At 71.8% G+C, this 57,671-nt stretch carries 39 protein-coding genes and 1 tRNA gene; 16 read left to right on the forward strand and 24 right to left on the reverse strand.

Annotated elements, in window-relative coordinates:
• From GD748_RS17995 to rfbF, 8 genes are all read right to left on the reverse strand, one after another.
• On the reverse strand, nt 1–444 hold a 444-nt coding region (locus tag GD748_RS17995; RefSeq protein ID WP_152196633.1), incomplete at its 3' end, for a hypothetical protein.
• On the reverse strand, nt 441–1,373 hold the full coding sequence (locus GD748_RS18000; protein WP_152196634.1) for a glycosyltransferase family 2 protein: 933 nt from the start codon (nt 1,371–1,373) through the stop codon (nt 441–443). The genes GD748_RS18000 and GD748_RS17995, both read right to left, overlap by 4 nt.
• Before the next feature lie 2 nt (nt 1,374–1,375).
• The gene (locus GD748_RS18005; RefSeq protein WP_152196635.1) at nt 1,376–2,314 is read right to left on the reverse strand and encodes a phytanoyl-CoA dioxygenase family protein; all 939 of its coding nucleotides are present in this window, start codon (nt 2,312–2,314) and stop codon (nt 1,376–1,378) included.
• A 24-nt stretch (nt 2,315–2,338) separates the two neighbouring features.
• Complete coding sequence (locus tag GD748_RS18010; protein WP_152196636.1) at nt 2,339–3,475, reverse strand: class I SAM-dependent methyltransferase; 1,137 nt, start codon at nt 3,473–3,475, stop codon at nt 2,339–2,341.
• Nucleotides 3,472–4,662: a class I SAM-dependent methyltransferase gene (locus GD748_RS18015; RefSeq protein ID WP_152196637.1), complete on the reverse strand. Its 1,191-nt coding sequence runs from the start codon at nt 4,660–4,662 to the stop codon at nt 3,472–3,474. The genes GD748_RS18010 and GD748_RS18015 overlap by 4 nt, the downstream gene beginning before the upstream one ends.
• Entirely contained in the window at nt 4,659–5,891 is a 1,233-nt protein-coding gene (locus tag GD748_RS18020; RefSeq protein WP_152196638.1) for a class I SAM-dependent methyltransferase, read from the reverse strand. Before GD748_RS18020 ends, GD748_RS18015 begins: the two co-directional genes overlap by 4 nt.
• Entirely contained in the window at nt 5,884–6,930 is a 1,047-nt protein-coding gene (locus GD748_RS18025; protein ID WP_152196639.1) for an NAD-dependent epimerase/dehydratase family protein, read from the reverse strand. The genes GD748_RS18020 and GD748_RS18025 overlap by 8 nt, the downstream gene beginning before the upstream one ends.
• Nucleotides 6,931–6,937: 7 nt before the next feature.
• On the reverse strand, nt 6,938–7,711 hold the full coding sequence (gene rfbF / locus GD748_RS18030) for a glucose-1-phosphate cytidylyltransferase (RefSeq protein WP_152196640.1): 774 nt from the start codon (nt 7,709–7,711) through the stop codon (nt 6,938–6,940).
• Nucleotides 7,712–8,013: 302 nt separating this feature from the next.
• Between rfbF and GD748_RS18035 the strand changes: the two genes are divergently transcribed.
• Nucleotides 8,014–9,909, forward strand: coding sequence for an ABC transporter ATP-binding protein (locus tag GD748_RS18035; RefSeq protein WP_152196641.1), 1,896 nt, complete (start codon nt 8,014–8,016; stop codon nt 9,907–9,909).
• A gap of 73 nt (nt 9,910–9,982) precedes the next feature.
• On the opposite strand, the gene GD748_RS18040 is transcribed toward GD748_RS18035, so the two are convergent.
• Nucleotides 9,983–11,971: an ABC transporter ATP-binding protein gene (locus GD748_RS18040; protein ID WP_405002706.1), complete on the reverse strand. Its 1,989-nt coding sequence runs from the start codon at nt 11,969–11,971 to the stop codon at nt 9,983–9,985.
• 330 nt (nt 11,972–12,301) lie between these two features.
• Between GD748_RS18040 and GD748_RS18045 the strand changes: the two genes are divergently transcribed.
• On the forward strand, nt 12,302–13,576 hold the full coding sequence (locus GD748_RS18045) for a glycosyltransferase family 4 protein (RefSeq protein WP_152196642.1): 1,275 nt from the start codon (nt 12,302–12,304) through the stop codon (nt 13,574–13,576).
• On the opposite strand, the gene GD748_RS18050 is transcribed toward GD748_RS18045, so the two are convergent.
• Nucleotides 13,515–14,996 carry a glucosamine inositolphosphorylceramide transferase family protein gene (locus GD748_RS18050; protein ID WP_152196643.1) on the reverse strand — a complete coding sequence of 494 codons (1,482 nt, stop codon included), beginning with the start codon at nt 14,994–14,996 and terminating at the stop codon, nt 13,515–13,517. The genes GD748_RS18045 and GD748_RS18050 overlap by 62 nt on opposite strands.
• A 244-nt stretch (nt 14,997–15,240) precedes the next feature.
• Here GD748_RS18050 and GD748_RS18055 point away from each other — a divergent pair, with 244 nt between their 5' ends.
• Nucleotides 15,241–16,503: a hypothetical protein gene (locus GD748_RS18055; RefSeq protein ID WP_152196644.1), complete on the forward strand. Its 1,263-nt coding sequence runs from the start codon at nt 15,241–15,243 to the stop codon at nt 16,501–16,503.
• The gene (locus GD748_RS18060) at nt 16,500–17,750 is read left to right on the forward strand and encodes a hypothetical protein (protein WP_152196645.1); all 1,251 of its coding nucleotides are present in this window, start codon (nt 16,500–16,502) and stop codon (nt 17,748–17,750) included. The genes GD748_RS18055 and GD748_RS18060 overlap by 4 nt, the downstream gene beginning before the upstream one ends.
• A 301-nt stretch (nt 17,751–18,051) precedes the next feature.
• Here GD748_RS18060 and GD748_RS18065 read toward each other — a convergent pair whose 3' ends face one another.
• Nucleotides 18,052–19,449, reverse strand: a complete 1,398-nt coding sequence (locus GD748_RS18065) for a polysaccharide biosynthesis tyrosine autokinase (RefSeq protein ID WP_193313012.1) — start codon at nt 19,447–19,449, stop codon at nt 18,052–18,054.
• A gap of 319 nt (nt 19,450–19,768) precedes the next feature.
• Between GD748_RS18065 and GD748_RS18070 the strand changes: the two genes are divergently transcribed.
• The gene (locus GD748_RS18070; protein ID WP_193313013.1) at nt 19,769–21,520 is read left to right on the forward strand and encodes a right-handed parallel beta-helix repeat-containing protein; all 1,752 of its coding nucleotides are present in this window, start codon (nt 19,769–19,771) and stop codon (nt 21,518–21,520) included.
• Between the two features lie 172 nt (nt 21,521–21,692).
• Nucleotides 21,693–22,958, forward strand: a complete 1,266-nt coding sequence (locus GD748_RS18075; RefSeq protein ID WP_152196648.1) for a DUF1972 domain-containing protein — start codon at nt 21,693–21,695, stop codon at nt 22,956–22,958.
• Nucleotides 22,959–23,007: 49 nt separating this feature from the next.
• Here the strand turns inward: GD748_RS18075 and GD748_RS18080 are convergent, their stop codons facing one another.
• On the reverse strand, nt 23,008–23,760 hold the full coding sequence (locus GD748_RS18080; RefSeq protein ID WP_152196649.1) for a CDP-alcohol phosphatidyltransferase family protein: 753 nt from the start codon (nt 23,758–23,760) through the stop codon (nt 23,008–23,010).
• A 240-nt stretch (nt 23,761–24,000) separates the two neighbouring features.
• Between GD748_RS18080 and GD748_RS18085 the strand changes: the two genes are divergently transcribed.
• Complete coding sequence (locus GD748_RS18085) at nt 24,001–26,823, forward strand: helix-turn-helix transcriptional regulator (RefSeq protein WP_152196650.1); 2,823 nt, start codon at nt 24,001–24,003, stop codon at nt 26,821–26,823.
• Here the strand turns inward: GD748_RS18085 and GD748_RS18090 are convergent.
• On the reverse strand, nt 26,820–27,272 hold the full coding sequence (locus GD748_RS18090; RefSeq protein ID WP_152196651.1) for an adenylyltransferase/cytidyltransferase family protein: 453 nt from the start codon (nt 27,270–27,272) through the stop codon (nt 26,820–26,822). The genes GD748_RS18085 and GD748_RS18090 overlap by 4 nt on opposite strands.
• A 183-nt stretch (nt 27,273–27,455) precedes the next feature.
• On the opposite strand from GD748_RS18090, the gene GD748_RS18095 reads away from it, so the two are divergent.
• The 4 genes from GD748_RS18095 (at nt 27,456) to GD748_RS18110 (ending at nt 41,041) form a co-directional block, all read left to right on the forward strand.
• Nucleotides 27,456–28,226, forward strand: coding sequence for a hypothetical protein (locus tag GD748_RS18095; RefSeq protein ID WP_152196652.1), 771 nt, complete (start codon nt 27,456–27,458; stop codon nt 28,224–28,226).
• 129 nt (nt 28,227–28,355) lie between these two features.
• Nucleotides 28,356–32,996, forward strand: coding sequence for a PKD domain-containing protein (locus tag GD748_RS18100; protein ID WP_152196653.1), 4,641 nt, complete (start codon nt 28,356–28,358; stop codon nt 32,994–32,996).
• Nucleotides 32,997–33,183: 187 nt separating this feature from the next.
• Nucleotides 33,184–36,876, forward strand: coding sequence for a PKD domain-containing protein (locus GD748_RS18105; RefSeq protein WP_152196654.1), 3,693 nt, complete (start codon nt 33,184–33,186; stop codon nt 36,874–36,876).
• A 400-nt stretch (nt 36,877–37,276) separates the two neighbouring features.
• Nucleotides 37,277–41,041 (forward strand): PKD domain-containing protein, encoded by a 3,765-nt coding sequence (locus GD748_RS18110; RefSeq protein WP_226921605.1) that lies wholly within the window; start codon nt 37,277–37,279, stop codon nt 41,039–41,041.
• A gap of 69 nt (nt 41,042–41,110) precedes the next feature.
• Here the strand turns inward: GD748_RS18110 and pth are convergent, their stop codons facing one another.
• On the reverse strand, nt 41,111–41,704 hold the full coding sequence (gene pth / locus GD748_RS18115) for an aminoacyl-tRNA hydrolase (RefSeq protein WP_152196656.1): 594 nt from the start codon (nt 41,702–41,704) through the stop codon (nt 41,111–41,113).
• A gap of 97 nt (nt 41,705–41,801) precedes the next feature.
• The gene (locus GD748_RS18120) at nt 41,802–42,455 is read right to left on the reverse strand and encodes a 50S ribosomal protein L25/general stress protein Ctc (protein WP_152196657.1); all 654 of its coding nucleotides are present in this window, start codon (nt 42,453–42,455) and stop codon (nt 41,802–41,804) included.
• A gap of 321 nt (nt 42,456–42,776) precedes the next feature.
• On the opposite strand from GD748_RS18120, the gene GD748_RS18125 reads away from it, so the two are divergent.
• Nucleotides 42,777–43,496, forward strand: coding sequence for a dienelactone hydrolase family protein (locus tag GD748_RS18125; protein ID WP_152196658.1), 720 nt, complete (start codon nt 42,777–42,779; stop codon nt 43,494–43,496).
• Here GD748_RS18125 and GD748_RS18130 read toward each other — a convergent pair.
• From GD748_RS18130 to GD748_RS18150, 5 genes are all read right to left on the reverse strand, one after another.
• A complete protein-coding gene (locus GD748_RS18130) occupies nt 43,482–44,465 on the reverse strand; it encodes a glycosyltransferase (protein WP_152196659.1) in 984 nt (327 codons plus the stop codon). The two genes, GD748_RS18125 and GD748_RS18130, sit on opposite strands and share 15 nt — an antisense overlap.
• 53 nt (nt 44,466–44,518) lie before the next feature.
• A complete protein-coding gene (gene metK / locus GD748_RS18135) occupies nt 44,519–45,796 on the reverse strand; it encodes a methionine adenosyltransferase (RefSeq protein ID WP_152196660.1) in 1,278 nt (425 codons plus the stop codon).
• A gap of 204 nt (nt 45,797–46,000) precedes the next feature.
• Nucleotides 46,001–46,981, reverse strand: coding sequence for a ribose-phosphate diphosphokinase (locus GD748_RS18140; RefSeq protein ID WP_152196661.1), 981 nt, complete (start codon nt 46,979–46,981; stop codon nt 46,001–46,003).
• Nucleotides 46,978–48,528, reverse strand: a complete 1,551-nt coding sequence (glmU, locus tag GD748_RS18145) for a bifunctional UDP-N-acetylglucosamine diphosphorylase/glucosamine-1-phosphate N-acetyltransferase GlmU (RefSeq protein ID WP_152815208.1) — start codon at nt 48,526–48,528, stop codon at nt 46,978–46,980. The genes GD748_RS18140 and glmU overlap by 4 nt, the downstream gene beginning before the upstream one ends.
• Before the next feature lie 140 nt (nt 48,529–48,668).
• Nucleotides 48,669–48,743 (reverse strand) — tRNA-Gln (locus GD748_RS18150).
• 227 nt (nt 48,744–48,970) lie between these two features.
• Between GD748_RS18150 and GD748_RS18155 the strand changes: the two genes are divergently transcribed.
• The 4 genes from GD748_RS18155 to GD748_RS18170 all read left to right on the forward strand — a co-directional run bounded on the left by GD748_RS18155 (nt 48,971) and on the right by GD748_RS18170 (nt 52,596).
• A complete protein-coding gene (locus GD748_RS18155; protein ID WP_152196731.1) occupies nt 48,971–49,576 on the forward strand; it encodes a TetR/AcrR family transcriptional regulator in 606 nt (201 codons plus the stop codon).
• A gap of 220 nt (nt 49,577–49,796) precedes the next feature.
• Nucleotides 49,797–50,786, forward strand: coding sequence for an ABC transporter ATP-binding protein (locus GD748_RS18160; RefSeq protein WP_152196663.1), 990 nt, complete (start codon nt 49,797–49,799; stop codon nt 50,784–50,786).
• On the forward strand, nt 50,783–51,994 hold the full coding sequence (locus GD748_RS18165) for an ABC transporter permease (RefSeq protein WP_152196664.1): 1,212 nt from the start codon (nt 50,783–50,785) through the stop codon (nt 51,992–51,994). The genes GD748_RS18160 and GD748_RS18165 overlap by 4 nt, the downstream gene beginning before the upstream one ends.
• Nucleotides 51,995–52,050: 56 nt before the next feature.
• On the forward strand, nt 52,051–52,596 hold the full coding sequence (locus GD748_RS18170; RefSeq protein WP_152196665.1) for a MarR family winged helix-turn-helix transcriptional regulator: 546 nt from the start codon (nt 52,051–52,053) through the stop codon (nt 52,594–52,596).
• 61 nt (nt 52,597–52,657) lie between these two features.
• Here GD748_RS18170 and GD748_RS18175 read toward each other — a convergent pair whose 3' ends face one another.
• From GD748_RS18175 to rsmA, 4 genes are all read right to left on the reverse strand, one after another.
• On the reverse strand, nt 52,658–54,613 hold the full coding sequence (locus GD748_RS18175; RefSeq protein WP_193313014.1) for an ABC-F family ATP-binding cassette domain-containing protein: 1,956 nt from the start codon (nt 54,611–54,613) through the stop codon (nt 52,658–52,660).
• Between the two features lie 99 nt (nt 54,614–54,712).
• Nucleotides 54,713–55,654 (reverse strand): META domain-containing protein, encoded by a 942-nt coding sequence (locus GD748_RS18180; protein ID WP_152196666.1) that lies wholly within the window; start codon nt 55,652–55,654, stop codon nt 54,713–54,715.
• Between the two features lie 102 nt (nt 55,655–55,756).
• The gene (locus GD748_RS18185) at nt 55,757–56,683 is read right to left on the reverse strand and encodes a 4-(cytidine 5'-diphospho)-2-C-methyl-D-erythritol kinase (protein WP_152196667.1); all 927 of its coding nucleotides are present in this window, start codon (nt 56,681–56,683) and stop codon (nt 55,757–55,759) included.
• Nucleotides 56,680–57,645: a 16S rRNA (adenine(1518)-N(6)/adenine(1519)-N(6))-dimethyltransferase RsmA gene (gene rsmA, locus GD748_RS18190; RefSeq protein WP_193313015.1), complete on the reverse strand. Its 966-nt coding sequence runs from the start codon at nt 57,643–57,645 to the stop codon at nt 56,680–56,682. The genes GD748_RS18185 and rsmA overlap by 4 nt, the downstream gene beginning before the upstream one ends.
• Between the last annotated feature and the right edge of the window lie 26 nt (nt 57,646–57,671).

Raw genomic sequence — 57,671 nt, forward strand, 5'->3', positions numbered from 1 at the left:
GACCGTGGACGCTGCATAGACCCGCAACGCGCTACCCGTGGAGTGGACATCGAACCGCAACCAGTTCTGCGCGTCCTGCACCACAGTCACACCCTGGACCTGGAACTTCACCGCAGGCAAAGAATCGAAGCCCACCTCAGCGACCAGATCAGAATCCGGAGCCACCTGAGTGACCCGCAACCCCCGATTCACACCCCACGCGTCATAGTTCGCCCCCGCCGGCACCGACAACGACAACCCCGCATTCGAGGTCCCGACCCCCTGGAAACCCACCTCACCCACACCCGCCGGATCCGAAACCGACCACACCGCCGGATCCAACACACCCGAGCTGAAGTCATCCGAAACCAGCACCGCCGGCACGGCTCCAGCAGGTGCGGCCAGCATCGGCACTGCAATGATCGATGAAAGCAGCAGTACCGCCAGCCGTGTCAGACGGGTCATGAAGTACTCCTGGTTCCTGGGGCGGGTGTCTGGGTTCGGGGCGGATCGGCGGTCTTTCGGAGCAGGAGTTGCGCACCCGCTTCTCTGACGAGGGCGCGACGGTTGGTCACTGCCCACCGCGTCACTGGTACGAGAGTGCGCAGCCGCTCGCCTGCGGACGCAGGGCCTGTGAGGGCAACGCGTCCGTACTCGCGGAGCAGGCGCCACCGCGGGGCGCTGCGGCGACCCTCCCAAGCGGGGTCGAACCAGATGTTTCGCGCTCTGGGGTCGGCGTACTGACGCACAGAGCGACCACCGTGCTGCCGGTGCTGAAAGAGGACCTCTGGTACTTCGTAGAAGCGGCCCAACAAGGACAGCTCCAGGAAGAGGGTCCGGTCGGATCCGGTGTACGGACCGATGAGCGAGGTCCTGAGCAGTTGGCGCCGCCGGGTGAGACCGAACGACTCCATGCACGGAGACGGTTCGCGCAACACAGACGATGCTCGGGCCGAGGGCTCTGACTGCGTGGCGTACCCGGGAAGGCGGTGCGCGTAGACAACAGCACCCATCTCATCGATATCGACCGCACGGGTGTAGGCCAACGACACACCTGCGTCCTCGTCGAGGACCTCGACACATCGCCTTAGGAACGCCGGTTTGATGACGTCGTCGTGTGCGGCCCACTTGAAGTACTCACCCCGGGCGAGGTCAACCAGGCGGTTGTAGTTCCAGGCCGCCCCGTGGTTGACCTCGCTCCGGTGGATGCGTACACGGCTGTCCCGGGCCGCGGCCGAACGGCAGATCTCGGCGGTCCGGTCGGTCGATCCGTTGTCCGCGAGGAGTAGTTCGAAGTCCTCGAAGTCTTGGACAAGAACCGACTCGATCGCGGCCTCGAGATAGTTCTCCCCGTTGTAGACGGGAAGTCCGATCGTGACCCGGGGCGAAGCCATCGTCAGGAAGCCCCCTCCGGCGCGTACACGAGCACCGCGCCCTCGGGGACCTCGCCGCTGTCGTACTGCGCCACGACCTCGTCGGGCATGGCGGCCTCGTCGGACATCCGGCGGAAGTCCCGCAGGGATGTTCCTTCGGGGTGGGAGTCGGCGTTCGGGGCAGCCCGGCCCGCGCGCAGGTCCGCAACGTTGACGGTGCGGAAATCGATGCTGAACCGGCTGCGGCCGGAGGTGTTCGGCACCGTCGAGTGCAGCTGCTGGGCGGAGAAGACGATCAGACCGCCGGGTGGGACGACGAAGCGGACCTGCGGGTCGCGCGGGAGATCCTCGGGCGGGTGCGGTTGCTTGCGCTCGTCTTTGTGGATCTGACTGGCGGCCTGGGCGCGGCCGACGGCGTTCCACTCGTAGTAGTTGAACTCTTCGGAGTGGTTCTCCACCGGCTTGTCCCAGAACGCCGGATGGAACGCCATCGAGCTCTCGGACTCGAACGGGTAGATCGGCATCCACCAGTTGAGCTGGGCCAGCGGCGCGCTCCACCACGTGTCGCGGTGCATCGGGTGCGCGTACCCGACGCCGGAGCTGAGGTAGGCGTCCGATGTCACCCCGCGTAGCCGGGGGACGTCAAGGTAGGTCTCCTCCAGATCGCAACCGAGGCCGGCGAGCACCTCGCGCATGAGCCCCTTCGTCTTGGGGTGGTGGATGAACCGCGGCTTGCACGGGCCGAAGATCTCGACCCACTGCTCCACGCTCATGTCGAACTGCGCGGTGACCGGGTCGTACGGCGCGAACGCCTCCTCGACCATCTCGGCGGCGAAGTCGCGCAGCGCGCGGGTGGCGTCCGTGGCGGTATAGAGGAATAGCTGGCCGTTGTAGAGCCTCTCTCGCCGGACCTCGTCCGGGACGTCGGCGTCGACAAAGACGGTGTTGTTGGTAGCAGACATGACGACCTTTCTTGTTGGTGAGTGTTAGACGGGGACGACGTCCGCCTCGACCCCGAGGTCGGCGAGTCCACGCGCAACCTCGGAGCAGTAGGCGGGGTTGGTGACGACCACGAGCGAGACGTCCGCCCCGGTCAGGTCGCCGGGCAGGCTGATGTGGTGCCCGCTGCCCGGCAGATAGTGCCCCGCCTTGCGGGGGTTGAGGTCGACGACCCGCATCCGTCCGGCGGGGTCAACGGCGTTGAGGAAGTTGGCACCCTTGGCCCCGGCACCCCACACGGCCACGTTGCTCTGCGGGCGCTGCCCGAACGCCTCCCGCCAGCGCGAGACCGCCTCACGCCATCGCCGCGAGAAGCCAGCGACCAGTTCGAGGTGGGCGGAGACGTCCCCGGCCACCGTGGCGTCCCGCTCGCCTGGCCGGGCTTCCACCGAGAGGAACTGCCCGTGGAAGGACCGGCGGATCGACTCGATCTCGAAACCGCACCGACGGACCAGCGCGCTCAGCGAGTTCTCGGAGAAGTAGGAGACGTGCGGGTAGATGCAGTCCCATAGCCCGTCGGGCCCGAAGTTGAACTCGGCCGCCGGCACCTCCAGGTAGAACACCGCGTCCTCGGGGGCCGTCTCGCGCAGTGCGATCAGCAGGTCCGCCGGGTCCTCGAGGTGCTCCAGGACGTGGCGGCACACGAGCAGGTCGTAGTGCTCGAGGTGCTGACCGGGCCGGTAGTAGTCGGCGACCAGCGTCACGCCAGCGACCTCTGTGCCCGGCTCGACGCTCGGGTCGTACCCGGTGCCGGTGTTCTCGCCCCGCCAGGCGAGCTCGGCCAGGAAGTCACCCTTGCCGGACCCGACTTCGACGACGTGCCTGCCGCGAACGTCGTAGCGCTCGACCAGGTGATCGACGAGCTCGTCCGCGTACCGCTGGAACGCCGGCGAGAAGTGCAGGGAGTTGTCGTAGTTGACGTCGTACTCGACCAGATCCGGGTCGAACGCGGTGTTCTGCACGTGTCCGCACATGGTGCAGACAGCTAGCGCGAGGGGTCCCTGCACCGCATTACGCGCACTCTCCCGGTCCGGGAAGAGGGCACCGGTGAGGACCGGGGTGAGCCCGAGGTCGGCGACCGGTGTGAGATCCGCCCCGCCGCACGCGAGACACGTGGCAGTCACAACGCCTCCAGCTGCGCGTCGACGCCCAACGCGCTCAGGTCGCGTCCGATCTCACCGAGATAGGTCTCGTTCATGGCGACGACGAGCTCGGGCCGGATCTCCTTGAGCGTGGCCGGCGGCACGATGAGGTGACCGGTGCCGGCCATGTAGCGGTCGTGCTTGTACGGGTTGATGTCGACGGCCGCGTCCACCAGCGCGCCGTCGGCACCGAGCGCGGAGAGAAAGGCGACGCCCTTGGAGCCGGAGCCCCAGATGACGCTGCGCCCGCCGGCCGCGGCCACCTCGCGCGACCGGCTCCGCCAGTGGTCGAGCATCTCGGCGTGCGCGGCGGCGAAGCGAGCGGTGCTCGCGGCCAGCTCCGCCTGGTCGTCCTCGATGTCGAACGGCTCGCCGGGCACGGGCACCGTGGCCGGCCGCGCCTCGATGAGAAGGTACTGGTCGTCGTAGGCGCGGGACAGACCCACCACCTCGAAGCCGGTCGCCCGGAAGAGGCGGGCGAGCGAGCCGGCGGTGAAGTACGAGCAGTGCTCGTAGTAGACGTCCCAGAAGGCGCCCTCATCGAGCACCCGCCGGGTGTCCGGGAGCTCGAACAGCACGATCGTGTCGGTCCGCTCACCGATCGCGGCTCGGACCTGACGCATCCACTCGCCCACCGGGGCGATGTGCTCGAGCGTGTGCCGGCACACGACCGCATCGGCGTCGAGGTCGGGCAGGTCCTCGGGGAAGAAGCCCGCGATCCACTCGGTGCGGTCGCGCACGTCCTCGGGCACCCGCTCGGGGTGCACGCCGGGGTCGATACCGACGCCGCTGGCAGCGCCGGCGCGCACCATCTCGACGAGGAACTCGCCCTTTCCGCAGCCGATCTCGGCGACCCGCCGGCCGACGAGGTCGTACCGCTGGAGCCAGTCGGTCGCGAGCTCGGTGATGAACTGCTGGAAGCGCGCGGAGAACCCCTGGGTCTCCTCGTAGTCGGGAGAGTACGAGGTGAGCGCCGGGTCGAACAGCTGGTTCCAGACGAATCCGCAGCCCGGGCACAGCACGAGCGCGAGGTCACCTGTGGGGAAGCCGAGGGCGCTGTCCCGGTCTGTCACCAGCAGGCAGCTGTTCACGGGGATGCCGGACCTGCGGTAGAACGGCTCGACCGCGGGCGTCGCGCACGCCGGGCAGGACGTCGACGGACCGGTCATGACAGCACCGCCGGCACCGGGACCGGGCGGATGAACTGCCCGCCGCGCCGCACGTACTCCGCCTGCTGGCGGACGATCTCGTCGGTGAAGTTCCAGGCGAGGATCAGCACGTAGTCGGGCTGCTCCTCGAGCAGCGCCTCGGTCGGCCGGATCGGCACGTGCACGCCCGGCATGTACTTGCCGTGCTTGTAGGTGTTGCGGTCGACGACGAAGTCGAGCGTCTCGGTGCCCAGGCCGACGTAGTTGAGCATGGTGCTGCCCTTGGCGGCCGCGCCGTACGCGGCGACGCGTCCGCCGTCGGCCTTGACGGCCTCGAGCATCTCGCGCAGCTTCACCTTGGTCTGCTCCACCCGGTGGCCGAAGTCGGCGTAGAACTCGAAGGTGTCCACCCCGGCCTTCTGCTCGAGCAGGAGCACCCGTCGTGCCTCGCTGGAGACGTCCTCCTGCTTGCCGATGTGCCAGCGCAGGGTGCCGCCGTGCAGGTCGGGGAAGTACTCGACGTGGTTGAGGTACATCCCGTGGCGACGCACCAGCGCGTCCACCGAGGTGCAGGAGTAGTAGTAGAAGTGCTCGTGGTAGATGGTGTCGAACTCGCCGTTGTCGACGAGGTCCTTGACCCACGGGTTCTCCACCGTGACGAGCCCGTCGTCGGCGAGCAGCTCGGCGATCCCGCCGACGAAGTCGTTGAGCGCCGGGACGTGCGCCATGACGTTGTTGGCGACGATGACGTCGGCCGGGCCGTGCTCGGCACGCAATCGGCGGGCCAGGTCGACGCCGAAGAACTCCTCCACGGTGGTGACGCCCACCTCACGCGCCGCCTGCGCCTGGTCGGGCGCCGGGTCGACCCCCACGGCGCGGATGCCGTGGGACACGAAGTTCTTCAGGAGGTAGCCGTCGTTGCTCGCGAGCTCGACGACCAGGCTCGAGGAGTCCAGCTCGCGGGAGGCGATCAGCGTCTCGGCGTGCTCCTTGGCGTGCCTGAGCAGCTGGTCCGAGAACGAGGAGAAGTAGAGGTAGTTGTCCACGAAGAGCTGCTCGGGCGGGACGTCCTCGAGGATCTGCACGAGCGTGCACCCGGCGCAGAAGACGACGTCGAGCGGGAAGACCTCGCACGCCTGGCCGAGCCGGTCGGCGCTGACCAGCGCGTCCGGCAGCGGCGTGTGGCCCAGCGACAGGAAGGGCTTGAGCTCCGTGCTTTCGCACGAGCGGCAGGCGACGACGTCAGGCACGGGTCGCCTCGAGGCTCGTGACGCGCAGGTCGGACGAGACCCGGCCGTCGCCCTGCAGCTCGCGGATATGCTTGATCCGCTGCAGGTGCGGTCCGACGAGCTGCTCCTCGGTGAGACCACCCTGCAGGTACGCGTCGTAGAGCTCCTCGGCACCGGTACGCACGGTCCATCTCGGCTGGAACTCCGGCAGCTCACGTGCGATCAGCGAGCAGTCCACCCGGTAGTTGCGCTTGTCCGCGCCGGCGCCGTCGGCGAAGCTCACCGTCGCACCGGGCACGACCTCGGCGACGATCTCGGCGACGTCCCGGATCCGGTAGGTCTCGTCGGTGCGGCCGACGTTGTACGCCTTGAGGTGGACCAGCTCGCGGGGGGCCTCGAGGACGGCGAGGAACGCGCGCGCGATGTCCTCGATATGCACCAGAGGCCGCCAGGGTGTGCCGTCGCTCTTGAGCAGCACCTGTCCCGTGGTCACCGCGTAGCCGACCAGGTTGTTGACCACGAGGTCGCCGCGCAGCCGCGGGGAGACGCCGTAGGCGGTGGCGTTGCGCAGGAACGTCGGGCTGAAGTCGTCGTCGGCGAGCGGTGCCAGGTCACGCTCGGCGAGCACCTTCGACTCCCCGTAGGGGGTGACGGGGTAGAACTGAGCGGTCTCGTCCAGCGGCGCGTCGCCGTGCGCGCCGTAGATGCTGCAGGACGACGAGAACGCGAACCGGGACACGCCAGCCGCCTTGGCCATGGTGGCCACGTGGACGGTGGCGCAGTGGTTGATCTCGTAGGTCACCTCCGGGTTGAGGTCACCCAGCGGGTCGTTCGAGATGCCGGCGAGGTGGACGACGGCGTCGATGCCGTCGAAGTGCTCGGGACGCAGGTCCCGGATGTCCATCCAGAGCTCCGCATCGGCGGCGCCGGTGTCCGCCGTGAAGGCACAGTCCGAGAACAGGCCGCTGTCCACCCCGACGACCTCGTGCCCCGCCTGCTTGAACAGGGGGACGAGGCGGGTGCCGATGTAGCCGTCGTGGCCGGTGACGAGGACGCGCATGCTGTTTCTACTCCCAGGTCTTCCAGGGCGCCGTTTCGGTGCGCCAGAGCTCTTCGAGGATGTGCTTCTCACGGACGGTGTCCATGCACTGCCAGAACCCGGTGTGGTGGTAGGCCATCAGCTGCCCGTCCCTGGCCAGGTTCTCGAGGGGTTCCTTCTCGAACTGGGTGTCGTCGCCGTCGATGTAGGAGAAGACCTCGGGCTCCAGGACGAAGAACGCCCCGTTGATCCATCCCTCACCGATCTGGGGCTTCTCCGAGAACTCCACGATCGTGTCGCCCTGCGTGACGATGTGGCCGTACCGGGCGGGAGGGCGCACCGCGGTGAGAGTGGCGATCCTGCCGTGCGAGCGGTGGAAGGCGAGGAGGGCGTCGAGGTCGACGTTGCTGACGCCGTCGCCCCACGTGAGCATGAAGGTCTCCTCACCCACCCAGGGCTGGAGGCGTTTGATGCGGCCGCCGGTGTTGCTGTGCGGTCCGGTGTCGACGACGTCGACCGCCCAGTCCTCGCTGACGCCCTGCCCGTGCAGGCGCACCTCGCCGGTGCGCGGGCGCACGCTCACGTCGGCGGACAGCGTTGCGTAGTCGAGCATCCAGCGTTTGATGACCTCGCCCTTGTAGCCGACGGCGATCACGAACTCGTTGTGCCCGTACTGCAGGTAGTGACGCATGATGTGCCAGAGGATCGGACGCCCGCCGATCTCCACCATCGGCTTGGGGCGGAGCACCGTCTCCTCGGCGAGCCTGCTGCCGAGTCCCCCGGCGAGAATTGCCGTCTTCACTTCACTCCCCGGTCGTGGTTGTCGGTCTCGATCGAGATCCGCTGCATTTTTGAACGTAGGGCGGCCCGTTCCACCTCAGCGACGAAGTTCGGGTGATCGTCGGGGGACGACCCCGGGTGAGACCAGGGTGATGGCGGGCGGGGCCGTGCGGGCGGCGTCCGCACCCGGCTCAGGACGTACGTCGCGCGTGCCGGCCTCGGGAACGCAGGTGTCGCGGTGAACCGGCCACGGGCCGCGCCCGGAGTTGTTTGAATGGCTCCAGCCATCCGAGGACAGCAGGACCGGAAGAGACGAGGAACCCGATGGACGACGACGTCGTCGACTCGCTCGACCTGAAGGTCCAGGCGCGGTCGCAGCGCAAGTCGCTCGGGCGGCTCTCCCGCCTGATCGGGAGCAGCGTGGCGCTCGTCTGGTCCGCCGGACGTGGCCTGTTCGTCACGCTCATCACGCTGCAGGTGCTCGTGGCCCTGGCGCTGGCAGGCCAGGTGCTGGCCGTCCAGGCCGTGCTCGGCGCGATCCTCGAGGTGCCGGGCGGCGGGACGGGCGCCGACAAGATCGTCCCGCCGATCCTCCTGCTCGCCGGCCTGACGGCCGCGACGTCGATAGCCGGTGCCGTCCAGGGCCACTTGCAGCGGCTGCTCGGTGAGGCCGTCGCACGGGTGATGTGGGGACGGCTGCTCGACGTCGCCACCGGCGTGAGCCTCCGCCACTTCGAGTCGCCCCAGTTCTACAACCGGCTCAACCGCGTCCAGACCAACGCGCTCGTCCGCCCCTACCAGGTCAGCCAGGGGCTGCTGACGATGGCCGGTGCCCTGGCCGCGAGCATCGGCGTCGGGGCCGCGCTGGTGAGCATCTCCCCGGTCCTTCTGCCGCTGATCCTGCTGGGTGGGGTTCCGGTGCTGCTGACCAGCCGGCGCGAGTCCAGGCTCGAGTTCGACTTCTCGGTCCGTCAGACGCCGGCCATACGGCTGCGCACCTACCTCACGTTCCTCCAGACCGGACGGGACGAGGCCAAGGAGGTACGCGCGTTCGGGCTGGCCGGCTGGCTGCGTGCCCGGTTCGACGACATCTACAGCACTTACCTGGTGGATCTGACGGCTCACGTCCGCCGCAGGTCCGTGCTGAGCGTGATCGGTCATCTGGGGGCCGCGATCATGCTGGCCGCGACCCTCGTCCTCCTGGTGTGGCTGATCAGCGAGGGCACGATCGGCATCGCGGCCGCGGGGGCGGCCATCGTGGCGATCCGGATGCTCGCCGGCCAGGTGAAGGCCCTCTTCGGGGGCATGCAGACGATCTTCGAGTCAGGACTCTTCCTCGACGACCTCGCGGAGTTCCTCGCGCTCGGGTCGGCCACCACGAACGAGGAGGCTGGTGAGGAGGCGCCGACGAGCTTCGAGACGATCGGCGTCGACCACGTGACGTTCGGCTACCCGGGCTCGGACGCGCCCGTGCTCCACGACGTCACCATCGATCTGCGCGCGGGCGAGGTCGTGGCGCTCGTCGGGGAGAACGGGTCCGGGAAGACGACGCTGGCCAAGCTGATAGCCGGGCTGTACGAACCGGACTCCGGCCGCATCACGTGGGACGGGAGGGACGTGCGCGTCTTCCGTTCCGGCAGCGTCCGGGACCGGATCACCGTCGTCTTCCAGGACTTCGTCCGCTACGCCTTCACCGGGCAGGAGAACATCGCCGTCGGCCGCGTGGACCAGCCGGTCGACCGGGCACGGGTTCGCGACGCCGCCGACGCCGCCGGGGCCGCCGGGCTGCTCGAGCAGCTGCCGGACGGGTACGACACCATCCTGTCCAGGATGTTCACGGGTGGGCGTGACCTCTCGGGCGGTCAGTGGCAGCGCGTCGCGCTCGCGCGGTCGTTCTACCGCGACGCCCCGCTGGTCATCCTCGACGAGCCGTCCGCCTCGCTCGACCCGCGCGCCGAGCACGAGCTGTTCTCCACCCTGCGCAGCGCGCTGCACGGACGGACGGCATTGTTCATCTCCCACCGGTTCTCGACGGTCCGCGGCGCCGACCGGATCTACGTCCTCGACGGCGGCAGGGTGGTGGAGCAGGGCACGCACGAGGAGCTCATGGCTGTGGACGGGCGCTACGCGGACCTCTTCAGGCTGCAGGCCGACGCCTACGTCAGCCAGAACGGTGCCTCGACCATGACGGGGCCGGCCCCGGAGGCCGCACCGAGGTGAGCTCCGCGCAGCCGCGGGGATAGGCGCACGTGCAGGACGCCGGCACGACTCTGAGCCGTCCGCCCGCTCGGGCTCACTCCGCCTGCGCGAACTGGGTCTCGTAGAGCTCGGCGTACAGCCCGCCGGCGGCGAGCAGCTCGGCGTGCGTCCCCCGCTCGACGACCCGCCCCGCGTCGAGGACGACGATCACGTCGGCCCGGCGCACGGTGGAGAGCCGGTGGGCGATGACGATCGAGGTGCGCCCGACCATCGCCGAGTCCAGCGCGGCCTGCACGGCAGCCTCGGACTCGGAGTCCAGGTGCGCCGTCGCCTCGTCCAGGACGACCACCCGGGGCGAGCGCAGCAGGAGCCGGGCGATCGCGACCCGCTGCTTCTCCCCGCCGGAGAGGCGGTGCCCGCGGTCCCCGACCACCGTGTCGAGCCCGGCGGGCAGCCGTCGCACCAGCGGCTCGACGTGCGCGGCGCGCAGCGCAGTGAACAGCTCCGCGTCGGTGGCGTCCGGCCGGGCGTAGAGCAGGTTGGCGCGCACCGTGTCGTGGAAGAGGTGCGCGTCCTGGGTGACGACGCCGACCGCGTCGTGCAGGCTCGCCTCGCGCACGGTGCGCACGTCCAGGCCGCCCACCCGCACGACGCCGGCGGTCGGGTCGTACAGCCTGGCCACCATCGTCGACAGCGTGGTCTTCCCGGCACCGGAGGGTCCCACCAGCGCCAGCATCGAGCCGGGCTCCACCCGGAAGGAGACGCCCTTGAGCACCTCCTCCTCGGCGGGGCGAAGCACCGGCCCGGCGGCGCCGTCGCCGTCGTCGGCCGTGCCGTCACCCTCGTACCCAGTGCCGCCGTCGTCGCCCGTGCCGTCGGCGCCGGACCGCCCGCCTACCGTCCGCACGCCCTCGAGGGACGCCAGGGAGACCAGCTTCGCGCCCGGGTAGGCGAAGCGGACGTCGTCGAGCTCGACGGACAGCGGGCCGGTCGGCAGGTCCACGGCGTCGGGCGCGTCGGTGATGAGCGGGCGCAGGTCGAGGACCTCGAAGACCCGCTCGAAGCTGACGAGGGCGCTCATGACGTCGACCTGGACGTTGCTCAGCGCGGTCACCGGCCCGTAGAGCCGCCCGAGCAGGCCGGCGAAGGCCACCAGGGTGCCGATCGTGACCGTCCCGGCGATCGCCAGCACGCCGCCGACGCCGTAGACCAGAGCGGTGGCCAGCGACGCCATCGCCCCGAGCGCGGCGAAGAAGACACGGCTCGACATGGCGGTGCGGATGCCGATGTCGCGCACGTCGTCGGCACGGGAGGCGAACTCCGCCTCCTCGCGGGCCGGGGTCCCGAAGAGCTTCACCAGCAGGGCGCCACCGACGTTGAACCGCTCGGTCATCCGGTTGCCGAGCTCGGCGTTGAGCTCCATGCCCTCCCGGTTCAGGCGGGCCAGCCGCCTGCCGACCCGTCGGGCGGGCAGCAGCAGGAGCGGGACGACGGCGAGCGCCAGCACGGTGATCTGCCACGAGAGAGCGAGCATCGTGATCAGCACGACGACCACGGAGATCACGTTGGACACCACACCCGAGAGGGTCGAGGTGAACGCGCGCTGGGCACCGATGACGTCCGAGTTCAGCCGGGTCACCAGCGAACCGGTCTGGCTGCGCGTGAAGAAGGCGATCGACTGGCGCTGCACGTGGGCGAAGACGTCGGTGCGCAGGTCGTAGATCAGGCCCTCGCCGATACGGGTCGAGAACCAGCGCTGCAGCACCCCGAGCGCCGCCTCGGCGACCGCGACCACGGCCACCAGGCTGGCGAGGAGCACGACGAGGCGGCGGTCGCCGTCCGCGACGCCGTCGTCGATGATGCGCTGGAGCAGCAGCGGCGTCGCGACGACGAGCAGCGCCGCGAGCACCACGAGCAGCAGGAACCAGGCGATCTGGAGGCGGTAGGGGCGGGCGTAGCGCACCACGCGACGGGTCGTGCCGGGGGCCAGCCGGTGGTCCTTGACGGCGGAGTCCTGGCGCAGGGTCCGCCCGTACCCGCCGGGCCCGCCCATACCGCCGTGGCCCATCCCGCCCATCGACATCGGCGCCTCCGTCCCCTCGTCCCGGAGCCCGACCGGGCACACCGCCGCACCAGGCTAACCCGCCACGGTTCGGCGGCTTCACGGCGTCGCGAGGGCGCGCGGCCGGACAGCCGTAGGGCATCGGGCGGCGAACGGGCCAGCCGGTGTCACGTGCGCGGCGGGCTCCGGCACGCGGCGGGGCCGGGCCCGCGTCCTCGCAACCGGAACCGTCCCGAACCCGCCCGCCCGTCCGCCGTCGTGCGCGATGATGGCGGCCACCACGACGGCGTGCTGCGGGCGCGAGATCGAGCAGCTCCGTCGGCGCCCGATCGAGGAGCAGTCGGAGGAACCATGGCGCGCACCCGGCCCCAGGCACCCGACGGCCCGGCCCGCCGCATCGTCGTCGTCCATCCGTCCCCGGACGTGTACGGCTCGGACCTCCAGCTCGTGGAGAGCGTCGCCGGCCTGGTCGCGCACGGCTGGCTGCCCGAGGTCGTGCTCCCCGCCGACGGACCGCTGAGAGCGCTGCTGGAGGAGCACGGCGCCGGGGTGCGCATCCGTGACTTCCCGGTGCTGCGCCGGGCCCTGCTGCGCCCCCGGGCGCTCGCCCGCCTCGTCGCCGGCTCCCCCGCCACCGTCTGGCGCCTGCGCGGCGAGCTGCGCCGTTCCGGGGCCGCCGCCGTCTACGTCAACACGCTGACGATCCCGCTGTGGCTGGTGGCCGCCCGAGCCGCCGGCCTGCCGGTGATGTGCCACAGCCACGAGGCCGAGCTGGTCGCGCGGCCGCTCCAGCTCGCCCTCACCGCGCCGCTGCTGCTGGCCGACCGTGTGGTCGCCAACAGCGAGGCCACCCGGGCCGTGCTGACCACCACGGTCCCGCGCCTCGCCCCGCGCGTCGTCGTCGTGCCCAACGGGATACCCGACGCCGGGCCGCCGGCACCGCTGCGCCGTCGGCGGGCCGGCGACGAGCTCCGGCTGGCGCTCGTCAGCAGGCTCTCCCCGCGCAAGGGCATCCACGTCGCGGTCGACGCGGTGGCCAGGCTGCGGCACCAGGGGCGCCCGGTGACCCTCGACATCTGCGGCAGCACGTTCCCGGGCTACGAGTGGTACGAGCGCGAGGTGCGGGCCCAGGTCCAGGACTCCGGCCTCGCCGGCGCCGTGACCTTCCACGGGTACGTGTCCCCGACGCGGCCCCTGCTGGACGACGCCGACGCCGTGCTCGTCCCCTCGTTCGGGGAGTCCTTCGGCAACGTGGCGGTCGAGGGCATGCTCGCCGGCCGCCCGGTCGTCGCGTCCGACGTCCAGGGGCTCGCCGAGGTGATCACCGACGGGCGCTCGGGCGTCCTCGTCGAGCCGGGTTCGGCGGAGCAGCTGGCTGGTGCGGTCGCCGCCCTCGCCGACGACCCGGAGCGCGCCGCCCGGCTGGCCCGGGAGGGACGCCAGGAGGCGACGACCAGGTTTGGTGTCGACCCCTACCGTGCCCGCATCGCGGAGCTGGCGTCGCAGGTCGCCGGGCGCGACCACCGACAGGACGAGAACCCGCAGCGGCGGCCGGGCCGCCCGCTCAGCGTCGACCGGGCCAGGCCAGGTGCCGGAAGCGGGGCGAGTAGGCCGAGCCGTCGATGACCTCCAGCCGGCCGGCACGGTTCAGCGTGTGCAGCCGGCTGCCCGGCCACCCCGGCCCCGGCCGGAGGTTCGCGACCACCCGCTGCGCGAAACCCGTCTCGTCCAGGCGGGTGATCTCGGCCAGGGCGAGGGCGGCGCCGTACCCCTGACGTCCGTCCTGCACCGGGCGGACGAGGCGGCCGTCCCGGTGGACCACCCGGCCGGCCGGGCGCGCCGCCGCGATGTCGATGAGCACAGGGTTGCGCGGGTGCGGCGTCCACGGCCCCTGCAGCCGGTCGGCCCACCAGAGATGGAGTGCGTCGGACCAGGAGCCGCCGTGCCGGACCGTGGCGCTGAGCCACCAGCGTCCGGCGTGCCGGAACGGGGTCGCGTCACTGACCTCCATCCCCTCCAGCAGCACCTCTTCCAGGGCCCACCCGGCGGGGAACCCGGTCGCCCGGTACAGCTCGAGCGTCCCCGCCCCGGAGGTCTCCGGGATCATCCACAGCGCCCCGTCGTCCTCGAGCACGAACGGGTAGGACAGGTGGGTGCGGTGCTCGAGCACGGGCCGCGGGACGCCGGCCGGACCGTCGGCGCCGAGCTCGACGACGGAGACCACGCCACGGCCGAGCCGGTGGTCGAAGTCCTCGACGAACAGGTACGTCCGCCCGTCGACGACGATCGGGAAGGGGTCGGCGTAGAAGTGGAGGCCGTCGTCGGCGAGCTCGCGCCAGCCCGACGGCGGCAGGGCACCCAGGTCGACGACGTCCGGCCCGTCGACCCATCGCCACCCCACGCGCCAGTGCGGGGCGCGGTACAGCAGCCGGTACACGCGGTGCACGGCGGCCCGGGCGAGCGACCGGCCGGCATGCCGGAGGACCTCGCCACGCCCGACGGCGCCAGGTGCGCCGTCGTCGGCGATGTCCGGCGTGCGCTCACCGTCGAGCGCGGCGCCGAGGAGCTGCGTCGCCCCGGCGAGGACGTCCTCGAAGGCGGCCACCGTCACGCCGGGGTACTCACTGCCCGGGCGACCCGCGACGAGCGTGCCCCCGGCCAGGTCGACGACCCGCACGACCGGCACCCGCCCGGCCAGCAGCGCAGCCAGCAGGGCGTCCTCACCGGTGGCGCCGTCGAACGTCACCTGCCAGGTAGGGACGGCGGCGTCGACGTCACCGACGAGGTCGAGCACCACGTCGGCGTGCGGCCACCCGTCGAGGTAGGGCCCGAAGACGTCCGGGCCCACGGTCGCGGACCGGCCCCGCGGCAGCCCGTGCAGCACCCGCTCGAGCGCGAAGAGCCGCTCCACCTCGGCCGACGCCGGCGGCGGACCCTCGCGCCACCGGACACCGACCGCGAGGTCCGGGCGCGCGGCCAGCGCGGAGACGAGCTCGAGGTGCCAGTCGCGGACCGCGCGGCGGTCGAGTCGGACTGCGAGGCGCACGACGGACCCCCTCGGTGCAGCGGCGCCCGGGTGGGACCGGGAGGCCCATGCTAGAGGCGCGCACGTGCGACGGGAGGGCTTTCGTGCGCCGACTGCGCGGCCGTCCGACCGGGTGCGAGCCCGCGTCCCGGTCATCCCTCGACGGGACCTCGCGCTCGGCGCACAGATCGCCCCCGCGCCGCGCACGATCGGTCTACCTTGGCACCCATCAGCGTTCTCCCCGCCGTGCCGAGAGGGTGTGACGATGCTGCAGCGCCTGCGTCCGGCTCTCTCGCGCCTCCCCCTTCAGGCGTTCGGCGCGCTCGCGGGTCAGCTGACCCTCGCGCTCAGCAGCCTCGCCCTCCAGGTCGGCGCGAGCCGGGAGCTCGGGGCGGACGGGTTCGGCACCTATGCCCTCCTCTTCGGTGCGATCGTCATGGCGACCGCGCTGACGACCGGGCTGCTCGGCGACTCGCTCACGGTCCTGGACCGCCACGACCGCGCGATCCGCGTCGCGCTGCTCCGGCTCGCCGCCGTGCTCGTGAGCGTCCTGGCCGTGACCGGCTTCGGCGTGGCACGCACGGAGCTCTCGACCACCACGGCGCTGCTCTTCGCGCTGGCGCTGGGTGCCTTCGTCCTCGCCGATCTCGGCCGCCGGATGCTGATGGCCAACCTGCGGTTCTGGAGCCTCGTGCTGGTCGACGCGGTCGGGCTCGTGGCCATGCTGGCGTTCCTGGCCGTCTCCGAGCTCACCGGAGCACTGACTCTCGACAGCTTCCTCGCGGCCCTCGCCATCGGCCAGATCGTCGCGGCCCTCCTCGCCCTGACGCGGCTGCCGGTGGCCGAGCGCACCGTCCACGTGCGCGGGCCGGGGAACTACCGGGCGGTCGTGGCGTACGGCTCGTGGCGGGCGGTGCAGCAGTTCGTGCGGCCGACGATGCTGAACGCGGCCCGCGCGGCGGTGCTGGTCGTCGGCGGCGCGGCGGCCGTCGGCGAGCTCGAGGCAGCCCGCGTCTTCGTGGCACCGGCGATGCTGCTGGTGCAGGGGTTCGGTTCCTACCTGTTCTCCTCCTACGCTGCCGACCGTGCCCGGGGGCCCCGGACCCTCCTGCGGCGCGCCGACCGCGCCGCCGCGATCATGCTCGCCGGCGCGGTGGTCGTCGGCGGGGCTGCCGGCCTGCTCCTCCCCCACGTCGGGCCGCTGCTCACCGCCGGCAAGTTCGAGATCGCGCTGGTGGCCGCGCTCGGCTGGGCCTGCTACGCCGCGTCGTGCGCGGCGGTGCTCCCCTACGGGAGCCTGGCAGCGGTCCAGGGCCGGCAGCAGTGGGTCCTGGTCATCCGGGTCGCCGACTCGGTGCTGGCCCTCGGGCTCGTCGCCCTCGTGCTCCTTGGGCTCGGCGCCGACCCGGACCTGATGCCCTGGTTGCTGTCCGTCGGGTCGTTCGTCGGCGGGTTCCTGTGCCGTCAGCTGCTGCTGCGGCCGGGAGCGCGCATGGCCAGCACCGCGCCTGTCGAGGTGGCGGTATGACCACGCAGCAGCTCGACCGCACGGCGCTCGCACCCGAGCCCGCCGTCCGCGCGTTCACCATGAAGCCGTTCCTGCTGTTCCTCACGTGTCTGCTACTGGTCGTCTCCTCCGTGGCCTGGCGCCGGGGCACCTTCTACGAGGGCGGCATCGACGCCGTGGTCGTGGCCAAGGCGGTCCTCACCACGGCGGCCGCCGTGCTGGCCCTGCTGATGAGGCGGCCGCCCGGCGCGTGGGCCAAGATGCGCGCCGCCCCGGTCCTCTGGCTCGGGGCATACCTCCTCATCTCCGTCGTCGGCGGCGTCATCAACGCCGACGGGCTGCCGGCGGTCGTGCTGGCAGGTCGGCTCGCGCTCCTAGCGTTCACACTGGTGCTGATCACCGTCAGCTATCCGTGGCACGCGGTGATCAGCGCGCTGAGCAGCGCCATGCTCCTGCTGGCCCTCGTCGGGGCGGCCACCGGAGTCGCATCCGTCACGGCGACCGGACGGCTCTACGGCGGGATCCCGCCGCTGAACGCCAACGCGATCTGCCTCCTCGTGAGCGTCCCGGTCATCGTGCTGACCTGGAAAGCGGTCCACGGCGCCGCCTCTCGCCTCGAGCTCGCGGCGCTGGTACCTCTGCTCGGGCTCATCTGGTTGACCGGCTCACGGACCGGCCTCGCCGTGCTGATCTGCGTGCTCGCGCTGCTCCTGGTCGCGGCCCGCCAGGTCCCGGCCCTGGTCGTCGGCGCGGTCGCGCTCGCCGGCGCCGCAGTGGTGTTCGTCGGCGCGCTCACCCCGTACATCGCGGCCTACGTCGGCCGCGGGAACCTCGCCGAGCTCTCCACGCTGAACTCGCGCACCGTCGCCTGGCGCGCCGCCCTCGACTACGCCGACACCCTCTCGGAGCAGGTCGTCGGGAACGGGCTCGCCCTCAAGCAGATCCCCGTCACCGCGCTCTACCGCAACGAGCAGATCCTGGACAGCTCCTGGGTCTCGGCCTTGATCCAGGTCGGGTACGCGGGGAGCGTGATCCTGCTGCTGTTCGTGCTCGCCACCCTGCTGCGCGCATTCCGGCTGCCGCTGCCGGAGCGGCTGCTGATCGGGGCCCTCGCTCTGCTCGTCACGCTGGTGAGCGTGCTCGAGAGCGGGCTGTTCGACACGGCACCGGCGTTCATCATCTTCTTCACGACGGCGCTGCTCGCGCACCGGGTCGTGGACCCGCCGGGTGACGCCGTCGGTGCCCGTCCCGCATCCTCCACGGACTGACCGCGCCATCCGTTCGTGCTCGTCGCGCGACTCCCCTCGAGCCCGGCGGCACGCGACTTTGCGGTTCCCCGGGGAAGCGACGTCGTGGCCCGTCTACGCCGCGGCGAGGTGTCTCGTCACCGCGAGGGCGATGTTGCCGGTACGCGCCGGGGTCGGCGATGGTGCCGGAGCCCGCCGAGGCGAGGGCAACGGGGAGCCACGTCCGGGCACCGACGCCGCAACGTTCCTCGGGCGACGCGTCAGGTCGTCGCAACGTCCTCGGGCGACGCGTCAGATCGTCGCAACGTCCCCCGGCGACGCGTCAGGTCGTCGGGCTCAGCTCGACGTCGCGCGGGTCCGGCTGCGCCGCCCGGCGCAGCTCGCCGTCGACGGGACGGGAGCGACGCGCGGCGCGGCGGCGACGCCTGACCCCGGACCAGACCGTGCCGAGCAGCCTGAGGCGGTTCTGACGCACGATGCCGAGGCAGGCCTCGAGCTCGTCGCTCGTCACCTTTCCCGCACGGACGACCAGGACGAGACCATCCAGGCCACGCGCGAGGACGACGGCGTCGGAAACCTCGAGCAAGGGCCCCGAGTCGTAGATGACGATGTCGAAGCGCGAGCGCAGCTCGTCGATCACCCGCGCCATGGCCTCCGAGCCGAGCAGCTCGACGGGGTCCAGCGGCAGGTACCCGGCCGGGAGGACCGTCACGCTCCAGTCCTCCCGCTCGGTGAGCACCGTGTCGAGCTCGACATCTCCCACCAGCACGTCGGACAGGCCGACCGTGCTGTCGACGTCGAAGACCACCGAGGCCGCCGGGCGTCGCAGCCGTGCGTCGACGAGGCACACGGAAGCACCGGTCAACGCCCAGCTGACCGCCAGGTTGGCGGCGACGTCGGCCCCGTCCCCGGTCGGTGAGCTGACGACGAAGTGCCTGAGCTCACGGTCCGGGTCGGCGAGCTTCAGGGCAGTCTTGATGGTGCGGTACCGCTCCGCCTCCACCGACCGGTAGTCCAGCGCGACGAGCCGGTCGCTCCCCGCGCGCGGCACGAGGGTCGACCCGAGCGGCACGGTGCCGGTGAGCTCCTCGATGTCGCCGACGGACTTGACCCGGCGGTCATGGTGGTGCCGGAGCAGCGCGAGCACCAGCCCGACCGCGGCGCCACCGGCCAGGCCGAGCAGGAGGTTGAGCACGATCCGGGGCGACGACGGCTCCACGGGTGCTACCGCAGGCATGGTCATGGTGACCTTCACCGAAGACGCTGCGAGGCCCCGTGGCGTCTCGAGCTCCTCGATCAGGATCCCGAGCTGGCGAGACATCTCGTTGGCGATGTCCGCCGCGCGTGCGGGGTCGGAGTGCTGCACAGACACGTCGAGCATGACGGTGCCCGCCGGGCTGGAGACGTCGACCATCTGCCGCAGGCCGCGCGGCGAGACGCCGAGGTTCAGCTCCTCGATGACGGGTTCGAGCACGAACGGGCTCGAGCTGAGGGCCACGTACGACGCCATCCGCTGCACGGCGAACTGCGATCCCTGGAAGATCTCCCCCGAGCCGGCGGCATCCTCATCCGCGACGGTGACGAACGAGGTCGAGACCGCCGTGTACTGCTTCTCGGAGACGACGCTCAGCGCCAGCGCGGCCAGCAGCCCGATCAGGATCGCCGACAGCCAGATGCGCCAGCGCTTCTGCAGCAGCACCACGTACTCGAGGAACGACATGTCCATCCCCTTCGCGGGAGATCCACTCTGGCGCCGGCACGTCGTCGTGACCGAGCGGCTGGGTCCGTCCTGGCGTCGAGGCTACCGGCGCCCCCTTCGTCGCCGGGGGGAAATCCTGCGCGAATCTGCCGTCGCCGTCCCGGCCGTCCTCGGGCACGTTACGGAGCGCACCGACCGGTACCGCGGGCGCCGGCCGGTCCGGCACGAACCGCGAACGCCGCGAGCCGATGGAGATACGCTGCTCGTGGGAACGACGGAGTTGCCGGCTGGACGTGAGCAGGAACCTATGCCGCCAGGAGATCGCCGCACCGGCTCATCTGTGCGCAGGTGGGCCGCTGCACTCGCGTTCGCCCTCGTCCTCGGCGCCGGTCTGCTGGGTTACGCGCTCACCCGCGACGGCTCGGAGGGCGGTGCCCCGGCCAGTGCCGCCGTCGCCGACGTGCGCACGATCCACGTGGCCGTCGACGGTGACGACGCGGCGGAAGGCTCCGCCGCCGCCCCGCTCCGCACCCTCGAGGCCGCGGTCCGACGCTCGGACGACGGCGACACGATCCTGGTGCACTCCGGCACCTACCGGGAGTCGCTCAAGATCGAGGGGCGCCCGGGTCTGCGGCTGGTCGCCGCGGCGGGGGCGGACGTGTGGCTGGACGGCTCCGTCGTCGTGCCGGAGTGGTCCCGTGAGAACGGGCTGTGGGTCTCCACGGGCTGGACCGCCGAGTTCAACGCCAGCCCGACCTACAGCTGGGGAGCCCCCGACCACAGCCGGACCGGATGGAACTTCGTCGACCCCGCGCATCCGCTGGCCGCGCACCCGGACCAGGTGTGGATCGACGACGAGCGTCAGGTTCAGGTCGGCTCGGCGAGCGAGGTCCGCGAGGGGACCTTCTACGTCGACTACCAGAACGACGAGCTGGTTCTCGGGAGCGACCCCGGCGGCGCGACCGTCACGGCGAGCGCCCGGTCCCGTGCCCTGCGGGTGCGCAGCGCCGACGTGCTGGTCCGCGGCATCGGGATCCGCAAGTACGCGCCGTCGGTGCCGCACATGGGCGCGGTCACGGTGGAGGCGCCGGGCGTCACGCTCGACCGGGTCAGCGTCACGGACAACGCCACGACCGGTGTGCACGTGCTGAGCGAAGGGGTGCGGCTGCAGGACGTCGCCCTCGAGCGCAACGGGATGCTGGGGCTCAGCGCGACCGAGGCCGACGGCCTCGAGCTGGTGCGTCTGACGGTCCGCGACAACAACCTCGAACGGTTCAACCAGTCCCCCGCCGCGGGTGGCGCGAAGATCGGACGCTCCAGGGGCGTTCTCGTCGAGAACAGCACCTTCACCGGCAACCTCGCCAACGGCCTGTGGTTCGACGAGTCCGCGTACGACATCGCGATCGTGCATTCGCGCGTCCTCGACAACACCGGGCACGGCGTGTCGATCGAGGTCTCCGGGGAGGCCGCCGTCGTGGGCAACGTCATCGCGCGGAACGTCGGCAACGGCCTGAAGCTCAACGACACCGAGGACGTCGACGTCTGGAACAACACGTTCGTCGACAACAACAGGTCGATCAACGTCGTGCAGGACGACCGGGACCTGCACCCCCGCGGGACCTTCCGCGATCCCGACCTGCCGCTCACGTGGCAGACCCAGAGCGTCGCGTTCCGCAACAACGTGATCGTCCACACGGGCACTGCGGCGCTGCCCGCGAAGATGGAGTCGCGTACCTGTCTGCTGTGCGTCGAGGACTTCAGCGGCCGGTGGACCGCTGCCGAGATGGACGTGACCGCGGCCGGCAACGTCTACCAGCGGCCGGACGACATGTCTCCCAAGTGGCTCGTGGTGTGGTCACGCCGCGACAAGGACCCGCACGTGTTCCGCACCGTGGCCGACTTCCGCATCACCGTGCACCAGGAGGAGACCGGCGTCGAGTTCACGGGCACCACGGTCCTGTCCGAGGACCTGCAGCCCCTGCCGGTCCTGGAGGAGCTGTCCGGCTCGGTCGCCCTGCCCCTTCCCGACGAGCTCGCCGAGCTGGCAGACCGCACGCCGGGAAGCCGTCATCTCGGGGCGTGGACGGACTAACCTTCTCGGCGTCTGAGCACAGATCGTTCACCCGTCGTTCATCCTCCGGGTCATGCTGCGCTGCCTCTATGCTCCGCGGATCCTGACGGCGCACAGCGCGAGCACCGCCAGAGCCGTTCGAGCGGTTCCGCCGCTCCGTGCGACTCGACGCCTGCTCGAGACGGGGTGGCTGATGACGATGGATCCGACGACCTTGAGCATCGCCATGGTGGGAACGCGCGGGGTGCCAGCTCACTACGGCGGCTTCGAGACCTGCGTCGAAGAGGTCGGCAGCCGTCTCGCCGAGCGCGGGCACCGCGTCGTCGTCTACTGCCGAGGGACGGCCGACGCTCCCACGCCTGCGAGCAGCCATCTCGGGATGGACCTCGTGCACCTGCCCGCGATGCACCGGCGGTCGCTGGAGACGCTGAGCCACACCGCCCTGTCGGTCGCGCACCTGGCGCGTCACCGGACCGACGTCGCCCTCTTGTTCAACGCCGCCAACGCCCCGCTGCTGCCGGTGATCAGGGCGAGGCGCATCCCGGTGGCCACCCATGTGGACGGCCTGGAGTGGCTCCGCAGCAAGTGGGGGCCGGGCGGTCGGCGCTACTACCGTCGTGCCGAGTCGCTCGCGGTGCGCTGGTCTGACGTGGTGATCGCGGACGCACCCGGCATCGCGGACTACTACCGCAACGAGTTCGGCGCCGCGTCGACCCTGATCGCCTACGGCGCACCGATCATCGATCCTGGTCACGACCGTCTGTCCGAGCTGGGACTGGAGCCGTACGGCTACCACCTCGTGGTCGCCAGGTTCGAGCCGGAGAACCATGTCCACACGATCGTCGAGGGGTACCGCCACAGCGACGCTCGGCTGCCGCTGGTGGTCGTCGGCTCGGCACCGTACGCCGATCGCTACACCGCGCACCTTCACCACCTCGGGGACGACCGCGTCCGGTTCCTCGGTGGTGTGTGGGACCCCGAGCTCCTCGACCAGCTCTACGCGGGCTGCTTCATGTACATCCACGGCCACTCCGTCGGCGGCACCAACCCGTCCCTGCTCCGCGCGATCGGCGCCGGGGCACCGTGCCTGGCGTTCGACGTCCCCTTCAACAGGGACGTGCTCGGTAGCGCGGGGACGTACTTCGCCAAGGGCGCCGACGTCCGCGACGCCCTCCACCGGGCGGAGCAGGATCCCGCGGGTCAGCGGGTCCGTGGTGCCGCCGCGCAGGACCGGGCACGGACGTACCGCTGGGACGACGTCGCCGACTCCTACGAGCAGCTCTGCCGACGGCTGGTCGTGGAACCTCGCCCCCGGCGGGTCTCCGGGCGTCGGAGGTCCGGCCTCGCACAGCCCGCCGCACCAGCGCCTGCACCTGGACCCGTACCTGCACCTGCACCTGCACCTGCACCTGCACCTGCACCATGGGTCCCGAGCGCCCCGTCTGTGCCGAGGGCCTGATCGTCACGCGTGCGCCCTGCCGCCATACGTGCGGGCGGAGTGGGACCGCCTAACGCGTGCCCGGTACCGGTGAACCGAGCCGGGAGATGTCCCGGTACCACCGCGGCAGCGCCAGCAACAGGTAGCCGGCGGTGCCGAGCATGAGGATGCCGTAAGGGACCAGGAAGACCTGCGGCCATGCGAACGCGAAGAAGATGAGGCAGAGGATCCCGTAGTCGGTGGGGGCGGCCAGCACGGACCGGAGCACCGAGGGTCGGGCGTTCTCGGCCTGCGCGAGGGCCGGCCCGCTCGGCCGACGCAGGCTGTCGGTCAGGATGAACCCGAAGAACAGCACCGAGTCGACGATGCTGTAGCAGATCGGGACGAGCAGCAGGAGATCGGTGGGCAGGTCGGCGAACCGGTACATCGAGACCAGCACCGCGAGGTGGATGGTCGCCGTCTTCGCGCTGTCGCAGACGTGGTCGAGCCATCCCCCTGCCGGCGACCCGGAGCCGAGGAGCCGGGCCAGCTGACCGTCCGCCGCGTCCAGGCCGTAGCCGATCATGAGGAGCAGCGCGACCGTCGCGGCCGCGGCGGGCGAGGGTGGGACGAGGGCCACGAGCACGATGGCCGTGAAGGTGAAGATCGCGCTGACGCCGGTCACCTGGTTCGGGGTCAGCCCGACCTGGTGGGCCAGCGCGGCGAAGACTCTCCCGACCGGCCGGTTGACGAGCCGGGAGTAGATGGGGGCGCCCCGGTTGGACTTCTGCGCCGTCCTGAGTGCGCGGACGGAATTCGCGAATGACTTGGTCGTCACGTCCATGGTCAGCTCCGTGTCCGGCTCGGCGCGGGGGCCGTGCACCTCGTTTGCGCTGCACGCTAGGGGCTGACCGTCGTCGGCGGGACCGGAATTCTCGCGCCGGGCAGCCCGATCGGGCAATGGTGCGGAGATGTTGCGGGCCGGTGCGGACTCCGGTGCGGACCGAGGACCGGTGCGGGGCTGCCACCGGCGTGCCGGCGCCATCCCCGCGTGCGACTCCCGGTGCGCCAGTACGATTCCGGGATGGTCGACGACGGCGGGGCCGGCACCTCGCACCGGATCCTCGGTCGATCGGAGGAGCTCGACCGGATCGAGGAGATGGTGCAGCGCCTGGCGGCCGGGCGCGGCAGCGTCGTCGTGCTGATCGGGCCGCCCGGCATCGGGCTGACGACGTTGCTGCGGGAGTCGATCGTGCGGGCCGGGGACTCGGTCGCGGACCTGCGCGCCGTCCACGTCCCCAGCGGGCTGCTCGAGGGAGACGCCGGGGCCGCCATGTCGGCCATCGCCTCCGGCGGGGCGGGCGAGGTCTTCCGGCGCTTCGCCGAGTCGGCCGAGCAGACGTTGAGCGAGGCCGGCGCGGCGATGACGCTGGACGACCCGCGACTGATCCGCGTCGGGGTGGACGCCCTCCGGACGTTGAGCGACCAGCGTCCGTTGCTCGTGACCGTCGACGACCTCCCGGTGGACGACGCCTCCGTCTTCAACGCCCTGACCTCCCTGGCCGCGGGCATCGCGGACCTGCCGGTGATGGTGGCGGCCACCAGCCACGTCCTGCCGAGGAGCTCCTTCGAGGACAGCCCCGTCGGTCCGTTGTGGGTGCGCCAGGTGCCTCCCCTGGCCCACGCGGAGGCCGTCGAGCTGGCCCGTGCCGCCGTCGGCAGCCGGGTTCCGTACTCGGTGGCCGCCGACTTGGTCCGACGCACCGGAGCCGTCCCGGGCGACCTGCGCGCCGTGTGCGGTCTGCTCGGGCCGGACCAGCTCGCCGGGACGGAGCCGCTGCCCGCCCCGCTGCCCGGCACGGCCGTCACCTCGGCGACCTACCGTCGGTGGTGGCAGTCGCTCGGACCGCAGGAGCGGCTGCTGGTGCTCGGTGCCGCCGTCGCCGTCCGTCCGGACCGCGCTGCGCTGGAGGAGTGTGCCGGCGTGACGATCGACGAGGTGACCGGCCAGGACGGCGAGCCGGTCCTGCGCGAGGAGAACGGGCTCGTCACCGCCGACCACCCACGGCTGCTCTCGGCCGTCCACGCGCTGAGCACACCGCACGAGGTGCGAGCCGCGCAGTCCGCCCTCGCCTCGTGCTACCCGGAGGGCTCGCTCGACCGGCAATGGCTCACCCTCCGGTCGGGGGCGACCCCGACGCCCGAGCTGGTGAGGACTCTCGTCGACGGGGCCGGCACGCTCCTGGACCGCGGCGAGGCGTCCTCGGTGCAGACGCTCGTCGACGATGTGGCACAGCGTCTCGGCGAGACCGCCCCACCGGTCGAGCTGCTCCTGCTCGGCGGTGTCGCGGCGACGTACTGCGGACATCCCACGCGCGCCGTCACCCTCCTGACCGGCGCCGTCGGCGCGGCACCCGCCGCACTCGAGCGGACGTTCCCGCTGCTCCTCACCGCGATGACGCTCAGGGACAAGGGTGTCCCGCACCGGCTCGTGGCCTCGTCGCTGGACCGGCTCGCCGCACCCCAGCCCGCCGCGGCTGCCTCGATCGCCGCGCTGGCCGCCCGCCTGTGCGCGCGGTACGGCGACGAGGAGGGCTCGCGCCGCTATCTCGAGCAGGCGGAGTCGCTGCGCCCCGTCGGGGCGGACGCGACGCCGGACCTGCTCGCCGAGCTCGCCCTCACCGCCGCGATGGTGGAGCACCACCGGCCCGAGAGCGGCCCGTCCGACCCGCTCGCCGTTCTCGCGGTCAGGCGGCCCGGCCTCGACCTCACCGGCTGGATGCTCGAGCTCCAGGCACTCGCCCAGCTGATCGACTCGGGCGCCTGGGTCCAGGCACGCGGGGCCGCCTCGGACCTGTACGCACAGGTCCGGCCCGGCCAGGCACCGCTGCTCCGCGCGGAGCTCGCCATGCTGTCCGTGCGGCTGCACCTGTCGACGTGCCAGTACCGCCGCGCGCAGGAGGTGGCCGTCGCCGCCGCCGAGGAGGGCCTCCCGCTCCACGTTCCCGAGGGTGGGGCCGGGATCGGCCTGCTCGCTCAGTCGGCACTGCTCGGCGGGCACACGGCCGATGCCGAGCAGTGGTTGTCCGAGCTCGGCGAGCTCGCCCGGGGCTTCCAGACTCCCCCCGTCCTCTCGGCCGCACTCCACGAGGCCCAGGGTCTGCGCGCCCAGCTCGCCGGTGTCCCCGCCGAGGCGGCCGAGCACCTCGCGCGGGCGGTACGGGCGGGCCGGGTCCTGCCGACGACGCTGATCGACCTGGCTTCTCACCTGCACCGGGCGGGGCCGAGCAGCAGCGCCGAGCTGGTCGAGGTGGTGAGCACCAGGCTTCGGGCCGCGGCCGGTGACGCGGCGGACGACGTCGCGCCGGCGGCCACCCTCGACCTGCTCAGCGCTCCCGCCGAGGGGCTTGTCGCGGTGGTCGCCGCGGTGGAGCGAGCCGGTCGGGACTCGACCTTCCCCGCCCACGTGGCGCAGGTGCTGGAGCTCGCCGCCGACCGGCTGGGCGCACTGACGGCCGAGGAGTACGCGGCCCAGGCGCACGGCGACCCAGACCTGCCGACACAGCGGGACGCGTACCGGCTGCTGCTCCTCCAGCGGGCCCGGCAGCTGTACGACAAGTGCGCAGCGGCCGGCCGTGCGCAGGTGACCGACCGCGAGATCGAGCGGCTCGAGCGTGCGCAGGCACCCGCCGAGGCGGACATCACCAGCCTCACGGAGGACGAGCTGAGGGTCGCGCGGTTCGTGCACCGTGGCCTGACGAACGGGCAGATCGCCAGTGCGCTGTACGTCTCGGTGCGGACCGTCGAGCTGCGGCTCACCAGCACGTATCGCAAGCTCGGCATCCGTTCGAGGCGGGAGCTGCGTCAGCTGGCGAACCTCGCGACGACGGACCAGACGCCGTCCTAACGGCTGGCGGGCGCCGTCGCGATGGCGTCGGTGAGGAAGGCGCGAAGCATCGTGGACGACGTGCTGGGCGTGTAGGGCAGATACACCACTCTGGCCCCCACCTCCCGCATCTGGCTCTCCAACCGCTCGCCCTTGGGGGTCCCGAGCCAGTCCGTGCCCTTGAAGAGGATGTCGAAGCGGTTTGCGCGCCACGCGATCCGCTTGTCGACGTCGACGTCCGGGACGACGGCGTCGACGAACCTCAGGCTCGAGAGGATCTCCATCCGCTCGTCGTGAGGCACCACCGGCGCGGCGCCCTTCATCGCGACGAGGGCCTCGTCGGTGGCCACGCCGACAACGAGACGGTCGCACCGCGACCGTGCGGCACGAAGGATGTTGAGGTGACCGATGTGGAACATGTCGAAACCACCCGGGACGTATCCCACCTCGCCGACAGCCTGCTCACCCATCGCCTGCTCCCTGATTGAGAACTCATAGGTCTTCGCCTGTCCCCGCGAGACATCCTTCCCGGCGTCGAGGGCGTCGGGGTGCCGTCGTGGTCTTCGTTGCGGGAGCAATGCGGGAAATGCGGACCTACGGCCTCCGTGCCCAGACCCATACTCCTGGCAGCAGGGGGAGTTGGGGAGCAGGACATGCACACGCACACTTCGGCGCGGAGCCGCACCCGGCTCCTCGTCCTGGCGGTGGCCGTCGCGGCGATCCTCGGCCTGGTGGCCTGGGCCGTCTCGTCGGCCGTGGAGGGCCGGTCGCCGGGGACGGCCGGGGCGGACCGGGCGGCATCAGCCTCCGCCGCGCCGGAGGACCCGTCGACGGAACCAGCTGCACCGTCGACCGAGGAACCGGCTGAGGAACCGGCCGAAGAGCCGGCCGAAGAGCCGGCCGAGGAGCCGGCGGCGGAACCGACCGAGGCGCCCAGCGAGATGCCGGACGGCACCCCGATCCCGGCACCGAGCCCGGGGACGCCCGCCGCCCTCGGCGAGGGTGCCACCGAGGCGGTCGAGCCGGTCCCGGTCAAGGCGCCGGTCCCGCTCGACGAGACCGGCGACTTCGGCACCGGTGTCACGGTGGCCCTCACCGGCATCACCTCGGTCCAGGGGGTCGCCCGGGCCCCGGGCGAGATCTCCGGCCCCGCGCTGGAGGTGACCGTCGAGGCCAGGAACGACTCCGCCGAGGCGATCCCCCTCGACGGCGTGGTCGTCTTCCTCTCCTCAGGCGCGGACCGCACGCCGGCCAGCACCTTCCGCGAAGGCAGCTCGCCGCTGCAGGGTGAGCTCGCAGCCGGTGCGACCGTCACCGGAACGTACGTCTTCGCCGTCCCCGAGGACCAGCGCGACGACGTCCGCGTCGAGATCAGCTACACCGGCGAGGCCCCGACCGTGGCCTTCGCCGGCTCCGTCGCCTGACAGGTTCGACCTCCTGCGGCCACGGCCACCGGAGGGTCCTGCCCGGCGTGATGGCGTCCGGGTGCCAGCACTCACGATGTGGGGTTGATCGTCTTGAAAACGTCCAGCACACCGTCAGGGCGAGGTGCCGTGCGACTGCGGCTGCTCGTCGCCTACTGGTCCGCCGTCGTCATGATCGTGAGCATCGGCCTCGTCGGTGCATCGACGGCGCGGGCCGATACGGCGCCCGCAGACCCGGACGACCCGGCCACGCCGGTGACCGTCTCCGCCGACGCACTGCCCACGCCGCAGATCGACGGTGTGGTCTGGTCGATGGCCATGGTCGGCGACGTCGTCTACGTGGGAGGCGAGTTCACCACCGCGAGGCCGGCCGGATCCCCCGATGGTCAGGGCACCGTGCCGCGCTCGAACATGATGGCCTTCGACGTGACGACCGGGGAGCTGACTGCCTTCGCACCGGACTTCAACGGGCAGATCCTCTCGGTCGCGGTCTCCCCGGACAACGAGCGCATCTACGTCGGCGGCGAGTTCACGACCGTCGACGGGCAGACCCGCCAGCGTATCGCCGCCTTCGACGCCGACAACGGTGCGCTGCTGCCCTTCGCGCCGCCTGTCAACGGCTCCGTGCACGCCGTCGTCGCCACGAACTCCAAGGTGTTCGCCGGCGGGAACTTCGGCAGCGTCGGCAATGTCGACCGTGGCAGGCTCGCCGCGTTCACGGCGAGCGGCGACCTGCTGGACTGGGCACCCCAGGCGACCGACGGCATCGTGGCCGCGATCACCGTCAACCCGGAGGGGACCAAGGTCGTCGTCGGCGGCGGGTTCACCGCGTTGAACGGCTCGGACGATCCCGGGTACGGGCTCGGCATGCTCGACGCCGTCACGGGCGACAGCCTGCCGTTCGAGACGAACACGTGGGTCCGCAACGGCACCGACAACGGCTCGGTCGGCACGCTGACCACAGACGGGACCTACATCTACGGCGGCGGATGGACGTACACCGCCCGCGGCGGCAACTGGGAGGGCGTCTTCGCCGCGAGCTGGGACGACGGCAAGGTGCACTGGCTCAACGACTGCCACGGCGACACCTACGGCGTCCACCCGATCGGCGACGTCATCTACGTCGCCAACCACGCCCACTACTGCGAGAACATCGACGGAGTCCGACAGGGCGACGGCGGCGTCGGCGACTACCCGTACTACCGGGCGATCGCATTCGGCCGGGACGTCACCGGCACCGCCACCTGGGAGCCCGACCAGAACCGCTACGGCAACTACGAGGGCCAGCCGACCTCCTCGCAGCTCGGGTGGTACCCCAGCTTCAACGCGGGCACCTACACCGGGCAGTTCCAAGGTCCGTGGAGCGTCACGGGCAACAGCGAGTACGTCGTCATGGGCGGAGAGTTCACCCGCGTCAACGGCACGAGCCAGGAGGGCCTGACCCGGTTCACGGTCAGCGACAACGCCCCCAACGACGAGGGGCCGACACTGTTCAACGACACCTACCCGCTCAACGTGCGCTCCACGGCAGCGGGCGAGGTGCGCATCAGCTGGAGCACCAACCAGGACATCGACAACGAGTACCTCGAGTACCGGCTCTACCGGGACGTGATAACGGCGGAGGGCCGGATCCACACGCGCCAGGTCGAGGCGAAGTTCTGGAACCCCTTCACCATGGGGTTCACCGACACCGGGCTCGAGCCGGGCTCGACCCACCAGTACCGAGTGCAGGTCTGGGACCCCTTCGGCAACGTCGCGAACTCGCCGTGGACCGAGGTGACCGTCGCCTCCAGCGGGGCGGACAGCGACTACGTCACGGCCGTGTACGAGGACGAGCCCACCGACTACTGGCGCATGGGCGACGTCTCCGGCTCGACCGTCGAGGACACCACCGGCTTCCACCCCCTGACGACAGCAGCCGGCGTGACCGGCGGTGCCGGCGGAGCGATCGCCGGGGACGACGACGCGGCCGCCACCTTCGACGGCACGAGCACCGGCTACGCCACGACGAGCACGGTCGGCAACCCGCCGGACGTGTTCACGCTCGAGGCCTGGTTCCGGACCACGACCGACACCGGCGGCCGGATCGTCGGCTGGGCCAACAACTCGGAGCGACGAGCCAAGCACGACCGGCAGTTGTACATGGACGACGCCGGCCACATCCACTTCGGGGTCAAGCCCGCCGCTGACCGGCTGGTGGTCAGCAGTCCGGGAACCTACAACGACGGCACCTGGCACCATGCCGCCGCCACGCTGTCCAAGGGCGGCATGACGCTGTACCTCGACGGCGAAGAGGTCGGATCCCGCGAGGACGTCACGGTCGGCGAGCACCTCTCTCGCGGCTACTGGCGCATCGGCGGCTACACCGTCAGCGGGTGGCCCTCGGCACCGACGAGCGGGTACTTCGCCGGCAACATCGACGAGGTCGCGATCTACAAGACCGAGCTCTCCGCAGCCCGAATCGCAGCGCACCACGAGGCCGGGGCCCATGACGTGCCACCGCCCAACGAAGCGCCCACGGCCGCATTCACCAGCACGACCGACGGCCTGCGGGTCGACGTCGACGGCAACGGCTCCAGCGACCCGGACGGAGCCGTGGCCTCCTACGCGTGGACGTTCGGTGACGGCGGCGAAGCCACCGGCGCCACGGCGAGCCACACCTACACCGACGCCGGCACCTACCAGGTCACCCTCACCGTGACGGACAACGACGGCGCGACCAAGAGCCTGACCAAGGAGGTCACCGTCGTCGCACCGAACCAAGCCCCCACGGCCGCGTTCACCAGCACCGCCGACGGGCTGAAGGTCACCGTCGACGGCACCGGCTCGACCGACGCCGATGGCACCGTCACCGCCTACGCGTGGAACTTCGGCGACGGCGGCACCGCCACCGGGTCGACGGCGGAGCACACGTACACCGACGGTGGCACCTACGAGGTGACCCTCACAGTCACCGACGACGACGGCGCCACGGGCACCAGCACCGAGCAGGTCACCGTCGTCACCCCGAACGGGGCTCCCGACGCCGCCTTCGACACGGACGTCAACGAGCTCACCGTCAGCGTGGACGCCTCCGCCTCGACCGACTCCGACGGGTCGATCGCGTCCTACGCGTGGACCTTCGGCGACGGCAACACCGCAACCGGCGCCACGGTGGAACACACCTACACCGCCGGTGGAACCTACGACGTGACACTCACAGTCACCGACGACGACGGCGCCACCGACACCGCCACCGAACAGGTCACGATCGAGGCGCCGAACCAGGCACCCGACGCCGCGTTCGACTTTGACGTCGATGAGCTCACGGTGAGCGTGGACGCCTCCGCCTCGACCGACACCGACGGAGACGTCATCTCCTACGAGTGGGACTTCGGTGACGGCGCCACCGGCACCGGCGCCACGGCGAGCCACACCTACACCGCCGGCGACGCCTACGACGTCACCCTCACCGTCACCGACAACGACGGTGCGACGAAGAGCCTCACCAAGAAGGTCACGGTCGCAGCGCCGAACGAAGGCCCTACGGCTTCGTTCACCAGCACCATCGACGGACAGCGGGTCACCGTCGACGGCACCGGCTCCAGCGACGCCGACGGAACCATCACGGCCTACAGCTGGGACTTCGGCGACGGCGAGGATGCCACCGGCTCCTCCGCGCAGCACTCCTACGACGGCGCAGGCACTTACGTCGTCACCCTGACCGTCACCGACAACGACGGCGCCACCGCCACCACCACGGAGGAGGTCACGATCGAGGCCCCGAACCAGGCTCCCACCGCCGCGTTCGACGTCGATGCCGACGAGCTCACCGTGAGCGTGGACGCCTCGACCTCCAGCGACCCGGACGGGTCGATCGCGTCCTACGCCTGGACCTTCGGCGACGGCAACACCGCCACCGGCGCCACGGCGGAGCACACCTACACCGCGGCCGGCACCTACGGGATCACGCTGACGGTCGCCGACGACGAGGGCGCCCGCAAGACCCTCACCAAGCAGGTCACGGTCACGGCCCCCAGCCCCGAGCCCGAACCCGAGCCGGAGCCGGAGCCCGAGCCGGAGCCGGAGCCGACCAGGCCAACGGAGCCGACGTACGGGTTCTTCCTCAACGACGCCTGGACCACCAGGGCGAACCACGTGTTCATGTACGGCCGGCCGGCCGACGCGGTCCTCATCGGGGACTGGGACGGCGACGGGACCGACTCGATCACGGTCCGACGTGGAAACGTCTTCTACGTCAACAACGCACCCCGCGGCGGAGCCGCCGAGTCCGTCTTCGTCTACGGACGCCCCGGCGACACGGTGCTCGTCGGAGACTGGGACGGCGACGGCGTCGACACCCTCGCGGTACGGCGCGGCGCGCAGTACCACGTGAAGAACGACCTCTCCAGCGGCCCGGCGGACCAGGTCGTCGCCTACGGCCGCTCCGGCGACCAGGTCGTCGTCGGGGACTGGGACGACGACGGCAAGGACACCTTCGCGGTACGGCGCGGCGCGCAGTACTTCGTGAAGGACGCCATCGCACCCGGCAACGCCGACAGGGTCGTCGTCTACGGCAGGGCAGAGGACGTGACCCTCGCCGGGGACTGGGACGGCGACGGCAAGGACACCTTCGCGGTGCGACGCGGCGCGACGTACTACGTGAAGGACACCATCGCCGCTGGTGACGCAGACACTGTCCTGGTCTACGGCCGGGCAGACGACGAGGTCTACGTCGGCGACTGGAACGGGGACGGGAGCGACACCCTCGGCATCCGACGCCTGCCGTGACCACCTGCCGGCCGGGCCCCCGGGCCCGGCCGGCACCACCGAACCCGAGCGAGCTGGTGCGCCAGCCCCCACGGGAACCCTCGAATCGATCGGCCGGTCCGCCAGCTAGGCGGCCACCGCCAACCGGAAACTCCGCCCGCCGCAGTGGCGTCCGGGTTCCAGCACTGATGATCTGAGGTTGATCGCCTTGAAGACTTCCCCGAGCTCGGGACGGACCAGGACGAGGCTGCGCTCGCTCGTCGCCACCTGGTCGGTCGTCGCACTGGCCGTCACCGGCGTCAGCCTCGGCGGTGCGTCCCTCGCGCAGGCCGACACCGCCCCCGCCGACCCGTCCGACCCGGCCACGCCCGTGACCGTCTCCGCCGACGGGCTGCCGTCCCCCCAGATCGACGGCGTGATCTGGTCGATGGCCATGGTCGGCGACCTCGTCTACGTGGGCGGGGAGTTCACGACCGCCAGGCCGGCCGGGTCGCAGCCGGGGCAGAACACCGTGGCGCGCTCGAACATGATGGCGTTCGACGTCACGACCGGCGTGATGACGGACTTCGCGCCGACGTTCGACGGGCAGATCCTCTCGGTCGCGGTCTCCCCAGACCAGCGTCGCATCTACGTCGCCGGCGAGTTCAGGTCGGTCAACGACCAGCCGCGCGATCGGGTGGCCGCGTTCGACGCGGCCACCGGTGCCCTGCTGCCCTTCGCACCGCCGATGAACTACCACGTCCACGCCGTCGTCGCCACGAACTCCACCGTCTTCGTCGGCGGGAACTTCTCAGGCGTCGGCAGCGTCGACCGCGGCCGGCTCGCCGCGTTCGACGTGGCGAGCGGCGAGCTGCTGGACTGGGCGCCCGAGGCGACGGGCGGCGTCGTGGACTCGATGACCGTCAACCCGGAGGGGACGAAGGTCGTCGTCGGCGGCGGGTTCACCGAGCTGAACGGGTCGGACGACCCGGGCTACGGCCTCGGCATGCTCGACGCCGTCACCGGGGCCAGCCTGCCGTTCGAGACCAACCAGTGGGTCCGCAACGGCACGGACGCCGGCGCCATCCACACCCTGGCGACCGACGGGACCTACGTCTACGGCGGCGGGTGGACCTACGGCAAGGAGGGCGGCACCTGGGAGGGTGTCTTCGCGGCGAGCTGGGACGCCGGCAAGGTGCACTGGCTCAACGACTGCCACGGCGACACCTACGGCGTCTTCCCGATCGGCGACGTCATCTATGTCGCCAACCACGCGCACTACTGCGAGAACATCGACGGGGTCCGCCAGGACGACGGCCGCGTGGGGAGCTACCCCTACTACCGGGCCATCGCCTTCGGCCGCGAGCCCACGGGCACCGCGTCGTGGGAGCCGGACCAGGGCCGCTACTACAGCTTCGAGGGGCAGCCAACCTCCGCGCAGCTCGGCTGGTACCCCAGCATCAACGCCGGCAGTTACACCGGCCAGAACCAGGGGCCGTGGGCGGTGACCGGCAACACCGACTACGTCGTCATGGGCGGCGAGTTCACCCGCGTCAACGGCACGAGCCAGCAAGGGCTGACGCGGTTCACGGTCAGCGACAACGCACCCAACGACCAGGGTCCGTACCTCTTCGACGAGACCTACCCGCTCAACGTGCGCTCCACCGCCGCGGGCGAGGTGCGCATCAGCTGGAGCACCAACCAGGACATCGACAACGAGTACCTCGAGTACCGGCTCTACCGCGACGAGGTGGCAGGCGCGAACCGGATCCACACCCGCCAGGTCGAGGCGAGGTTCTGGAACCCCTTCACCATGGGCCACACCGACACCGGCCTGGTGCCCGGGTCGACCCACCGGTACCGCGTCCAGGTCTTGGACCCCTTCGGCAACGTCGCGAACTCACCGTGGACCGAGGTGACCGTCGCCTCGACCGGGACGGACAGCGACTACGTCACGGCCGTGTACGAGGACGAGCCCACCGATTACTGGCGGATGGACGAGATCTCGGAGAGGACCATCGAGGACTACGCCGAGCGCATCGTCGAGGACAACGTCGGCTTCCACCTCCTCGCCGCCTCGGCCGGGGCCACCGACGGCATCGACGGCGCGATCGCCGGCGACGACGACGGGTCCGTGACCTTCGACGGCACGAGCACGGGCTACGCCACAACCCGCACCACGGACAACCCGCCCGACCTCTTCTCTGTCGAGGCCTGGTTCCGGACCACCACCGGAACCGGCGGGCGGATCATCGGCTGGGCCAACAACTCCGACAGACGGCCGAAGCACGACCGCCAGCTCTACATGGACGACGCCGGCCACATCCACTTCGGGGTCAAGCCCAACGAGAACAGGGAGGTGGTGTCCAGCCCCGGGACGTACAACGACGGCACCTGGCACCACGTCGTCGGGACGCTGTCCAAGGCCGGCATGACGCTCTACCTCGACGGCGTGGCGGTGGGGTCCCGCGCCGACGTCACGGTCGGCGAGCACCTCTCGCGCGGCTACTGGCGCCTCGGCGGTTTCACGGTCGACGGGTGGCCCTCGGCACCGACGAGCGCCTACTTCGACGGTGACATCGACGAGGTCGCCATCTACAAGACCGAGCTCTCCGCCGCCCGCGTCGCCGTGCACCACGAGGCGGGCGCCGGGGACGAACCGCCGAACACGGTCCCGACGGCGGCGTTCACGACGGCCACCGAGGGTCTGCGGGTCACCGTCGACGGCACCGGCTCGAGCGACCCGGACGGGACGATCGCGTCCTACGCGTGGACGTTCGGCGACGGCGACGGCGCCACCGCCACCGGGCCGACGGCCGGCCACACGTACGCGACCGCCGGCACCTACGGCGTCACCCTCACCGTGAAGGACGACGACGGCGGGACGCGACGCCTGACGAAGGAGGTCACCGTCCCCGAGCCGGTCGAGGTCCCGAACCAGGCTCCCACCGCCGCGTTCGACGTCGATGCCGACGAGCTCACCGTGAGCGTGGACGCCTCGACCTCAAGCGACCCGGACGGGTCGATCGCGTCCTACGCCTGGGCCTTCGGCGACGGCAACACCGCCACCGGTCGGACGGCGGAGCACACCTACACGGCGGCCGGCACCCACGGGATCACGCTGACGGTCGTCGACGACGAGGGAGCCCGCAAGACCCTCACCAAGCAGGTCACGGTCACGGCCCCCAGTCCGGAGCCCGAGCCGGAGCCGGAGCCGGAGCCGACCAGGCCCACGGAGCCGACGTACGGGTTCTTCCTCAACGACGCCTGGACCACCAGGGCGAACCACGTGTTCATGTACGGCCGGCCGGCCGACGCGGTCCTCATCGGGGACTGGGACGGCGACGGGACCGACTCGATCACGGTCCGGCGTGGGAACGTCTTCTACGTCAACAACGCACCCCGAGGCGGTGCCGCCGAGTCGGTCTTCGTCTACGGGCGCCCCGGCGACACGGTGCTCGTCGGAGACTGGGACGGCGACGGCGTCGACACCCTCGCGGTGCGGCGCGGCGCCCAGTACCACGTCAAGAACGACCTCTCCAGCGGCCCGGCGGACCAGGTCGTCGCCTACGGCCGCTCCGGCGACCAGGTCGTCGTCGGGGACTGGAACAACGACGGCAAGGACACCTTCGCGGTACGGCGCGGCGCGCAGTACTTCGTGAAGAACTCCATCGCCCCCGGCAACGCCGACCAGGTCGTGGTCTACGGCAGGGCCGACGACATCACCCTCGCCGGGGACTGGGACGGCGACGGCAAGGACACCTTCGCCGTCCGCCGCGGGGCGACGTACTACGTCAAGAACTCCATCGCCCCGGGCAACGCGGACATCGAGCTGCGCTACGGCCGGGCCACCGACGAGGTCTACGTCGGCGACTGGAACGGGGACGGGAGGGACACTCTCGGCATCCGACGCCTGCCGTGATCACCTGCCGGCCGGGTCCCAGAGCCCGGCCGGCAGCACCGAGCCCGAGCGGCTCACCGGTGCTGGCCCCGCGGGACCGCACCGGCAACGAACGGCCCTCGACGCAGCGTCGCGTCGAGGGCCCCAAGAGCACAGGGTTGCGGTGGCGCTGCGGGAAATGCGGACCTCCCGCCTCGATGCCCCGTCCCATACTGCTCACACCCCGAGCGAGCTGGTCTACCAGCCCCCGCGGGATCCATCGAATCGATCGGCCGGTCCGTCCACCCGGCGGCCAACCGCCAACCGGGAAACCCCGCCCGCCGCAGTGGCGTCCGGGTCCAGCACTCACGATGTGGGGTTGATCGCCTTGAACACTCTCAGCACACCACCAGGGCGAGCCGCAACGAGGTTGCGGCTGCTCGTGGCCGCACTGTCGGCCGTCGTCCTGACCGTCAGCGTGAGCCTCGTCGGAGCCTCGACGACGCACGCCGACACCGCCCCCGCCGACCCGTCCGACCCGGCCTCCCCCGTCACCGTCTCCGCCGACGAGCTGCCTACCCCGCAGATCAACGGCGTCGTCTGGTCGATGGCCATGGTCGGTGACATCGTCTACGTCGGCGGCAGCTTCTCGAACGCGAGGCCCGCAGGATCGCCCGCGGGGCAGAACACCGTGCCGCGCGCGAACATGATGGCCTTCAACGTGACGACGGGACAGATGACCTCGTTCGCGCCGACGTTCAACCAGCAGGTGCGCTCGATCTCGGTGTCCCCGGACAGGTCGCGGATCTACGTCGGCGGCGAGTTCACGACCGTCAACGGCCAGACCCGGCAGCGGATCGCCGCCTTCGACGCCAACACCGGAGCCCTGGTGCCGAACTTCGCACCGTCGGTGAACTACCACGTCCGCGCCGTGGTGGCGACGAACTCCAAGGTGTTCGTCGGCGGGAACTTCAGCGGCGTCGGCAACGCCGACCGCCGGAACCTCGCCGCGTTCAACGCCTCCAACGGTGCGCTGCTCGACTGGGCGCCCCAGGCCACCGGCGGCATCGTGGACGCCATCACCGTCAACCCGCAGGGCACGAAGGTCGCCGTCGGCGGCGGCTTCACCGCACTGAACGGGTCGAGCAACCCCGGCTACGGGCTAGGCATGGTCGACGCCGTCACCGGCGCGAGCCTGCCGTTCGAGACCAACCAGTGGGTCCGCAACGGAACGGTCGACGGCGCCATCGACACCCTGGCCACCGACGGCACGTACATCTACGGCGGCGGCTGGACCTTCGGCAGGAGCGGCGGCACCTGGGAGGGCGTGTTCGCAGCGAGCTGGGACGACGGCAAGGTCCACTGGCTCAACGACTGCCACGGCGACATGTACGGCGTCTTCCCGATCGGTGACGTCATCTACGGCGCCGGCCACACCCACTACTGCGAGAACATCGACGGAGTCCGACAGGGCGCCGGCGGCGTGGGCGACTACCCGTACTACCGCGGTGTCGCGTTCGGCCGGGACGTCACCGGCACGGCGTCGTGGGAGCCGGACCAGCGCCGGTACTACAGCTTCGAGGGGCAGCCGACCTCGGAGCACCTCGCGTGGTTCCCGAACCTGAACGCCGGCACCTACACCGGCCAGTTCCAGGGGCCGTGGAGCGTCGTCGGCAACAGCGACTACGTCGTCATGGGCGGCGAGTTCACCCGGGTGAACGGCACGAGCCAGCAGGGCCTGACGCGCTTCACGGTGAGCAGCAGGGCGCCCAACGACGAGGGCCCGACCCTGTTCAACGCCACCTACCCGCTCAACGTCAGCTCGACCGAGACCGGTCAGGTGCGGATCAACTGGCGCACCAACCAGGACATCGACAACGAGAACCTCACCTACCGGGTCTACCGCGACAACCAGAACGGCTCCGGCCTGGTCCACACCCGCACGGCTGAGGCGCGGTTCTGGAACCCCTACACCATGGGCTTCACCGACACCGGCCTCGCGCCGGGGTCCACGCACCGCTACCGCGTCGCCGTGACCGACCCGTTCGGGAACATCGCCAACTCGCCGTGGACGAACGTGACCGTCGCGTCGAGCGGGACGAACAGCGACTACGTCGAGGCCGTGTACGACGACGAGCCGACCGACTACTGGCGGATGGGCGAGGCCTCGGGCTCGACCGTCGCCGACGCGGTCGGGTTCCACCCGCTCACGACCTCCGCCGGGGTGACCCTCGGCGCCGGCGGTGCGATCGGCGGCGACGACGACACCGCCGTCACCTTCTCCGGGGACACCACCGGGATGGCCGTGACCACCACACCGGGCAACCCGCCGGACGTCTTCACGGTCGAGACGTGGTTCAAGACCACGACCACGGCCGGCGGCCGGATCGTCGGCTGGAGCAACCGGAACACGGACCGGACCTCCAGCAAGCACGACCGCCAGCTCTACATGGACACCTCCGGACGCGTTCACTTCGGCGTCAAGCCGAACGCCGACCGGGTGGTGGTCACCAGCCCGGGGACGTACAACGACGGCGACTGGCACCACGCGGTCGCCACCCTCTCCGGGGGCGGCATGACGCTCTACCTCGACGGCGAGCGGGTCGGCGCCCGCTCCGACGTCACCGTCGGTGAGCACCTGTCCATCGGCTACTGGCGCATCGGCACCGACACCCTCAGCGGGTGGCCGTCCGCCCCGGCCGGCGGCAGCTTCGCCGGTGACATCGACGAGGTCGCCATCTACAAGACGGCGCTCTCCGGGGCCAGGGTCGCGGCCCACTACGCGGCAGCCACCGGGGCCGAGCCCCCGAACGCGGCACCGGTCGCGGCCTTCGACGTCGCGACCGACGCGCTCGGCGTGAGCGTCGACGGGTCGGACTCGAGCGACGCCGACGGGACGATCGCGTCGTACGCGTGGACGTTCGGCGACGGCGGCACGGCCACCGGCGCGACCGCCTCGCACACGTACGCCGCACCGGGGACGTACGACGTCACCCTGACCGTCACCGACAACGACGGCGCCAGCAGGAGCCTGACGAAGGAGGTCACCGTGGCCGCCGCCGACGCGCCACCGGTGGCGGCGTTCACCACCGCGGTCACCGGCACCACGCTCGCCGTGGACGGCCGCGGATCGACCGACGACGGCACCATCGCGTCCTACGGCTGGGAGTTCGGCGACGGCGGCACCGCCACCGGGGCCACCGCCTCCCACACCTACGGCAGCGGCGGCACGTTCGACGTCACGCTCACCGTCACCGACGACAACGGCCAGACGGACGAGCTGACCCAGCAGGTCACCATCGCCGCGGCGAACGTCGCCCCCACGGCCTCGTTCACCACCTCGCCGAACGGTCTCACGGTCGGCGTCGACGGCACGGGGTCGGAGGACCCGGACGGCACCATCGCCTCCTACGCGTGGACGTTCGGCGACGGCGCCACCGCCACCGGGGCCACGGCGAGCCACACGTACGCGACCGCCGGCACGTACGACGTCACGCTCACGGTCACCGACGACGACGGTGCGACCAAGAGCCTCACCCAGGAGGTCACCGTGAGCGCCGAGGCGACGCCGCTCGCCCTCGACGCCTTCACCCGGTCGGTCAGCAACGGCTGGGGCAGCGCCGACCTCGGCGGCATCTGGACCCGGAGCGGGAGCTCGTCGAACTTCTCGGTCGCCGGCGGGACGGGCCTGATCCGGATGGGCAGCCCCGGGGCGGGCCCGGGCATGGTGCTCGGCGGGATCTCCTCGACCGACACGGACATGAAGGTCCGGGTCGGTGCCGACAAGGCGCCCACCGGCGGCGGGACGTACCTCACGGTGACGCCGCGCTACCTGCCGAGCGGTGACCGCTACTTCCTCGACACCCGGCAGACGTCGACCGGTCAGGTGATCGCCACCCTCGGCCGGCGGGTGGCGAACTCCGAGTCCTACCTGCAGTCGCGCACCGTGCCCGGGGTCACCGCGACCGCCGGACAGCTCCTCGAGGTGCGGGTGCAGGCCTTCGGGACCTCGCCCACCACCGTGCGGGCGAAGGTCTGGACGACCGGGACGCCGGAGCCCGACGCCTGGACGGTGTCCGCCACGGACTCCACCGCCGGGCTGCAGGACGCGGGAGGCGTCGCGCTGCGGGCCTACCTGTCCGGATCGGCGACGAGCGCACCGGTCATGGGGCTGTTCGACGACCTCTGGGTCGGTCCCACGCCGTGACGGGCGCTTACCGCCCGGCGTGAACACCGGAGCCCGCCCGGACCTGGTCCGGGCGGGCTCCGCCGTGCGTCAGCTCGTCGTGTGGAGCCGCAGCTGCGCCTTCTCCAGGCCGAGGGTCACGACGTCCTCGACGGCGTCGGCCGCCTCCTCCAGGGTCACGCCGAGGCCGGGCCGTTCCGCGGCGGCGAAGTCGCGCAGCACGTAGTCCGCGGCGTCCATGCGTCCGGGCGGGCGGCCGACCCCGACCCGCAGGCGGACGTAGGCCCGCGTGCCGAGCGCCTGGGAGATCGAGCGCAGACCGTTGTGGCCGCCCTCGCCGCCGTCGAGCTTGAGCCGCAGCGTGTCCGGCGGCAGGTCGAGCTCGTCGTGGACCACGAGGAGCCGCGCCGGGTCGGCGCCGTAGAACTTCACCAGCGCACCGACGGGGCCGCCGGAGACGTTCATGTAGGAGCCCGGCTTGGCGAGGACCACGCGCGGTCCGGGAGCCCCGCCGGGCAGCGTGCCGACCCTGGCGTCGAGCACCTGCGCGCGCGCCTTGTGCGCGGTGAAGGTGGCGCCCAGCCTGGCCGCGAGGACGTCGAGGACCATCTGGCCGACGTTGTGCCGGTTGCCGGCGTACTGCGGCCCGGGGTTCCCCAGACCGACGACGAGCCACGGGCTCATGCTGCTCCTTCTGCTTCGGCGGCGGGACCGCTCGAGGTCCGGACATGCACGTCGCGCCCAGGCCGAGTGGCCTGGGCGCGACGGACGGGACGGGAGGTCAGGCCTCCTCGGACTCCTCGGACTCCTCGGTCGGGGCGGAGCCGCCCTCGGCGCCGGCCTCGGCACCGGCCTCGGCGGCGGCCTCGTCGGCCTCGAGGTCCTCGGCGGTGGCGCGCGGGATGGAGATGATCACGACGGCGGCCTCGGGGTCGGCGTCGATGGAGGCGCCCTCGGGCGTGGGGATGTCGCCGACGCGGACGATGTGCCCGTCCTCGAGACCGTCGATCGTGACGACGACCTGGTCGGGGATGCGGGTGGCCGGCACGGTGACCGTCAGGTGCTGCAGCTCGAGCTGGTGGATCGTGCCGGGGGCGGACTCGCCCTCGACGTGCAGCGGGACCTCGACGGTGACCTTCTCGCCCCGGCGGACGACGACGAAGTCGATGTGCTCGATGGTGCGCCGGACCGGGTCGCGCTGGACGTCCCTGGCCAGGGCCAGCTGGTCCTTGCCCTCGATGTCCAGTGTGAGCAGGGCGTTGGCGTGGTCCTTCAGCGCGAGGAAGGTGTCGTGCGAGGGCAGCGCGAGGTGCTGCGGCTCGGTCCCGTGGCCGTACAGGACGGCGGGGATCAGGCCGGCGCGACGGGTGCGGCGGGCCGCACCCTTGCCGAACTCGGTGCGCTTGGTCGCGGTGAGCTTCGTGTTGTCAGCCACTGGGGTCTCCTTGGGGCAGTAGTTCTCGGTCGGCGGCGGGCCTCAGCGTGGGACGTCGTACGGACGGCGCAGCGAGGCACCACCGCGTCGATCACGGAACCGGGGGCGTCGCACGCGCTGTGCAGGTGGTGCGGCGCCAGTCGAGCCAGTGGCCCGTCCGGCGTCCCTCGCCGAGGCAACCTGTCCATCTTAACGGCAGGTCCGGGCAGGTGGAAACCAGGGCGGAGTCGCCAGGCTCACATGTCGCTCCGGCGCGGCCACCGGCACACTGGGCGGTACCACGGCGGAGCCCCGCCACGAGCAGACGAGAGGCGTGTTTCGATGAGTGCACCCGTAGCCGTGACCGTCCCGACCGTCGACGGGCCCATGCCGGCGCACCTGTGGGTACCGGCAGGCGGCCGCGGCCCGGGGCTGGTGCTGCTCCAGGAGATCTTCGGGGTGTCGGACTACATCCGTGACCGGGCGGGCGACCTGGCGGAGCTGGGCTACACGGTGCTGGCGCCGGAGATCTACTGGCGGCTCGACGGCACGGTCGACGAGTCCCGCGAGGACTTCATGGACCAGGCCATGGCGCTGGTGGGCCGCCTCGACTGGGACACGGCGGTCGCGGACGGCGTGGCGGCTCTGCGCACCCTCCGAGAGCGCCCCGAGACCAGCGGCCCGGTGGGCGTCGTCGGGTTCTGCTTCGGCGGCGGCCTCGCGTTCAGCGTGGCGGCGGCCGACGCCCCGGACGTCCTCGTCTCCTACTACGGCTCGGCCCTGCCGAACCTTCTCGGCCTGGCCGACCAGGTGGCGGCCCCGAGCATCCACCACTTCGGCACGGACGACTCCTACATCCCGCTGGAGACGGTGCTGAACATCCGGGAGGTCGTCGGCGGGCCGGAGGTGGAGTTCCACCTGCACGACGGCGCGGGCCACGCCTTCGACAACCCCCGGCCCGAGTTCCACCACGCGGAGGCGTCCGCCGCGGCGTGGCAGCAGACGACCGCCTTCCTGACCCGCCGTCTCCCCGTGCCGGGCGGGCCGTCAGCCCACTCGTAGCGGGAAGGGCTGCGCCCGGTCGACGCGGTCGACCGTCCGCGACATCGCCTCCCAGAGGTCCGCGGCCTCGAGAGCCTCGGGCGCGCGGGAGATCGCGAGGCCGCGCCCGTCGAGCTCGCGGGCGATCATGTTCTGGTGGTTGTCGACGTGCTCGTCGAGCTCCGGGCGACGGGGCAGCACGACCGGGCACCGGCCGGCGTCCAGGGCCGTGAGGCAGGAGCCGATGCCGGCGTGCGCGATCACAAGGTCGGCCTTGGTGATCGCCTCGTGCAGCTCGGCGGCCGGCACGTCGACGCGGGCGTTGATCGGCAGGTCGCTGACGTCGGCGACGCCCACCTGCCACAGCACCTCGGCGTCGGGCTCGAGCACCTCGGGCAGCACGCGGACGAGGTGCTCCACCGCGCGGCGGAAGCCGTAGCGCCGCATCGTGCCGAGCGTGACGACGACCCGACGGCCCCTCACCGGCGGGGCGGCGTTCGGGACGGCGCGGTAGCCGTCGAACAGCGACCCCGTGTAGGCCCAGTCCTCGTCCGACCAGGACTGGTACTGGGCGTAGAGGTTGATGCCGGGGATCCGCGAGATGAGCCGTCCGGTGAGGCTGGGCCCGTCGGCCCGAGCCGCGCTCTCGACGTAGTGGGCCGACACCCCGAGAGCCCTGGCGACCGGCAGGAACGCGAGGGCGATGCCGGCGCCGGTGCTGATCACCGTGCTGAAGGTCCCGCTCGCCAGCAGCCGGACGGCGGTGGGCACGGCACGCGCCACCTGGGCGTAGCCGCGGGGCGGGATGTACGGCACGTGGTGGACGATCTCCCCGGCCAGGAGCGACCGGGCCTGGGCGTCGTCGAAGGTCGCCCACTCCACGAGGCCGGTGGCCGGCTCGAAGCGGTGGCGGAGCCTCGAGAGCTGTTCCAGATGGCCGCCCGTCGATGCCACGAGCAGCGTCCGTCCGGTCTGTGCCTTCTGCAGCATTCAGTTCCCCAGCTCTCGTTCGGGTGGTGGGCGGCCGTGCACGACCGGTGGCGTCAGGCGGTCGGGAGCGGCGCGGGCTCGACCGGGCGCGGCGCCGCGGCAGGACGGCGCTCGGCGGCGGACGGCCCGGCGACGGCGGACTGGAGGTCGGCGGTGCGGTCGGTGCGTTCCCAGGTGAAGTCGGGCAGCTCGCGGCCGAAGTGGCCGTAGGCGGAGGTGTGCCGGTAGATCGGGCGCAGCAGGTCCAGGTCCCGGATGATCGCGGCCGGGCGCAGGTCGAAGACCTCCCGCACCGCGGCCACGATCCGCTCCACCGGCACCGTCTCGGTGCCGAACGTCTCCACGAACAGCCCCACCGGGTGCGCGCGCCCGATGGCGTAGGCGACCTGTACCTCGCAGCGCCGCGCGAGCCCGGCAGCGACGACGTTCTTGGCGACCCAACGCATCGCGTACGACGCCGACCGGTCCACCTTCGAGGGGTCCTTGCCCGAGAACGCGCCACCACCATGACGCGACATCCCACCGTAGGTGTCGACGATGATCTTCCGACCCGTCAGACCCGCATCGCCCATCGGCCCACCCACGACGAACTTCCCCGTCGGGTTCACCAACAGCTCATGCCCCTCGGTGACCAGGTCCAGGCCCGCGGCCGTCAGCACCGGGGCCACCACCTCGGCCGCGATCGCACCGGCCAACCAGTCCTGCCCGACGTGCTCGTCGTGCTGGGTCGAGACCACCACCGTGTCCAGGCTCACCGCCTTGTCACCGTCGTAGCCGATGGTCACCTGGGTCTTGCCGTCCGGGCGCAACCCCGCCACCACCGCCTCCTTGCGCACCAGCGCCAGCCGCTCGGCCAGCCGGTGCGCCAGATGGACCGGCAACGGCATCAGCTCGGCCGTGTCGTCACACGCATAGCCGAACATCAGCCCCTGGTCCCCGGCGCCCTGATGGTCCAGCTCGTCGAACCCACCGGCCTCGGTGCGCTCCTCCAACGACTTCGACACCCCGGCCGAGATGTCCGGGGACTGCTGCCCGATCGAGACCGACACCCCGCACGAGGACCCGTCGAAACCGATCGCCGAGGAGGTGTACCCGATCCGGCGGACCTCATCGCGCACCAGCTGCGGGATCTCCACATACGCATCGGTCGTGACCTCACCGACGACATGGACCAGCCCGGTGGTCACCACCGTCTCCACCGCCACCCGCGCCGCCGGATCCTGCTCCAGCATCGCGTCCAAGATCGTGTCCGAGATCCGGTCACACACCTTGTCCGGATGCCCCTCGGTCACCGACTCGGACGTGAACTGACGCAACGCTGCAGTAGCCATGCGGCGAGCGTATGACCGAGTCCGGGAGAGCGTGGGAGAAACGGGACAGGGAATTGTGCAATGCCGGCCCACATTGATCCGGTGGGCGTCAGCCGCCCGCCGGCCCGCGGTCAGGAGGGCACGCCGCAGCAGCGCCGGGCGCGTCTGCGCGGAGCGCCCCGCGCGATCGCGAGGCTCGGCGTCGGTCGGCCGGTACTGCGGTGGTCAGGCGTTCCCGTCGAACAGGGACGTCACCGAACCGTCGTCGAAGACCTCCCGGATCGCCCGTGCCAGGAGCGGGGCGATGGGCAGCACCTTCAGCTGCCGGAACCGCTTGTCGGCCGGGATCGGCAGGGTGTCCGTGACCACGACCTCGCGCGCGCCGCACTCGGACAGCCGCTGCGCGGCCGGGTCGGAGAGCACCCCGTGGGTCGCGGCGACGATGACGTCGGAGGCACCCGCGGCGAGGACGACCTTGACCGCCTCGGCGATCGTGCCGCCGGTGTCGATCAGGTCGTCGACCAGGACGGCGGTGCGGCCCTCGACCTCGCCGACGACCCGGTTGGCCACGGCCTGGTTGGGCTTCGTGATGTCGCGGGTCTTGTGCACGAACGCCAGCGGCACGCCGCCGAGCTTGGCGGCCCACTGCTCGGCCACGCGGATGCGTCCGGCGTCGGGCGAGACGACGGCGGTGTTGGCGGCGTCGATGCGGCCGCGGACGTACTCGGTGAGGATCGGCATCGCCCATAGGTGGTCGACCGGCCCGTCGAAGAAGCCCTGCGTCTGGGCGGCGTGCAGGTCGATGCTCAGCAGCCGGTCGGCGCCGGCGGTCTTGAACAGGTCGGCCACCAGACGGGCCGAGATCGGCTCGCGCCCCCTGTGCTTCTTGTCCTGGCGGGCGTAGGGGTAGAACGGTGCCACGACGGTGATGCGCTTGGCGGAACCGCGCTTGAGCGCGTCGACCATGATCAGCTGCTCCATGAGCCACTGGTTGATCGGGGCCGTGTGCGACTGCAGCACGAACACGTCGGAGCCGCGCACCGACTCGTCGAAGCGGACGTAGATCTCACCGTTGGCGAAGTCGTAGGCCGTGGTCGGCAGGAGCTCGATGTCGAGCTCGCGCGCGACGTCAGCGGCGAGCTGCGGGTGTGCACGGCCGCTGGCTAGCACGAGCCGCTTCTCGCCGTGGGTGATGATCCCCGTCATCGCTCGGTGTTCCCTCCGTCGGTGTGACCCGGGGCCTGGTGGTCCCGGGGAGTGCTGCTGTCCTGGCCGCGGGCACGCTCCGCCTGCGCCTGCTCAGAGAGCCCCGTGCCGTCGCTGAGGGCCTGCTCGGCCGCCCTGGCCGCCGCGGTGCCGGGCCGACGACGCACGACCCATCCCTCGATGATGCGCTGGGAGGCACCGGTGACCGAGAGGGCGCCCGGCGGGACGTCCTCACGGATGGTGGTGCCGGCACCGGTGTAGGCACCGTCGCCGACGGTGACCGGGGCCACGAACATGTTGTCCGAGCCGGTGCGGGCGTGCGCGCCGATGACGGTGCGGTGCTTCGCCACGCCGTCGTAGTTGACGAAGACGGAGGAGGCACCGATGTTCGTGCCCTCGCCGATGTCCGCGTCACCGACGTAGGTCAGGTGCGGCACCTTCGCCCCGGCGCCGATCTGCGCGTTCTTGGTCTCGACGAAGGTGCCGATCTTGCCCTTCGGCCCCAGACGGGTCCCCGGCCGCAGGTACGCGAACGGCCCGATGGTCGCGCCGTCGTCGAGCGTGGACTGCGAGCCGTGGGTGCGGACGACCGTGACGTCGGTGCCGACGGTGAGGTCCGTCAGGGTGGAGTCGGGACCGATCACCGACCCCTCGCCGATCGTGGTGCGGCCGTGGAGCTGGGTGCCGGGCAGGATCGTGACGTCCCGGGCCAGCTCGACGTCGACGTCGATCCAGGTGGTGGCGGGGTCGACGACGGTGACGCCCTCGCGCATCCACTCCTCCACGGTGCGGCGGTTGAGCTCGGCGCCCAGCGCCGCGAGCTGGGCGCGGTCGTTGACGCCCTCGACCAGCCAGGAGTCCTCGACGGCGATCGCCTGGACCCGCTTGCCGGTGCGGTGCGCCAGGGCGACGACGTCGGTGAGGTAGACCTCGCCCTGGTCGTTGTCCTGGCCGACCGAGCCGATGGCCTCGCGGAGCACGGCGGCGTCGAAGACGTAGGTGGAGGTGTTGATCTCGCGGATCTCGCGCTGCTCGGCGGTGGCGTCGCGCTCCTCGACGATGCCGACGACGGCGCCCTCCTCGCGCAGGATGCGGCCGTAGCCGTGCGCGTCCTCGACCGTGGTGGTCAGCACGGTCACGGCGTTGCCGTCGGCGGTGTGGGCGGCGAGGAGCTCGGCGAGCGTGCCGGCGTCGAGCAGCGGGGTGTCGCCGGCCATGACGACGATCGGGCCGGTCAGGACCGGGGGGGCGGGGTCGTGGCCCGGCGAGCCGGGACCGTCGTGGTTGGCCAGTGCGGCGGCGTGCGTGGCGGCGTCGAGCGCGGAGAGCGCGCACTGGACGGCACGACCCGTGCCGGGGACCGCGTCCTGGTCGACGACGAGGACGTCGCCGTCGAGCTCGGTGGCGTGGCCGGCGACGGCGTCGCGCTCGTGGCGGACGACGACGGCGAGGCGGGCGGGGTCGAGCCCGCGGGCGGCGACCAGCGCATGACCCAAGAGGCTGCGGCCGCCGATCTCGTGGAGCACCTTCGGGGTGCGGGACTTCATGCGGGTGCCCTCACCCGCGGCAAGGACGACGACAGCAGCAGGTTGGGTCAGGCTCACGCCAGCTCCCTCGAGTGGATCACCGCCCGGAGTCGCCCCAGGCGTCGTGCACGGATCACTCTAGCGTCGCGCGGGCGTCCGGCTGGCTCCGCCCCCAGGATTCGAACCCGGACCGCAAGGCACCAAAGGCCTGCGTGCTGCCGTTACACCAGGGCGGACCGCGCACATGCGCTGATCCAGTCTGCCAGGACCGGGGTCGGGCGACCGAACCGGCGCGTGCAGGGAGCGCGCACGCCAGCGTCGCTGGCCACACCCGGAGCCCGGTGGACCCGCACCGACCGCCCGCCGGCCCGGGACCATTCGCACCGCCCGCGCGCCGGTGCCGGTGGACAGGCACGGCATGATGGGGCCGGTGAACCCTCCCAGGAGCACCCCCCGGGTACGGATGACCGGCTCCGAGCGGCGTGAGCAGCTGGTCACGGTCTCCCGCGCGCTCTTCGCCGAGAAGGGCTTCGAGGGCACCAGCGTGGAGGAGATCGCCGTCCGGGCGAAGGTCTCCAAGCCGGTGGTGTACGAGCACTTCGGCGGCAAGGAGGGCATCTACGCCGTCGTCGTCGACCGAGAGGTCCAGCGGCTGCTGGGGATGCTCACCGAGCAGCTCAGCTCCGGTGGTCACCCCAAGCGGGTCGTCGAACGGGCGGCGCTGGCGCTGCTGGACTACATCGAGGCGAACACCGACGGCTTCCGCATCCTCGTGCGCGACTCCCCCGTGGCGCAGGCCACCGGCACCTTCTCCTCGCTCATCGGTGACGTCGCCAGCCAGGTCGAGCACCTGCTGGCCGCCCAGTTCCGCACCCGCCGCCTCGATCCGGCGGCGGCGCCGATGTACGCCCAGATGCTCGTCGGGCTCATCGCCCTGACGGGGCAGTGGTGGCTCGAGGCCCGGAGCCCCGAGAAGTCGGTGGTCGCCGCGCACATCGTGAATCTCGCCTGGAACGGCCTCTCGGGGCTGGAGCGTGACCCGCAGCTCTCGCGCCTCGATCTGGCCTGACCCGCGACCGCCAGGTTCCGGCGCACCCGGTGCGCATCCTTCCGCGGAGCTCAGGCGCAACCCTCCGGCGCAGGTGCGCGTCGCCGTCGGCCCCCGCCCGGACAGGACGCGCCGACCGGTCACCGCTGCCTGATATCTTCCGCCCAGGACCACTCCCCGTCAGCGCGCGGACGTCACGTCGCCACGCGCCACGGATGGCGCACCCCGAGGAAGGACACGCATGAGCGTGCTCGAGATCGACCGTCTCAACAAGGCGTACGGCAGTGTCCGGGCGCTGCACGACCTGACCTTCGACGTGCGGGCGGGCGAGATCTTCGGGTTCGTCGGCTCCAACGGCGCCGGCAAGACCACGGCGATGCGCATCATGCTCGGGGTGCTGGCCGCGGACTCGGGCACGGTCCGCTGGGACGGGGCGGAGCTCGACCTCCAGACGCGCCGGCGCGTGGGCTACATGCCCGAGGAGCGCGGCCTGTACCCCAAGATGAAGGTCGGCGAGCAGCTCGTCTACCTGGCGCGGCTGCACGGCATGTCGGCCGAGGAGGCCACGCGGGCCACCGAGGCGTGGACCGACCGGCTGGGCGTCGGGAGCCGCCGCGGCGACAACGTGGAGAAGCTGTCCCTCGGCAACCAGCAGCGTGTGCAGCTCGCTGCTGCGCTCGTGCACGACCCGGACATCCTCGTCCTGGACGAGCCCTTCTCCGGCCTGGACCCGGTTGCCGTCGACGTCATGAGCGACGTGCTGCGCGAGCGCGCGGCGGCCGGGGTGCCGGTGATCTTCTCCTCCCACCAGCTGGATCTGGTCGAGCGGTTGTGCGATCGCGTGGGGATCGTGCGCAAGGGGCAGATGGAGGCGCTCGGCACGATCGACGAGCTGCGGTCGACGGACCGGCAGCGGTGGCTCCTCGACATCGACGCACCGGCCGAGACGGTCACCGCCTGGGCGAGCAGCCGGGCCGGCGTGCTCGTGACCGGCCACGCACCACGCGACGGCGCCGTCGTCCTCGAGCTGACCGACCACGCCCGTGGTCTGGAGCAGGAGCTGCTCACCGATGCCCTGACGCTGGGAGCGGTGCGCGAGTTCTCCCCCGTGCGGCCGACTCTCGCAGACCTGTTCCGCGGGGTCGTGTCCTCTGACGACGACCCGGAACCACCGACGGAGGGACCGGCACGACGGCGACGTCTGGGCCGGCGCGGGAAGGAGGCCTCGTGAGCTCGCTGAGCACTGTCTGGCTCGTCGCCCGGCGAGAGGTCAAGACCCGCATGATGACGAAGGCGAACATCATCTCGCTGGCCGTGATGCTCGTCCTCATCGTGGCGGGCTCGATCGTGGGCAACTACTTCCTGAACCGGGACGCTGCCCCCGAGGTCATGACCGTCGCGGTCGCCGAGTCCGTCTCCGAGCTCACCCCGCAGCTCGAGGCGGCGGCGCAGGGGCAGGACGTGACTCTGGAGCTGCCCCGGATGACCGCCGACGAGGCCGAGGAGGCCCTCCGCGGTCCGGACGGCGAGGACCCGACGGCCGACGCGTTCCTCGACGGCGACCCCGCCTCCCCGGAGCTCATCTTCGCCGAGGGGCAGGACGCAGAGATCGTCGGCCTCGTCGCCTCCGCGGTCCAGGCCTACGTCGTCGACGCCCAGATCAGCGAGCTGGGTGGGGACCCGGCCGAGTTCGGTCAGGCGCTGGCGGCCGCGGCACCCCAGGTGCGGACCCTGGAGACGGCGGAGGACGACGAGTTCGACGGCGCCGCCTTCGGGGTCGCCATGGTGATGATCTCGGTGCTGCTCTTCGCCCTCATCGGCTCGGGGTCGCTGATCGCCATGGGGGTGGTGGAGGAGAAGACGTCCCGGGTGGTGGAGATCCTGCTCGCCACGATCAAGCCCACCCAGCTGCTCGCCGGCAAGATCCTCGGCATCGGCATCTACGGGCTGTTCCAGGTGGTCGTCCTCGGGGGCGCGCTCGCCGCGGCGGTCTGGGCGCTCGGCCTGACCGACGGCATCAGCGTGGACATCGGGGCCGCCCTGGTTTGGCTGATCGTGTGGTTCCTCCTCGGCTACGCCTTGTACGCCCTGCTCTTCGGCGGCTTCGCGGCGCTGGTCTCCCGCCAGGAGGACATCGGCTCGGTGACCACCCCGCTGATGTTCCTGCTGTTCATCCCGTTCTACGCCACCATGTTCCTCGTGCCGAACGACCCGGACGGCACGCTCGCGACGGTGCTCTCGCAGGTCCCGTTCTTCGCGCCGTTCATGATGCCGGTGCGCGACGCCTTCGGGGTGCTGGCTCCGTGGGAGATGCCCCTCGCGATCGCGATCGCCGTGGTCGTCATCCCGCTGCTGGTCTGGGTCGCGGCCCGCGTCTACCGGCGCGGCGTCCTGCACACCGGCGGGCGGATGAAGCTCACCGACGCCCTCAAGGGCTGACCCGGCCGCTCAGCCGCCTGCCGCGAAAGTATCTCGATGTCGAGTAATCTCGGGCCATGAGTGCAGCGCAGACCGCCGGGGGATCCGAGCCCCACCGGTCGGCCGCGCCCAGGGACGAGGTCGACCGGATCGTCGATGCGTGGCAGCGCGAGCGCCCGGACCTCCAGCCGCTGCCGCTGCACGTGTTCTCCCGGGTCTCCCGCCTGGCCCGGCACCTGGACCTCACGCGACGCTCCGCATTCGCCGAGCACGGCGTCGAGGCGTGGGAGTTCGACGTGCTGTCGGCGCTGCGCCGCGCCGGGGAGCCCTACGAGCTCACACCCGGCCGGCTCATCGCCGAGACCCTGGTCTCCTCCGGCACGATGACGAACCGGATCGACCGGATGGTCGCGCACGGCCTTGTCGTCCGCTCGGCGGACGCCACCGACCGCCGGGTGGTGAAGGTGCGCCTGACACCGGTGGGCAAGGCACGGGTGGACGCGGCGATGTCCGCGCTGCTGGACTCCGAGCGCGAGCTGCTCTCGGCGCTCCCGGAGGCCGAGCTGGCCCGGCTGCGGGACTCGCTGCGCACGTTGCTCCTGCCGTTCGACGACAGGGCCTGACGGTCCACCACGGACGCACTGCCGGATGACAACGGCCGCTCCGGTGCTTCGCGGTCGCCGGCTACTCGGCCGCCTCGGCGGCGACGAGCCACTCCTCCTCGAGGCTCCCGTGCTCCAGCTCGGCGGCACGCGTCTCGGCGGCCAGCGCCGTCAGCGTATCCACGTCGCCCGCGGCGGAGGCCTCGGCCAGCCTCGCGTGCAGGTTCTCGATCCGGGCGGAGGCCTTGGCGAGCTGCCGCTCGAGCCGGGCCATCTCCTTCTTCGCGGCCCGCTGGTCGGCCGGGCTCGCGGATCCTGGGGGCGCACCCGCCACGGCCGCCGGACTCCTGGTGGATCCGCCGTCGGCCGTGGCGGTCCGCGTCCCCGTCGAGGGGGCGGCCCGCGCGGCGTCCTGGGACTGGTGGCGCAGGCGGAGGTACTGGTCGATCCCGCCGGGCAGGTCGCGCAGCCTGCCGTCGCCGAGCAGCGCGACCTGGTGGTCGGTGACCCGCTCGAGGAGGTAGCGGTCGTGCGAGACGACCACCAGGGTGCCGGGCCAGCCGTCCAGCAGGTCCTCGACGGCGGCGAGCGTGTCGGTGTCCAGGTCGTTGGTGGGCTCGTCGAGCAGGAGCACGTTCGGCTCGGCCACCAGCAGGCGCAGGAGCTGCAGGCGTCGTCGCTCACCTCCGGAGAGGTCGCCGACCGGCGTCCAGGCCCGCTCACGGGTGAACCCGAGCCGTTCGACCAGCTGACCGGCGGTGAGCTCCTTGCCGCCGACCTCGACCCGCCCGCGCACCTGCTCCACGGCCTCGATCACCCGCAGGCCGGCGACCGCGTCGAGCTCGTGGGTCTCCTGTGAGAGCGTGCGAACCTGCACGGTCTTGCCGCGGCGGACGCGTCCGGTCGTGGGTTCCTGCGTGCCGTCGAGGAGCCGGAGCAGGGTGGACTTGCCGGCGCCGTTGACCCCGACGAGACCGACCCGCTCCCCCGGCGCGAGCCGCCAGGTGACGTCGTCCAGCACGACCCGGCCCTCGACGTCGCCGGATGCGTCGACTCCGCCGGCCCCGTCGACGGCGGAGGTTGCGCCGTCGGGCCGCTCGCCGGGACGCCAGGGATAGGTGACGGTGACGTCCTCGACGTCGAGCACGTCCTTGCCGAGGCGCGCGGTCGCCATGCGGGTGAGCTCGAGCGGGTCGCGCGGCGGCGGCTCGTCGGCGATGAGCGCGGCGGCGGCGTCGAGGCGGAACTTCGGCTTGGAGGTGCGCGCCGGCGCGCCGCGGCGCAGCCACGCGAGCTCCTTGCGGAGCAGGTTGTTGCGCTTCTCCTCGGCCACGGCGGCGGTACGGGTGCGCTCGGCGCGCGACAGGACGTAGGCGGCGTACCCGCCGTCGTAGGTCTCCACGTGGCCGGCGACAGGTGCGCGTCCGGCGGCGCCGTCGTGGCCGGGGACGACCTCCCACACCTTGGTGCAGACGGCGTCGAGGAACCAGCGGTCGTGGGTGACGACGAGCATCGCGCCGGTACCGCGGCGGTAGTGCTCCTTCAGGTGGCGGGCGAGCCAGTCGACGCCCTCGACGTCGAGGTGGTTGGTGGGCTCGTCGAGGATCAGCACCTCGGCGTCCTCGGTGAGGACGCGCGCGAGCGCGACGCGGCGGCGCTGTCCGCCGGAGAGGGTGGCGACGTCGGAGTCGAGGCCGACGTCGGTGAGGAGGCCGTCGTGGATGTCGCGCACCGAGGCCTGCGAGGCCCAGGCGTGCTCGTCGAGGCCGGGGTGGACGACGTCGCGCACCCTCGTGCCCGCCGGCAGCGCGTCGGCCTGGTCGAGCACCGCGACGCGCGTGTCGCCGGCGCGGGTGACCCGGCCGGTGTCGGGCTGCTGCGACCCGGCGAGCAGCTTGAGCAGCGTGGACTTGCCGGCGCCATTGCGGCCGAGCACGCCGACCCGCATGCCGTCGTCGAGGCCGAGGGTGAGGTCGGCGAGGATCGGGCGTGAGCCGAGGACGACGCCGACGCCCTCCATGCCGAGGAGGTGCGCCACTAGCGCGCTCCGGCGGGAGACTGGCGGCGGGACAGGGACGGACGGTGCACGTCCCCAGTCTCTCAGGAGCACCCGTCCGGCACAGAATCGGGCCGGACGTCAGCGGCGCACGAGCTCGCCGAGGACCTCGGCGTCCCGGTCGAGCAGGGTCAGCACCCTGCCGTCGAACGTGGCGCTCCGGGCGGTGGCGATCCAGCTCGGGACCGGTGCGCCCTCGCACCAGATGAGGGTCATCGGACCGGCGGTCGTCAGCAGAGCACCGGAGTCGTCCGCCGACCACCGGCCGCCCGCGGTGTTGCAGCCGTCCGACCCCACCCAGGTCCCGTCCGCGGCGAGCTCGAGGTACGGCGACGTCGGAGCCGACTCGGTCGGCACCCACGCCCCGACGAGGTCCGCCGCCGTCGCCGGCGGAAGACCGCCGGGCAGCGGCTCGGGCAGGCGGAGACGGTCACGCTGGTCGTCGGTGATCTCGGGCGGCTCGGCGTAGAACTCCGCGGCGGTGTCGATCGGTTCCGGGGCGCCGTCGATGGTCAGGGTCGCCACGGTGCCGCCGGTGCGGTCGATGAGCTCCCAGCCACCCTCAGCGGGACGGTACCCGGTGACCTGCTCCAGCCACGGGACGTCGAACCCGTCGTCGAGACAGCCGCCGCTGCCGCCGTGGATAGCGGCCAGGAACAGTGTGGAGGTCGCGGCCCAGCTGCCGTCGATCATCCCGCAGTCGCGCCAGAGCTGGAGTGCTCCGACGTCGATCCGCAGCCACGTCTCAGGCTGCTCGGTCGCCACGCCGCCCACGCGCCAGAGGTTCACCAGGCCCAGCGGGCCCGCCGAGGTGGCGCCGTCGCCGGACGGCGCCGAGTCCTCGGTGGTCCCGTCGTCGCCGGACGGCGTCGAGTCCGGACGGGGCGACTCGCCGTCGTTGCCAGGACCAGGGGACGCCGAGCTGCTCGGCGCCGCACCGGCGCACCCGCTCAGGAGCGCGGCGCCGAGCAGAACGACGCCGAGCGTCCTCCAGACGCCGAGCTTCCGGCTCCGCCGATGCATGGCACCCCGCTCCGCAGCAGTTTCGACCTGGTGCGAGGCTATCCGGAAGTGTGGGAGGGCGGGGACGTCCGGAGTCGTCGGAGGCTGCCCGGCCCCTGAGGATCAACGACGGCCGACGTGCTCCATGACGCGTGCGCCTGCCACCGGTCCGGTGACCGTGAGGATCTCTGCGGCCACGTCGGCCGCGCGCATCACGCCGGCCACCGAGTGCGCGTGCGGGCCGTCGAGCGCGAGGGCCGCCACGGTCGGGCCGGAGCCGGAGACGAGGGCAGCCAGCGCCCCGGCACGCTCGGCGGCGGCGAGCACGTCCGCCAGCTGCGGGCGCAGCTCGATCGCCGCCTCCTCGAGGTCGTTGCCGAGGGCGCGGGCCAGGATGAGCGGGTCGCCTCCGAGCAGCGCGGAGAAGACCTCCCCGCCGAGCTGCGGCAGCTCCTCGGCGTCGTCGGAAGCAAGCCCGTTCATCTCGTCCCACTGGCGGAACACCGCCGGGGTGGACAGTCCCTCGTCCTGGACGGCGAGGATCCAGTGGTACTGCCCGCGGCTCATCACGGGCGTCAGGACGTCCCCGCGGCCGGTCCCCATCGCGGACATCCCGGTCAGCGCGAACGGGACGTCGGAACCGAGCTCGGCAGCCAGCTCGGCGAGCTCCTCACGGCCGAGCCCGGTCCCCCACAGCTGGTCGCACGCCAGGAGGGTGGCGGCGGCGTCGGCGGATCCGCCGGCCATGCCGCCGGCGACGGGGACCTGCTTGGTCAGCGTGAGTGCGGCACCGGCCTCGGTGCCCGCGGTCTCGCGCAGCAGCGCGGCGGCCCGCACGGCCAGGTTGCCCTCGTCGGTGGGCAGGTCCTCCCCGCGGCCACGGATCGTGAGCGAGATGTCGTCGGCGCGGCGGGCGACGACGTCCTCGTAGAGCGAGACCGCCTGGAAGACGGTGGCAAGAGGGTGGAAGCCGTCGTCGCGCGCCGGCCCCACGCGCAGGGCGAGGTTGATCTTGCCCGGCGCGCGGACGTGGACCTCGCTCGCGCTCACCTGGCCAGCGTGCCAGAGGTGGTGGTGCCCCCGCCCGTCGGGCGGTGCTCGGCGATCCGGGCGAAGTCCGTGATCGCCAGACGTTCCCCGCGCAGCGTCGGGTCGATGCCGGCGGCACGAAGAGCCTCCTCGGCGCGGACCGGTGAGCCCGCCCAGCCGGCCAGGGCGGCGCGCAACGTCTTGCGCCGCTGGGCGAAGGCCGCGTCGACGACGGCGAAGACCTCCTCGCGGGTGGCGGTGGTGGGCGGAGGCTCGCGGCGGGTCAGCCGCACGAGGGCCGAGTCGACGTTCGGGACCGGCCAGAACACCGAGCGCGCGATCGTGCCTGCCCGGGCGGCATCGGCGTACCACGCGGCCTTCGCGGAGGGCACGCCGTAGGTGCGCGACCCGGGTGGGGCGGCGATCCGGTCGGCCACCTCTGCCTGCACCATGACGAGCACCTGCGTCAGGCTCGGCAGGTTCTCCAGGAGGGTGAGCAGCACCGGCACGGCGACGTTGTAGGGCAGGTTTGCAACCAGCTTGGAGGGTTCGACGACGCCGTCGGTGGTTGCGACGGGGACCGGGAGGTGGTCGGGACCGGCGACGCTCATCGCGTCGGCCTGGAGGACGGCGAGCCGCGGCGCGGCGTCGGGCATCCGCCGTGCGACGGTTGCCGGCAGCGCCTCGGCGAGCGGCGGGTCGATCTCCACGGCGACCACGCGTGCACCGGTCTCGAGGAGGGCGAGGGTGAGCGACCCGAGGCCGGGGCCCACCTCGAGCACGACGTCGCCGGCGTCGACGCCTGCCGAGCGCACGATCCGGCGGACCGTCCCTGCGTCGTGGACGAAGTTCTGACCGAGGGTCTTGGTGGGACGCACCCCCAGCGCCTCGGAGATCCGGCGCACGTCCGCCGCGCCGAGCAGCCCGGTTCCGGTGGCGGACCCCTCGTGCCCGGAGGGACGGGGTTCGGGGTTGTCGATCACCTCGGCGAGTTTAGTTCCAGACCTGA

Source organism: Georgenia subflava (assembly GCF_009193155.1).
Lineage (GTDB): Bacteria > Actinomycetota > Actinomycetes > Actinomycetales > Actinomycetaceae > Georgenia > Georgenia subflava.

Excerpts from the sequence above, each read along its gene's own strand:
- GD748_RS18000 (WP_152196634.1), bottom strand. The coding sequence starts at position 1,373 with ATGGCTTCGCCCCGGGTCACGATCGGACTTCCCGTCTACAACGGGGAG.
- GD748_RS18005 (WP_152196635.1), bottom strand. The coding sequence starts at position 2,314 with ATGTCTGCTACCAACAACACCGTCTTTGTCGACGCCGACGTCCCGGAC.
- GD748_RS18015 (WP_152196637.1), bottom strand. The coding sequence starts at position 4,662 with ATGACCGGTCCGTCGACGTCCTGCCCGGCGTGCGCGACGCCCGCGGTC.
- GD748_RS18025 (WP_152196639.1), bottom strand. The coding sequence starts at position 6,930 with ATGCGCGTCCTCGTCACCGGCCACGACGGCTACATCGGCACCCGCCTC.
- GD748_RS18035 (WP_152196641.1), top strand. The coding sequence starts at position 8,014 with ATGGACGACGACGTCGTCGACTCGCTCGACCTGAAGGTCCAGGCGCGG.
- GD748_RS18040 (WP_405002706.1), bottom strand. The coding sequence starts at position 11,971 with ATGTCGATGGGCGGGATGGGCCACGGCGGTATGGGCGGGCCCGGCGGG.
- GD748_RS18045 (WP_152196642.1), top strand. The coding sequence starts at position 12,302 with ATGGCGCGCACCCGGCCCCAGGCACCCGACGGCCCGGCCCGCCGCATC.
- GD748_RS18055 (WP_152196644.1), top strand. The coding sequence starts at position 15,241 with ATGCTGCAGCGCCTGCGTCCGGCTCTCTCGCGCCTCCCCCTTCAGGCG.
- GD748_RS18060 (WP_152196645.1), top strand. The coding sequence starts at position 16,500 with ATGACCACGCAGCAGCTCGACCGCACGGCGCTCGCACCCGAGCCCGCC.
- GD748_RS18065 (WP_193313012.1), bottom strand. The coding sequence starts at position 19,449 with ATGTCGTTCCTCGAGTACGTGGTGCTGCTGCAGAAGCGCTGGCGCATC.
- GD748_RS18075 (WP_152196648.1), top strand. The coding sequence starts at position 21,693 with ATGACGATGGATCCGACGACCTTGAGCATCGCCATGGTGGGAACGCGC.
- GD748_RS18080 (WP_152196649.1), bottom strand. The coding sequence starts at position 23,760 with ATGGACGTGACGACCAAGTCATTCGCGAATTCCGTCCGCGCACTCAGG.
- GD748_RS18085 (WP_152196650.1), top strand. The coding sequence starts at position 24,001 with ATGGTCGACGACGGCGGGGCCGGCACCTCGCACCGGATCCTCGGTCGA.
- GD748_RS18090 (WP_152196651.1), bottom strand. The coding sequence starts at position 27,272 with ATGGGTGAGCAGGCTGTCGGCGAGGTGGGATACGTCCCGGGTGGTTTC.
- GD748_RS18095 (WP_152196652.1), top strand. The coding sequence starts at position 27,456 with ATGCACACGCACACTTCGGCGCGGAGCCGCACCCGGCTCCTCGTCCTG.
- pth (WP_152196656.1), bottom strand. The coding sequence starts at position 41,704 with ATGAGCCCGTGGCTCGTCGTCGGTCTGGGGAACCCCGGGCCGCAGTAC.
- GD748_RS18125 (WP_152196658.1), top strand. The coding sequence starts at position 42,777 with ATGAGTGCACCCGTAGCCGTGACCGTCCCGACCGTCGACGGGCCCATG.
- GD748_RS18130 (WP_152196659.1), bottom strand. The coding sequence starts at position 44,465 with ATGCTGCAGAAGGCACAGACCGGACGGACGCTGCTCGTGGCATCGACG.
- metK (WP_152196660.1), bottom strand. The coding sequence starts at position 45,796 with ATGGCTACTGCAGCGTTGCGTCAGTTCACGTCCGAGTCGGTGACCGAG.
- GD748_RS18140 (WP_152196661.1), bottom strand. The coding sequence starts at position 46,981 with ATGACGGGGATCATCACCCACGGCGAGAAGCGGCTCGTGCTAGCCAGC.
- glmU (WP_152815208.1), bottom strand. The coding sequence starts at position 48,528 with ATGAAGTCCCGCACCCCGAAGGTGCTCCACGAGATCGGCGGCCGCAGC.
- GD748_RS18155 (WP_152196731.1), top strand. The coding sequence starts at position 48,971 with ATGACCGGCTCCGAGCGGCGTGAGCAGCTGGTCACGGTCTCCCGCGCG.
- GD748_RS18160 (WP_152196663.1), top strand. The coding sequence starts at position 49,797 with ATGAGCGTGCTCGAGATCGACCGTCTCAACAAGGCGTACGGCAGTGTC.
- GD748_RS18170 (WP_152196665.1), top strand. The coding sequence starts at position 52,051 with ATGAGTGCAGCGCAGACCGCCGGGGGATCCGAGCCCCACCGGTCGGCC.
- GD748_RS18180 (WP_152196666.1), bottom strand. The coding sequence starts at position 55,654 with ATGCATCGGCGGAGCCGGAAGCTCGGCGTCTGGAGGACGCTCGGCGTC.